The 57671-nt window shown below is 38.2% G+C and carries 50 protein-coding genes, 15 tRNA genes, 3 rRNA genes, 1 pseudogene and 1 riboswitch (2 of these 70 cut by a window edge); of the genes and pseudogenes, 14 read left to right on the forward strand and 55 right to left on the reverse strand.

Translation table 11 applies throughout. From position 1 onward, the window contains the following. Together NSS71_RS20535 and NSS71_RS20540 are read right to left on the reverse strand one after the other, a co-directional pair. On the reverse strand, nt 1–955 hold the 5' portion of the coding sequence (locus NSS71_RS20535; RefSeq protein WP_341151996.1) for a HAMP domain-containing sensor histidine kinase. The gene continues 386 nt to the left of window position 1, outside the view; the window shows 955 of its 1341 coding nt (coding positions 1–955); the start codon lies at nt 953–955; its stop codon lies off the left edge, out of view. Then, nucleotides 948–1640 (reverse strand): response regulator transcription factor, encoded by a 693-nt coding sequence (locus NSS71_RS20540; RefSeq protein ID WP_047943313.1) that lies wholly within the window; start codon nt 1638–1640, stop codon nt 948–950. Before NSS71_RS20540 ends, NSS71_RS20535 begins: the two co-directional genes overlap by 8 nt. Before the next feature lie 159 nt (nt 1641–1799). Here NSS71_RS20540 and NSS71_RS20545 point away from each other — a divergent pair, with 159 nt between their 5' ends. Beyond that, entirely contained in the window at nt 1800–2567 is a 768-nt protein-coding gene (locus tag NSS71_RS20545) for a TVP38/TMEM64 family protein (protein ID WP_061801218.1), read from the forward strand. A 919-nt stretch (nt 2568–3486) separates the two neighbouring features. Then, on the forward strand, nt 3487–3711 hold the full coding sequence (locus tag NSS71_RS25740; RefSeq protein WP_369691039.1) for a hypothetical protein: 225 nt from the start codon (nt 3487–3489) through the stop codon (nt 3709–3711). A 278-nt stretch (nt 3712–3989) separates the two neighbouring features. On the opposite strand, the pseudogene NSS71_RS25745 reads toward NSS71_RS25740, so the two are convergent. Then, nucleotides 3990–4058 (reverse strand): annotated as a pseudogene (locus NSS71_RS25745) (hypothetical protein); the annotation flags it as partial. A gap of 200 nt (nt 4059–4258) precedes the next feature. Beyond that, nucleotides 4259–4999: a CatB-related O-acetyltransferase gene (locus NSS71_RS20550; protein ID WP_341151997.1), complete on the reverse strand. Its 741-nt coding sequence runs from the start codon at nt 4997–4999 to the stop codon at nt 4259–4261. A 695-nt stretch (nt 5000–5694) separates the two neighbouring features. On the opposite strand from NSS71_RS20550, the gene NSS71_RS20555 reads away from it, so the two are divergent. Both NSS71_RS20555 and NSS71_RS20560 read left to right on the forward strand, forming a co-directional pair. Next, a complete protein-coding gene (locus NSS71_RS20555; protein ID WP_213087989.1) occupies nt 5695–5862 on the forward strand; it encodes a hypothetical protein in 168 nt (55 codons plus the stop codon). Between the two features lie 806 nt (nt 5863–6668). Then, the gene (locus NSS71_RS20560) at nt 6669–7178 is read left to right on the forward strand and encodes a site-specific integrase (RefSeq protein WP_341152054.1); all 510 of its coding nucleotides are present in this window, start codon (nt 6669–6671) and stop codon (nt 7176–7178) included. A 92-nt stretch (nt 7179–7270) separates the two neighbouring features. On the opposite strand, the gene NSS71_RS20565 is transcribed toward NSS71_RS20560, so the two are convergent. From NSS71_RS20565 to NSS71_RS20670, 22 genes are all read right to left on the reverse strand, one after another. Next, nucleotides 7271–7352: transfer RNA gene (locus NSS71_RS20565), tRNA-Leu, on the reverse strand. Nucleotides 7353–7374: 22 nt separating this feature from the next. Then, nucleotides 7375–7460 (reverse strand) — tRNA-Leu (locus NSS71_RS20570). Nucleotides 7461–7494: 34 nt separating this feature from the next. Next, a tRNA-Cys gene (locus NSS71_RS20575) sits at nt 7495–7568 on the reverse strand. 10 nt (nt 7569–7578) lie between these two features. Then, nucleotides 7579–7653: transfer RNA gene (locus NSS71_RS20580), tRNA-Gly, on the reverse strand. 3 nt (nt 7654–7656) lie between these two features. Continuing rightward, nucleotides 7657–7731 (reverse strand) — tRNA-Gln (locus NSS71_RS20585). A 44-nt stretch (nt 7732–7775) separates the two neighbouring features. Further along, nucleotides 7776–7851, reverse strand: a tRNA-His gene (locus tag NSS71_RS20590). A 19-nt stretch (nt 7852–7870) separates the two neighbouring features. Next, nucleotides 7871–7944 (reverse strand) — tRNA-Trp (locus tag NSS71_RS20595). 7 nt (nt 7945–7951) lie between these two features. Continuing rightward, a tRNA-Tyr gene (locus NSS71_RS20600) sits at nt 7952–8035 on the reverse strand. Between the two features lie 11 nt (nt 8036–8046). Beyond that, a tRNA-Phe gene (locus NSS71_RS20605) sits at nt 8047–8119 on the reverse strand. A 31-nt stretch (nt 8120–8150) separates the two neighbouring features. Then, nucleotides 8151–8227 (reverse strand) — tRNA-Asp (locus tag NSS71_RS20610). A 3-nt stretch (nt 8228–8230) separates the two neighbouring features. Beyond that, nucleotides 8231–8304: transfer RNA gene (locus tag NSS71_RS20615), tRNA-Met, on the reverse strand. Nucleotides 8305–8314: 10 nt separating this feature from the next. Beyond that, nucleotides 8315–8390, reverse strand: a tRNA-Val gene (locus NSS71_RS20620). Between the two features lie 21 nt (nt 8391–8411). Further along, nucleotides 8412–8486: transfer RNA gene (locus tag NSS71_RS20625), tRNA-Glu, on the reverse strand. An 18-nt stretch (nt 8487–8504) separates the two neighbouring features. Then, nucleotides 8505–8596 (reverse strand) — tRNA-Ser (locus tag NSS71_RS20630). 4 nt (nt 8597–8600) lie between these two features. Continuing rightward, nucleotides 8601–8675: transfer RNA gene (locus NSS71_RS20635), tRNA-Asn, on the reverse strand. Between the two features lie 10 nt (nt 8676–8685). Next, nucleotides 8686–8802: ribosomal RNA gene (gene rrf, locus NSS71_RS20640) — 5S ribosomal RNA — on the reverse strand. A 159-nt stretch (nt 8803–8961) separates the two neighbouring features. After that, nucleotides 8962–11897, reverse strand: a 23S ribosomal RNA gene (locus NSS71_RS20645). 476 nt (nt 11898–12373) lie between these two features. Beyond that, nucleotides 12374–13921, reverse strand: a 16S ribosomal RNA gene (locus NSS71_RS20650). Together the 16S, 23S and 5S rRNA genes with 15 tRNA genes alongside form the textbook arrangement of a ribosomal RNA operon. A 290-nt stretch (nt 13922–14211) precedes the next feature. Beyond that, nucleotides 14212–15084 carry a nucleotidyltransferase-like protein gene (locus NSS71_RS20655; protein ID WP_061800643.1) on the reverse strand — a complete coding sequence of 291 codons (873 nt, stop codon included), beginning with the start codon at nt 15082–15084 and terminating at the stop codon, nt 14212–14214. 272 nt (nt 15085–15356) lie between these two features. Further along, nucleotides 15357–15800, reverse strand: coding sequence for a peroxide-responsive transcriptional repressor PerR (perR, locus tag NSS71_RS20660; RefSeq protein ID WP_016202777.1), 444 nt, complete (start codon nt 15798–15800; stop codon nt 15357–15359). Nucleotides 15801–16181: 381 nt separating this feature from the next. Continuing rightward, on the reverse strand, nt 16182–16652 hold the full coding sequence (gene bcp, locus NSS71_RS20665; RefSeq protein WP_061800641.1) for a thioredoxin-dependent thiol peroxidase: 471 nt from the start codon (nt 16650–16652) through the stop codon (nt 16182–16184). Between the two features lie 69 nt (nt 16653–16721). Continuing rightward, complete coding sequence (locus NSS71_RS20670; protein WP_047944907.1) at nt 16722–17126, reverse strand: ion channel; 405 nt, start codon at nt 17124–17126, stop codon at nt 16722–16724. A 216-nt stretch (nt 17127–17342) separates the two neighbouring features. On the opposite strand from NSS71_RS20670, the gene NSS71_RS20675 reads away from it, so the two are divergent. Continuing rightward, nucleotides 17343–18647: a glutamate-1-semialdehyde 2,1-aminomutase gene (locus tag NSS71_RS20675; RefSeq protein WP_061800640.1), complete on the forward strand. Its 1305-nt coding sequence runs from the start codon at nt 17343–17345 to the stop codon at nt 18645–18647. Nucleotides 18648–19064: 417 nt separating this feature from the next. Further along, nucleotides 19065–20150 (forward strand): FUSC family protein, encoded by a 1086-nt coding sequence (locus NSS71_RS20680; RefSeq protein ID WP_047944910.1) that lies wholly within the window; start codon nt 19065–19067, stop codon nt 20148–20150. Between the two features lie 44 nt (nt 20151–20194). Here NSS71_RS20680 and NSS71_RS20685 read toward each other — a convergent pair whose 3' ends face one another. From NSS71_RS20685 to fabL, 5 genes are all read right to left on the reverse strand, one after another. Continuing rightward, entirely contained in the window at nt 20195–21943 is a 1749-nt protein-coding gene (locus NSS71_RS20685; RefSeq protein WP_061800636.1) for an ABC transporter ATP-binding protein, read from the reverse strand. A gap of 450 nt (nt 21944–22393) precedes the next feature. Continuing rightward, entirely contained in the window at nt 22394–22924 is a 531-nt protein-coding gene (gene ntdP / locus NSS71_RS20690; RefSeq protein WP_047944913.1) for a nucleoside tri-diphosphate phosphatase, read from the reverse strand. Nucleotides 22925–23109: 185 nt separating this feature from the next. After that, nucleotides 23110–23373, reverse strand: coding sequence for a YgaB family protein (locus tag NSS71_RS20695; protein ID WP_047944915.1), 264 nt, complete (start codon nt 23371–23373; stop codon nt 23110–23112). A gap of 232 nt (nt 23374–23605) precedes the next feature. Further along, on the reverse strand, nt 23606–23788 hold the full coding sequence (locus tag NSS71_RS20700) for a gamma-type small acid-soluble spore protein (protein ID WP_047944917.1): 183 nt from the start codon (nt 23786–23788) through the stop codon (nt 23606–23608). 153 nt (nt 23789–23941) lie between these two features. Beyond that, nucleotides 23942–24685 carry an enoyl-[acyl-carrier-protein] reductase FabL gene (gene fabL / locus NSS71_RS20705; RefSeq protein ID WP_047944930.1) on the reverse strand — a complete coding sequence of 248 codons (744 nt, stop codon included), beginning with the start codon at nt 24683–24685 and terminating at the stop codon, nt 23942–23944. A 118-nt stretch (nt 24686–24803) separates the two neighbouring features. Here fabL and NSS71_RS20710 point away from each other — a divergent pair, with 118 nt between their 5' ends. Next, entirely contained in the window at nt 24804–25028 is a 225-nt protein-coding gene (locus NSS71_RS20710) for a hypothetical protein (RefSeq protein WP_047944918.1), read from the forward strand. Nucleotides 25029–25048: 20 nt separating this feature from the next. Here the strand turns inward: NSS71_RS20710 and mutY are convergent, their stop codons facing one another. Beyond that, nucleotides 25049–26155: an A/G-specific adenine glycosylase gene (gene mutY / locus NSS71_RS20715; protein WP_047944920.1), complete on the reverse strand. Its 1107-nt coding sequence runs from the start codon at nt 26153–26155 to the stop codon at nt 25049–25051. A gap of 413 nt (nt 26156–26568) precedes the next feature. Here mutY and NSS71_RS20720 point away from each other — a divergent pair, with 413 nt between their 5' ends. Next, on the forward strand, nt 26569–27549 hold the full coding sequence (locus NSS71_RS20720; protein WP_047944922.1) for a metal-dependent hydrolase: 981 nt from the start codon (nt 26569–26571) through the stop codon (nt 27547–27549). A 36-nt stretch (nt 27550–27585) separates the two neighbouring features. Here the strand turns inward: NSS71_RS20720 and NSS71_RS20725 are convergent, their stop codons facing one another. Beyond that, nucleotides 27586–27855 carry a YfhJ family protein gene (locus NSS71_RS20725; protein WP_047944924.1) on the reverse strand — a complete coding sequence of 90 codons (270 nt, stop codon included), beginning with the start codon at nt 27853–27855 and terminating at the stop codon, nt 27586–27588. 128 nt (nt 27856–27983) lie between these two features. On the opposite strand from NSS71_RS20725, the gene NSS71_RS20730 reads away from it, so the two are divergent. Beyond that, a complete protein-coding gene (locus NSS71_RS20730) occupies nt 27984–28133 on the forward strand; it encodes a small, acid-soluble spore protein K (protein WP_047944925.1) in 150 nt (49 codons plus the stop codon). A 60-nt stretch (nt 28134–28193) separates the two neighbouring features. Here the strand turns inward: NSS71_RS20730 and NSS71_RS20735 are convergent, their stop codons facing one another. Further along, nucleotides 28194–28514: a YfhH family protein gene (locus tag NSS71_RS20735; RefSeq protein WP_047944926.1), complete on the reverse strand. Its 321-nt coding sequence runs from the start codon at nt 28512–28514 to the stop codon at nt 28194–28196. Nucleotides 28515–28622: 108 nt separating this feature from the next. Next, nucleotides 28623–29432 carry a recombination regulator RecX gene (gene recX / locus NSS71_RS20740; protein ID WP_341151998.1) on the reverse strand — a complete coding sequence of 270 codons (810 nt, stop codon included), beginning with the start codon at nt 29430–29432 and terminating at the stop codon, nt 28623–28625. 198 nt (nt 29433–29630) lie between these two features. Here recX and NSS71_RS20745 point away from each other — a divergent pair, with 198 nt between their 5' ends. Then, nucleotides 29631–29747 carry a YfhE family protein gene (locus NSS71_RS20745; RefSeq protein ID WP_082138460.1) on the forward strand — a complete coding sequence of 39 codons (117 nt, stop codon included), beginning with the start codon at nt 29631–29633 and terminating at the stop codon, nt 29745–29747. Nucleotides 29748–30101: 354 nt separating this feature from the next. On the opposite strand, the gene NSS71_RS20750 is transcribed toward NSS71_RS20745, so the two are convergent. Then, nucleotides 30102–32861, reverse strand: coding sequence for a lipocalin-like domain-containing protein (locus tag NSS71_RS20750; RefSeq protein ID WP_341151999.1), 2760 nt, complete (start codon nt 32859–32861; stop codon nt 30102–30104). A 758-nt stretch (nt 32862–33619) separates the two neighbouring features. Between NSS71_RS20750 and NSS71_RS20755 the strand changes: the two genes are divergently transcribed. Next, on the forward strand, nt 33620–34666 hold the full coding sequence (locus tag NSS71_RS20755; protein WP_172865025.1) for a lactonase family protein: 1047 nt from the start codon (nt 33620–33622) through the stop codon (nt 34664–34666). Between the two features lie 56 nt (nt 34667–34722). On the opposite strand, the gene NSS71_RS20760 is transcribed toward NSS71_RS20755, so the two are convergent. From NSS71_RS20760 to NSS71_RS20810, 11 genes are all read right to left on the reverse strand, one after another. After that, nucleotides 34723–35433: an ABC transporter ATP-binding protein gene (locus tag NSS71_RS20760; protein ID WP_047944670.1), complete on the reverse strand. Its 711-nt coding sequence runs from the start codon at nt 35431–35433 to the stop codon at nt 34723–34725. A 13-nt stretch (nt 35434–35446) separates the two neighbouring features. Further along, the gene (locus NSS71_RS20765) at nt 35447–36223 is read right to left on the reverse strand and encodes an ABC transporter ATP-binding protein (protein ID WP_047944647.1); all 777 of its coding nucleotides are present in this window, start codon (nt 36221–36223) and stop codon (nt 35447–35449) included. Then, nucleotides 36220–37485: a branched-chain amino acid ABC transporter permease gene (locus tag NSS71_RS20770; RefSeq protein WP_047944648.1), complete on the reverse strand. Its 1266-nt coding sequence runs from the start codon at nt 37483–37485 to the stop codon at nt 36220–36222. The genes NSS71_RS20765 and NSS71_RS20770 overlap by 4 nt, the downstream gene beginning before the upstream one ends. Before the next feature lie 9 nt (nt 37486–37494). Beyond that, nucleotides 37495–38472, reverse strand: a complete 978-nt coding sequence (locus NSS71_RS20775; protein WP_047944649.1) for a branched-chain amino acid ABC transporter permease — start codon at nt 38470–38472, stop codon at nt 37495–37497. Nucleotides 38473–38690: 218 nt separating this feature from the next. Beyond that, entirely contained in the window at nt 38691–39884 is a 1194-nt protein-coding gene (locus NSS71_RS20780) for a branched-chain amino acid ABC transporter substrate-binding protein (RefSeq protein WP_047944650.1), read from the reverse strand. Between the two features lie 1052 nt (nt 39885–40936). Beyond that, a complete protein-coding gene (locus tag NSS71_RS20785) occupies nt 40937–41458 on the reverse strand; it encodes an acyl-CoA thioesterase (RefSeq protein WP_047944652.1) in 522 nt (173 codons plus the stop codon). A gap of 19 nt (nt 41459–41477) precedes the next feature. After that, nucleotides 41478–42962: a HAMP domain-containing sensor histidine kinase gene (locus tag NSS71_RS20790; protein WP_176473301.1), complete on the reverse strand. Its 1485-nt coding sequence runs from the start codon at nt 42960–42962 to the stop codon at nt 41478–41480. Then, nucleotides 42901–43590: a response regulator transcription factor gene (locus tag NSS71_RS20795; protein ID WP_047944654.1), complete on the reverse strand. Its 690-nt coding sequence runs from the start codon at nt 43588–43590 to the stop codon at nt 42901–42903. The genes NSS71_RS20790 and NSS71_RS20795 overlap by 62 nt, the downstream gene beginning before the upstream one ends. A gap of 102 nt (nt 43591–43692) precedes the next feature. Then, a complete protein-coding gene (locus tag NSS71_RS20800) occupies nt 43693–44871 on the reverse strand; it encodes an ABC transporter permease (protein ID WP_061800632.1) in 1179 nt (392 codons plus the stop codon). Beyond that, the gene (locus NSS71_RS20805; protein WP_047944656.1) at nt 44868–45569 is read right to left on the reverse strand and encodes an ABC transporter ATP-binding protein; all 702 of its coding nucleotides are present in this window, start codon (nt 45567–45569) and stop codon (nt 44868–44870) included. Before NSS71_RS20805 ends, NSS71_RS20800 begins: the two co-directional genes overlap by 4 nt. Continuing rightward, a complete protein-coding gene (locus tag NSS71_RS20810) occupies nt 45566–46576 on the reverse strand; it encodes an efflux RND transporter periplasmic adaptor subunit (protein ID WP_053215809.1) in 1011 nt (336 codons plus the stop codon). Before NSS71_RS20810 ends, NSS71_RS20805 begins: the two co-directional genes overlap by 4 nt. A gap of 357 nt (nt 46577–46933) precedes the next feature. Beyond that, nucleotides 46934–46978: riboswitch (PreQ1 riboswitch) on the forward strand. Between the two features lie 6 nt (nt 46979–46984). On the opposite strand from NSS71_RS20810, the gene NSS71_RS20815 reads away from it, so the two are divergent. Beyond that, a complete protein-coding gene (locus NSS71_RS20815) occupies nt 46985–47473 on the forward strand; it encodes a QueT transporter family protein (protein WP_095259218.1) in 489 nt (162 codons plus the stop codon). Between the two features lie 860 nt (nt 47474–48333). Here the strand turns inward: NSS71_RS20815 and NSS71_RS20820 are convergent. The 3 genes from NSS71_RS20820 to NSS71_RS20830 form a co-directional block, all read right to left on the reverse strand. After that, the gene (locus NSS71_RS20820; protein ID WP_095259217.1) at nt 48334–48957 is read right to left on the reverse strand and encodes a DUF2306 domain-containing protein; all 624 of its coding nucleotides are present in this window, start codon (nt 48955–48957) and stop codon (nt 48334–48336) included. A gap of 43 nt (nt 48958–49000) precedes the next feature. After that, nucleotides 49001–49219 (reverse strand): hypothetical protein, encoded by a 219-nt coding sequence (locus NSS71_RS20825; protein ID WP_235850136.1) that lies wholly within the window; start codon nt 49217–49219, stop codon nt 49001–49003. 175 nt (nt 49220–49394) lie between these two features. Next, entirely contained in the window at nt 49395–50399 is a 1005-nt protein-coding gene (locus NSS71_RS20830; RefSeq protein WP_251688079.1) for a DJ-1/PfpI family protein, read from the reverse strand. 205 nt (nt 50400–50604) lie between these two features. On the opposite strand from NSS71_RS20830, the gene NSS71_RS20835 reads away from it, so the two are divergent. Both NSS71_RS20835 and NSS71_RS20840 read left to right on the forward strand, forming a co-directional pair. After that, on the forward strand, nt 50605–51291 hold the full coding sequence (locus NSS71_RS20835; RefSeq protein WP_251688101.1) for a response regulator transcription factor: 687 nt from the start codon (nt 50605–50607) through the stop codon (nt 51289–51291). 1 nt (nt 51292) lies between these two features. After that, nucleotides 51293–52378, forward strand: coding sequence for a sensor histidine kinase (locus tag NSS71_RS20840; RefSeq protein WP_251688077.1), 1086 nt, complete (start codon nt 51293–51295; stop codon nt 52376–52378). 710 nt (nt 52379–53088) lie between these two features. Here the strand turns inward: NSS71_RS20840 and NSS71_RS20845 are convergent. The 5 genes from NSS71_RS20845 to NSS71_RS20865 all read right to left on the reverse strand — a co-directional run. Then, nucleotides 53089–54225: a toxic anion resistance protein gene (locus NSS71_RS20845; RefSeq protein ID WP_095320571.1), complete on the reverse strand. Its 1137-nt coding sequence runs from the start codon at nt 54223–54225 to the stop codon at nt 53089–53091. Beyond that, nucleotides 54222–54878 carry a 5-bromo-4-chloroindolyl phosphate hydrolysis family protein gene (locus NSS71_RS20850; RefSeq protein ID WP_341152000.1) on the reverse strand — a complete coding sequence of 219 codons (657 nt, stop codon included), beginning with the start codon at nt 54876–54878 and terminating at the stop codon, nt 54222–54224. The genes NSS71_RS20845 and NSS71_RS20850 overlap by 4 nt, the downstream gene beginning before the upstream one ends. Nucleotides 54879–55224: 346 nt before the next feature. Further along, entirely contained in the window at nt 55225–56457 is a 1233-nt protein-coding gene (locus NSS71_RS20855) for an L-lactate MFS transporter (protein ID WP_341152001.1), read from the reverse strand. A gap of 150 nt (nt 56458–56607) precedes the next feature. After that, entirely contained in the window at nt 56608–57336 is a 729-nt protein-coding gene (locus NSS71_RS20860) for a LytR/AlgR family response regulator transcription factor (RefSeq protein ID WP_047944662.1), read from the reverse strand. Then, nucleotides 57333–57671, reverse strand: the 3' portion of a protein-coding gene (locus NSS71_RS20865) for a sensor histidine kinase (protein ID WP_082138449.1). 1329 nt of this gene lie beyond the right edge of the window; 339 of the gene's 1668 nt are visible here — the last part of the coding sequence; its start codon lies off the right edge, out of view; it ends in the stop codon at nt 57333–57335. The genes NSS71_RS20860 and NSS71_RS20865 overlap by 4 nt, the downstream gene beginning before the upstream one ends.

The raw sequence follows: 57671 nt of genomic DNA on the forward strand, positions 1-57671 counted from the left end.
TGAGTTGATCTATAAGCGCTCTGCCCTCATATAATTCAAATTCCACTTCCTCTTCTTCAGCGGCAGAGGACACCGTAAAATATTCGAATAGTTTGTCCGATAGCGCTTTGATTTGATAGGCCTTTTCCCGGCTATTATGGATATATTGCAGCAAATCCTCATGAGTCTTATACTTGTTAAGCTCGATGATATCCATATACCCCAGCAAAATTGTAAGTGGAGTGCGTAAATCGTGGGAAATTGCCGTGATCAATTCGCGATTGGCCATCCTCATCCTCTCCTCACTGCCGAGTCGCTCAGCAAATGATTTCCTCATCTCATCAATACTTTGGGCCAAAGAGGATAATTCATCCTTTCCAGAAACAGTAATTGAATAATCTAAATTTCCACCTTCAAGTATTTTGATCTCTTGTTCAAGTACTCCAATATAAGATGTTTTCTTATTAATTATCAGTAAGAAGGAGATAATGAATATAATGGCTGCTATGAAAATACCAATAAACAAAATGAGATTATAGTATTGATACTCATAAAGGCCTACCAAGTAGATCTGGGCATCTTGATCCGCAAAATGGACGGTAGTAGGTATTTCCGAAGGCGTAAATCGAGTTAGTAGCTCTTCGTTAATAGCAGGATCAACCTCTTTATTTGATGAGAAAATTAATTTCTCTTTTGCAAAAATATACAGATTCAAATATCGCTCATTATTTATCCATTCAGACAATTGCTCTCGATCACGTGTGGACACGTTTTTGCTATTCACAAACTCTTCGAATCGTTCAAGCGCGTCTTGCTGCCTATTTTCCATAAAAGCGGATTTGCTTAAATAACTATTTAACACTTTCTCGCCAACGACTTGTAAAATGCCGAAAACACTTAAAGAAATAGCTGAGGAAATTAATACTGCCAGAACGAGCTTGATCTTAAGTTTTTTCCCCATTAGTAATCTATTCAATTTTGTACCCCTTTCCCCAAACAGTCTTTACATATTTAGGGTTCTGCGGGTCATCTTCCAGCTTACTTCTCAAATTACGAATATGGACCATAACTGTGTTATTACAGGTATAAAAGTAGGGTTGCCCCCAAACACTTTCATATATGTTTTCTGCCGAAAACACCTTACGTCGTTTCTTAGCTAACAGCAGCAAAATCTGGTATTCAATTTCAGTCAAAGTGATTTCCTTCTCTCCAACAAATACAGTCTTTGCATCCTGGTAAATCGTAAGATCCTTAATGATAATATGCTCCGTTTCCTCAGTCTTCTCCTTGCCACGATAGACATAATATCTCCGCAGTAAAGCCTTCACTCTCGAAACAAGTTCTGTATAAGAAAAAGGTTTGGACAAAAAGTCATCACTGCCTGAAGAGAAGGCCAATTGTTTGTCCGAATCCTGCGTTTTCGCAGTAAGGAATAAGATCGGTGCGCTTGTTTTTTCACGAATCTCCAAACACGCCTTCAGCCCTGATTTATTGGGCATCATCATATCTAAAATAATAAGATCTGTCTCTTCATTTACTTTATTAATCGCATCTTGACCATCTATCGCTTCAATCACTTCATAATTCTCACTTTCTAACAAAATCCTTACAATTTCTCGGATTTCACTGTTATCATCAGCAATTAAGATTTGCTTGTTCATCTGATCACCTCGTCTAATATCAGTATAATAGTCGTTTTGTGCAACTACCAGTAAATACAGTCGACTTAAGAATTCTTCAGAAATTATGTATGTAACTCTTAATTTATCCATTCTATACTACAAACAGGTAGAAGTAATTACATAAAGGAGTTTTAAGCTATGCCACAACTTTCGAAAAAAACAATCGTAACAATACTATTAGGTCTAACTCTCATATTGTCTATTGGTTTGATCTATTATTCTCCTACCATTATTAAGATTATGTCGTCCATGAACAATTTTAGGGCGTTTATTCATTCAACAGGTAATTGGGGACCGGTCATGTTTATTTTATTTCAGATTCTTCAAATCGTGGTTGCGCCTATTCCAGGAGAAGTCGTACAGGTTGCAGGCGGTTATATTTACGGGGTTACATTAGGATCCTTATATACTACAATCGGCTTAATAATAGGCTCAGCGATTGCTTTTTATTTCACTCGGTTTATCGGGCGCGATTATATTTCAAAGCTACTACAAAAGAAAAAATATAAGTGGATGTCGTTAATACAGGATGAGAAAAAGTTTTCAATCTTTTTATTTATCTTTTTCGTGATTCCAGGTTTGCCGAAAGACCTGCTTGTATTTGTGGCCGCTCTTACATCCATGAGTTCATTAAGATTCTTCACCATACTTATAGTTGGTCGTCTGCCGTGGATTATTGCATCTGCCGCTTTGGGGTCCACCATTCATATGCAGCAATATAGCATAGCCATTATCATATCCGTTATCGCTGTTATTGGTTTTATTCTCGGATATATCTATAAAGATAAAATGATGGATCGATTCTCCAATGTGAAGAAAACAAAAGGGACAAGTCATTCCGCCAAATCCAAGGTAAACCTCAGCATTAACAAAAAGGAAAGTTTGTGTACAAAAAAGGGCGAATAAATCTAATACAAGAAACAATTATTCTGCAAAGAAAGAATACCTACCGATTTTTATTTTTGCCATTATTGGTGGAGCGTAAAATCGATGGAATCACAAACGCACGCAAGGGATAGCCCTAATCAATGTAGATACCTAATTATGCTTATTCAAGTGATTTCTAGGCCAACTTGTTTGGGCTTTATTGTACATTGATATAAAAAATAATATCCCAATAGTTGCAAGTACAGAAAACCCTTTAAATAGGGGAAAAATATAATGCAACAATTTTTAGTAAAATGACTGTACCCATTCATACTACTTTCAAAAGTTGAATTAGAGGAATTATAGCCATCACAATTAGTAGGGTCTATTGGTCCATGAAGGTACAGAAATGTATATTGCGCAATGATAAATATATAGATTTTATATTTAGCGTCAAGCAAAAAGCCTACAAAGCGCCAGATCACTCGATTTTGAATAACAGCTTGTGAAAAGATATCGTATCTTATCGTTTTCTATCGTATACTCTAAAAACAAAGAAAGCTCACAAATGTTGTTAAATCAACGTTTGTGAGCTTTCTTTAGCGATTAATCTAGACATAAATTAATCTAATGATACCCGGTGTCGGGATATTTTTTGATTTTTACTATCTATTTGGATAGTTAAACTAGTAAAAAATCTGTTTTCACTTCATTTAAAGTGAGCAAGATTTTTTAACTAAGTCACACTTTTTTATTTTATGGGACATAGTTGGGGCAAAGCTAAAAAAGAAAATAGCAGTTCCTTCTTTGCACTACTGAAAATAATTGTATACAAGGGCTACACTAATACCCAGTTTTAAAATTGATTATTCATATATAAATAGAGAAAAATGATATATGGTTAGAATAAAACAAATAAGAAAGGAATGCTGTCATTAAACAAAAAGATGAAGTTTATATTTTAGGGGATTTTGTAGTCCGTGGGACTGGAAAACAAGCAAACGAAATATTAGAGCCATTGAATGGGAAGAAATATTTAATTAAAGGCAATTATGAATACTATCTTGACGATCCAGAGTTTGAAAGCTCATATTTCGAATGGATAAAAGATTATTTTTCATTCAAGTACAACAACAAAACATTTGTATTGTTCCACTATTTTAGAGTGGGATTCGTTTTATAATAATTCTATACATCTCTACGGGCATGTACATCATAACAAGAAAGAATATTTTCGGAATATATTAGGTCCTAGTGTGATAAACGTTGGCGTCGATGTGAATAATTTTTCTCCAATCAGTTTAGAACAAGTATTAACCATGGTAAATTCAAGAGAAAAATAATATATGTTAAGAGATAAAATTATTTTGAATTAATGTGCATTGTTAGAAAATTGTTAGCAATTAAACAATTAAATAGCTTAGAACCCTTATAAAACAAGGATTCTAAGCTTATTTTTTCTTACTCCCACTCAATAGTGGCTGATGGCTTAAAAGTTACGTCGTAAACAATATCGTATATGTTGTCTACTTCGTTGCTACATCAATGTTTCTCACAAATGCCAAATATCGAATTTACTATTCCAATCATGTAAATCATCAGACCAATTGCACGGATGTTTTTGAAGGAAAGAGTAAAAAATCTGTATTCGTCAATTACAATTTATAGAATGTGTTTTCACAAACTTCTCAATATCAAAAAATAATTCGAAATTAGCTTTTATTTTTTCATCATCCCATGATATGGGAATCAAATCTATATCTGATTACTTTAGCTGGAACACCGCCAACAATTGCATATGGGGGAACATCTTTAGTGACAACCGCTCCTGCAGCTACTATTGCTCCATTATGAATAGTTACTCCTGGCAATACAACTGCATTTGTAGCAATCCATACATCATTTTCTATAACTATTGGCTTATTATATCTATCTAATAGTTCTTGATCATATTGATCTAACATTTTCCACATTGGATTCCACAGCATATTTGAGGTTGTAACAAGATCTATGGGATGATTACCTAAGGTTCCTATATTTGCATCTGCATTAATCGAACAAAAATTCCCCACGCTCTTTAAATAATGTTTACTTTCAACGGTTTTATCATTAATTCCATATGTAAACTTCCCTACAATATCTTTGAAATCTGCTTTTGGACGAAAAGGTAAATATATATGAAGTGACTCTAAGGAAGTATATTTTGATATTACTTGTAATATTTCTTCATACGATTCACTTGCAATAATTAACCTCTTCACTTTCGTAAAATCAACATTGACAAGGCTCACTACTTCTTTCCCCAGAATGCTCTCTCTTTCCATACGGTCAATAAAGTAAGGTACCTTTACAATAAAATAACCTATTCTTGCTACTAATTCGCTAGCAGCACTTCCAGTACCATAGATAAAAAAATCATCATTGATTCTCATCATATCTGATGTAAGACGCTTTATTTCTCGTTGATTCATTATTTCACCTCTTGCAATTATTCAAATAAGCATAGACTGCCTTTATAAAGTCTTTATTCAATCATAATAAATATACATATCTCGAACTTTTTTCTAAATATACCACATCTAATTATTTTGTGCTAATTCGCTTTTTATTCATGTCTAAAATCATTTACCAGCTCTCTTATAAAAATTTTACACGACTCCAGGGTTCAGCATTGAGCTTTTTCTTACAACAAAGAAATGGTTTTACACAGTAATTATGTCTGATCAAAAACGAGGTCTTAATATTCAAGGTTATATGAGATTAATAGCTATGTAAAAAGGGAGCGAAATTATGAATCTAGAGATAGAAACGAAAACAGACCTATTATTGAAGCGATAAAATATTATCTATCGCTTGATACTCTTCAAGAAGAGTATGCTCGAAAAGGAATAAGAAATGTTGTTAAACTATCAGCATTACTGAATTTTTCTTTGGAAGAAAAGATAGACCCTCCTTTTGTCTGTGAATATCATTATTTTCTTAATCATCCTAAACGATTAAATGTGGTTTCTACAGGTCGTGTAGAAGTAAACGAGAGCATAAATATTATTTACATCGCTGACCCAAAAACTCAGATTTGGGAAATTCATCTCATTACTTTAGTGATGAACGAGTGCCAACAACCCGAATAACATTGCTCGAGTCGTCCAGATTGGCGGTAACTGAAATGAAGGAATATTATGATTACATGAATGAGAATTTCAAGTACGGTAGTAAATTCTTAGACCATGGCTATAAACCCGTTTGGGTCGTATTTGACGAAATGGAGCTTTCCAAGCTAGTAGAACAGACAAGCAGTCTAAAAGGGTTGTTAGTGAGGTTATGGACGGAATAAAGCAAATAATTTTATTGGGTCGTCAATCAGGAGTTTTTATTTTAATTGCTGCTCAACAAATGAGGTCTGAAACTCTTTCTACGGATCTACCGCGGTAATCTCGCTCTTAGAATTATCCTCGGCTCAAATAGTAGTGAGGCTTATCGTATGGTCTTGGGTTTCTGCAACCCTAGAGAAAATTCCCCCAATTGAGGTGAAAGGTTCAGTATTGTTATATATGCAAGGCAGTGGAAAAAAAGCAGCTGAATACTGGGAATCTCCGTTTATTGACATGAAAAATTTTGATTTTATCGAGGAACTGAAAAAATATGCAAACATTACGAATTACTAAATAAGAGGACGAATTTATTATCGAGCATGTAAATCCTATGGTCATGGCACAAAACGCTTCTTTATCACGGAGAATGGCTTAAAAGAGGAGTTAGAAGCTTATGCTCCTGTCATTGATAAAATAGAAGCACAAGAACTATAGATAAGTACAGAAAAGTTGGCAAGCAAGTAGAAAAATGGTTTGGTAATAAAGTCGCTTCTACAATGAAGTACAGTGAGTATCAAGAAATTCTAAATGATTATAGAAAACAAGTTGGTGCGGATTCTCTCAGTCCGCTTTAACAGAGCTATACGGAATTCTTTTAGCTAGAAAAGATTCCATTTTAATAAAGGATTTTACACTAAGTGTTAAATAAATTCACAGAAACAAGTGAAACAGAAAATGAGAAGTTTATTGAATCTCTATCAGACTATCAATCATTACTCTCTTTTTTAAAGAAAAAAATGAATTACCCTACAGCATAATTCCTTACTTCCTGTATGTACAATTAAAAACTGGTTTTAGAGTGGGAGAAGTGATGGCATCAACATGGGAAGAGATAGGTTTCAAAAATGGCATGATTAAGACATATCGAAGAATAGACTCTGCTCGTCATGTATTTGCTCCACCAAAAAACTCTACTTCAGTTAGAGAAGTTCCAGTAAGTTCTGATGTATTGGAAGTGCTCGACTCTTTAAAAGCAAAACAAAAAAGCTTGAAAATTCATGATATATCTGACGGATTCATATTTTTTGATGAAAGAAATGGTTTGCCAACCAATAATGGAATAAATAAGGCACTAAAAGGCTATCTCAATGAATTAAAGATAAAACCAATTATTACAGCAACAGGCTGTAGGCATACCTATTGTATTGTCATGCTCGCAAAAGGAATTGATATTTCTGTAGTCGCTAAATACATGGGGCATAAAGACACAAAAAGAGTAATTAATACGTATCGTCATGTTTTAAAGGAATTAGAGGAGAAAGAAAAAGAAAAAATCTGAAGTGTTCTAGATGAATCTAATTAAAATGGGACAAATTGGGGACAATCAAAAGCAAAACAGCTTAACCACAAGGGTCAAGCTGTTTAAAAAGATACCGGTGGTCGGGGTCGAACCGACACTCCAGAAGGAACACGATTTTGAGTCGTGCGCGTCTGCCAATTCCGCCACACCGGCGCGTTTATAATTTGTTTGGTAATGCCGAGGACCGGAATCGAACCGGTACGGTAGTCACCTACCGCAGGATTTTAAGTCCTGTGCGTCTGCCAGTTCCGCCACCCCGGCATGATATGTAACAAATTTAAATTATAAACGATTATGGAGGCGGCAACCGGATTCGAACCGGTGGTAAAGGTTTTGCAGACCTCTGCCTTACCACTTGGCTATGCCGCCATAAATATATTGGAGCGGAAGACGGGATTCGAACCCGCGACCCCCACCTTGGCAAGGTGGTGTTCTACCACTGAACTACTTCCGCGAATGGCTGGGCTAGCTGGATTCGAACCAACGAGTGACGGAGTCAAAGTCCGTTGCCTTACCGCTTGGCTATAGCCCAATACTATATATATGCAATAAAATAAAAAAAGTGTCAAAAATAAATGGGGCGAATAATGGGAATCGAACCCACGAGTGTCGGAGCCACAATCCGATGCGTTAACCACTTCGCCATATCCGCCATAATATTTATTTGAAATTGGCAGGGGTAGTAGGAATCGAACCCACACCAAAGGTTTTGGAGACCTTCGTTCTACCTTTAAACTATACCCCTAGATGAATGGTGGAGGGGGACGGATTCGAACCGCCGAACCCGAAGGAGCGGATTTACAGTCCGCCGCGTTTAGCCACTTCGCTACCCCTCCGACATAAAAGGTGGCTCAGGACGGAATCGAACCGCCGACACAAGGATTTTCAGTCCTTTGCTCTACCGACTGAGCTACTGAGCCATTACTTAATGCTATTTATTTTTTGAAAAAATGGCGGTCCGGACGGGACTCGAACCCGCGACCTCCTGCGTGACAGGCAGGCATTCTAACCAACTGAACTACCGGACCAGATTGCGGGGACAGGATTTGAACCTGCGACCTTCGGGTTATGAGCCCGACGAGCTACCAGACTGCTCCACCCCGCGATAATATTAATGGTGGAGGATGACGGGATCGAACCGCCGACCCTCTGCTTGTAAGGCAGATGCTCTCCCAGCTGAGCTAATCCTCCATAAAGTATAATGGTATGTATTGGTGACCCATACGGGATTCGAACCCGTGTTACCGCCGTGAAAGGGCGGTGTCTTAACCGCTTGACCAATGGGCCATATTTGAAAAGTTATAATGGCGGAGAGCAAGGGATTTGAACCCTTGAGACAGGGTTACCCGCCTACACGATTTCCAATCGTGCTCCTTCGGCCACTCGGACAGCTCTCCAATATGGCTCCGCAGGTAGGACTCGAACCTACGACCGTTCGGTTAACAGCCGAATGCTCTACCACTGAGCTACTGCGGAATAATGGTATGCCTGGCGACGTCCTACTCTCACAGGGGGAGAACCCCCAACTACCATCGGCGCTGAGAAGCTTAACTTCCGTGTTCGGTATGGGAACGGGTGTGACCTTCTCGCTATCGCCACCAGACTTTTCTCAAGACATATTTTATTATACATGTTTTTGAGATTTTTTCAAGTATAATTTTAGAAAATTATTCCCTGAAAACTAGATTATGGTAAGAAGAAAGAAACAAGTAATCATTATGTCCAGCTTATCGCCGATTAACAGGCGTTTCCGCTTTTCATTTTAGTTAAGTCCTCGATCTATTAGTATCAGTCAGCTCCACATGTCGCCACGCTTCCACCTCTGACCTATCAACCTGATCATCTTTCAGGGATCTTACTAGCTTGCGCTATGGGAAATCTCATCTTGAGGGGGGCTTCATGCTTAGATGCTTTCAGCACTTATCCCTTCCGCACATAGCTACCCAGCGATGCCTTTGGCAAGACAACTGGTACACCAGCGGTGCGTCCATCCCGGTCCTCTCGTACTAAGGACAGCTCCTCTCAAATTTCCTACGCCCACGACGGATAGGGACCGAACTGTCTCACGACGTTCTGAACCCAGCTCGCGTACCGCTTTAATGGGCGAACAGCCCAACCCTTGGGACCGACTACAGCCCCAGGATGCGATGAGCCGACATCGAGGTGCCAAACCTCCCCGTCGATGTGGACTCTTGGGGGAGATAAGCCTGTTATCCCCGGGGTAGCTTTTATCCGTTGAGCGATGGCCCTTCCATGCGGAACCACCGGATCACTAAGCCCGACTTTCGTCCCTGCTCGACTTGTAGGTCTCGCAGTCAAGCTCCCTTGTGCCTTTACACTCTACGAATGATTTCCAACCATTCTGAGGGAACCTTTGGGCGCCTCCGTTACTTTTTAGGAGGCGACCGCCCCAGTCAAACTGCCCACCTGACACTGTCTCCCACCCCGATCAGGGGTGCGGGTTAGAATGTCAATACAGCCAGGGTAGTATCCCACCAATGCCTCCACCGAAGCTGGCGCTCCGGCTTCCAAGGCTCCTACCTATCCTGTACAAGCTGTACCAAAATTCAATATCAGGCTGCAGTAAAGCTCCACGGGGTCTTTCCGTCCTGTCGCGGGTAACCTGCATCTTCACAGGTACTATAATTTCACCGAGTCTCTCGTTGAGACAGTGCCCAGATCGTTACACCTTTCGTGCGGGTCGGAACTTACCCGACAAGGAATTTCGCTACCTTAGGACCGTTATAGTTACGGCCGCCGTTTACTGGGGCTTCAATTCAGAGCTTCGCACTAACGTGCTAACCCCTCCTCTTAACCTTCCAGCACCGGGCAGGTGTCAGCCCCTATACTTCGCCTTGCGGCTTCGCAGAGACCTGTGTTTTTGCTAAACAGTCGCCTGGGCCTATTCACTGCGGCTCTCGCAGGCTTGCACCCGCAAGAGCACCCCTTCTCCCGAAGTTACGGGGTCATTTTGCCGAGTTCCTTAACGAGAGTTCTCTCGCTCACCTTAGGATTCTCTCCTCGCCTACCTGTGTCGGTTTGCGGTACGGGCACCCTAAATCTCGCTAGAGGCTTTTCTTGGCAGTGTGGAATCAGGAACTTCGGTACTATATTTCCCTCGCCGTCACAGCTCCGCTTATGTGGTAATGGGATTTGCCTCATTACCAGCCTAACTGCTTGGACGTGCTAATCCAACAGCACGCTTACCCTATCCTCCTGCGTCCCCCCATTGCTCAAACGATTTAAAGGTGGTACAGGAATATCAACCTGTTGTCCATCGCCTACGCTTTTCAGCCTCGGCTTAGGTCCCGACTAACCCTGAGCGGACGAGCCTTCCTCAGGAAACCTTAGGCATTCGGTGGATGAGATTCTCACTCATCTTTCGCTACTCATACCGGCATTCTCACTTCTAAGCGCTCCACCAGTCCTTACGGTCTAGCTTCAACGCCCTTAGAACGCTCTCCTACCACTGACATCATAGATGTCAATCCACAGCTTCGGTGATACGTTTAGCCCCGGTACATTTTCGGCGCAGAGTCACTCGACCAGTGAGCTATTACGCACTCTTTAAATGGTGGCTGCTTCTAAGCCAACATCCTGGTTGTCTAAGCAACTCCACATCCTTTTCCACTTAACGTATACTTTGGGACCTTAGCTGGTGGTCTGGGCTGTTTCCCTCTTGACCACGGATCTTATCACTCGTAGTCTGACTCCCAAGAATAAGTATTTGGCATTCGGAGTTTGTCTGAATTCGGTAACCCGATGGGGGCCCCTAGTCCAAACAGTGCTCTACCTCCAATACTCTAAATCTTGAGGCTAGCCCTAAAGCTATTTCGGAGAGAACCAGCTATCTCCAAGTTCGATTGGAATTTCTCCGCTACCCACACCTCATCCCCGCACTTTTCAACGTGCGTGGGTTCGGGCCTCCATCCAGTGTTACCTGGACTTCACCCTGGACATGGGTAGATCACCTGGTTTCGGGTCTACAACCACATACTATTTCGCCCTATTCAGACTCGCTTTCGCTGCGGCTCCGTCTCTTCAACTTAACCTCGCATGTAATCGTAACTCGCCGGTTCATTCTACAAAAGGCACGCTATCACCCATAAATGGGCTCTAACTACTTGTAGGCACACGGTTTCAGGATCTATTTCACTCCCCTTCCGGGGTGCTTTTCACCTTTCCCTCACGGTACTGGTTCACTATCGGTCACTAGGGAGTATTTAGCCTTGGGAGATGGTCCTCCCTGCTTCCGACGGGATTTCTCGTGTCCCGCCGTACTCAGGATACACTCAAGAGGGAACGAAGTTTCGACTACAGGGTTTTTACCTTCTACGACTGACCTTTCCAGATCGATTCGTCTACCCCGTTCCTTTGTAACTCCATATAGAGTGTCCTACAACCCCAAGAGGCAAGCCTCTTGGTTTGGGCTAATCCCGTTTCGCTCGCCGCTACTCAGGGAATCGCGTTTGCTTTCTCTTCCTCCGGGTACTTAGATGTTTCAGTTCCCCGGGTCTGCCTTCAGTACCCTATGTATTCAGGTAAAGATTCTATCCCATTACGGATAGAGGGTTTCCCCATTCGGAAATCTCTGGATCAAAGCTTACTTACAGCTCCCCAAAGCATATCGGTGTTAATCCCGTCCTTCATCGGCTCCTAGTGCCAAGGCATCCACCGTGCGCCCTTTCTAACTTAACTTAGTTTCGACCAAAGATAAGCGGCGTATCTCTTCGTCAGCTTCTTCACTCTGCTCCTCACGTACTGTCGTACGCTCCGGTGCTCGTTCGGTCGCTTCCTTGACCTACTTGCTTCTCTTTGCTCTCCAATCTTTGAAGGAGTATTCGTTTAATACGATTACTTTCCAAAGAAGTAATTCTCTAAAATAGAGAATCTAAGATGGCGATTACTCGGTTTCTTTCTTGGTTCTTACTTTTCATAATCTAGTTTTCAAGGAACAATTTCGGCTAAAGATAAACTTCGCATCTCTTCGTCAGCTTCTTCGCTCTGCTCCTCACGTACTGTTGTACGCTCCGGTGCTCGCGCATTCGCTTCCTTGATCTACTCGTTTCTCTTTACCCTCAAACTTATTACTGTTTTTGAGGAATTGCTCCCTCAAAACTGAACAATCAAATCGTCAACAATCTTTGATGGAATGTAAATTCCATTTTCCTTAGAAAGGAGGTGATCCAGCCGCACCTTCCGATACGGCTACCTTGTTACGACTTCACCCCAATCATCTATCCCACCTTAGGCGGCTGGCTCCAAAAGGTTACCCCACCGACTTCGGGTGTTACAAACTCTCGTGGTGTGACGGGCGGTGTGTACAAGGCCCGGGAACGTATTCACCGCGGCATGCTGATCCGCGATTACTAGCGATTCCAGCTTCATGTAGGCGAGTTGCAGCCTACAATCCGAACTGAGAATGGTTTTATGGGATTTGCTCGACCTCGCGGTTTTGCTGCCCTTTGTACCATCCATTGTAGCACGTGTGTAGCCCAGGTCATAAGGGGCATGATGATTTGACGTCATCCCCACCTTCCTCCGGTTTGTCACCGGCAGTCACCTTAGAGTGCCCAACTGAATGCTGGCAACTAAGATCAAGGGTTGCGCTCGTTGCGGGACTTAACCCAACATCTCACGACACGAGCTGACGACAACCATGCACCACCTGTCACTCTGTCCCCCGAAGGGGAACGTCCTATCTCTAGGAGTGTCAGAGGATGTCAAGACCTGGTAAGGTTCTTCGCGTTGCTTCGAATTAAACCACATGCTCCACCGCTTGTGCGGGCCCCCGTCAATTCCTTTGAGTTTCAGCCTTGCGGCCGTACTCCCCAGGCGGAGTGCTTAATGCGTTTGCTGCAGCACTAAAGGGCGGAAACCCTCTAACACTTAGCACTCATCGTTTACGGCGTGGACTACCAGGGTATCTAATCCTGTTTGCTCCCCACGCTTTCGCGCCTCAGCGTCAGTTACAGACCAAAGAGTCGCCTTCGCCACTGGTGTTCCTCCACATCTCTACGCATTTCACCGCTACACGTGGAATTCCACTCTTCTCTTCTGCACTCAAGTCCCCCAGTTTCCAATGACCCTCCACGGTTGAGCCGTGGGCTTTCACATCAGACTTAAAGGACCGCCTGCGCGCGCTTTACGCCCAATAATTCCGGACAACGCTTGCCACCTACGTATTACCGCGGCTGCTGGCACGTAGTTAGCCGTGGCTTTCTGGTTAGGTACCGTCAAGGTACAAGCAGTTACTCTTGTACTTGTTCTTCCCTAACAACAGAGTTTTACGATCCGAAAACCTTCATCACTCACGCGGCGTTGCTCCGTCAGACTTTCGTCCATTGCGGAAGATTCCCTACTGCTGCCTCCCGTAGGAGTCTGGGCCGTGTCTCAGTCCCAGTGTGGCCGATCACCCTCTCAGGTCGGCTACGCATCGTCGCCTTGGTGAGCCGTTACCTCACCAACTAGCTAATGCGCCGCGGGCCCATCTGTAAGTGACAGCGTAAACCGTCTTTCAGCTTTTCCTCATGAGAGGAAAAGGATTATCCGGTATTAGCTCCGGTTTCCCGAAGTTATCCCAGTCTTACAGGCAGGTTGCCCACGTGTTACTCACCCGTCCGCCGCTAACTTTAAAAGCAAGCTTTTAAAGTCCGCTCGACTTGCATGTATTAGGCACGCCGCCAGCGTTCGTCCTGAGCCAGGATCAAACTCTCCAATAAAGAGTTGATTAGCTCATTGCTAAACTCTAGCTTTTTATTACTTTTTTGTTTTACAACATTCGTTATAAAACGATTATTGTTGACGTTTGTTTGTTCAGTTTTCAAAGAGCAATTTAGTTAGTCACTTAGGAAGCGACTTTCCTAATATAACATCTATCAACCTTTATTGTCAATAGTGTTTTTTAGAAATTCTATTCCGTCGTTTACTTCAACAGTTCGTGTTGTTTCAGCGACGGATATTAATATAACATTATTCTACGATAATGGTCAACACTTTTTCTAAAACTTTTTTATTTTTTTTCTAAAACACGATAGCATCGATGATAAACACCTGGGCTTTTCGTAGAAATGTTGACTACTTCTATTAAATGCTTATCGATTAAGTATTCGATCAACATTCCTAAATCAACTGCGTAGATAAGCAGTTCTTCTTTTTCTAACAGTTCGTTAAATGTCCAAGCGTCTTTTTCTTTTAATATATCGAGTATATAGCTTGTGCTTGTTCTCATTCTTGAATGAATTAAAAATTCACTTGCTAAGAATAATAGCTCGAGTCTCTTTTCAATGGGTTCATCACTATTTACTAATTCTACATATAGTTTATAGATTTCTGGCTCCATTTGTTTTACTTGGCTCCATACGGTTACTTCTGGGTGGAATCCATTTTCGATCACAGCTAATCGAGCTAAATGATGTAAGGAATGAACAATATCATTATAGGCGTCCAGATAATGTTTATTTTCAAAGAACGCTTTCCCATCCATATATCGTTTAATAAGCTTGGCGAATTCTAGCGCCATTTTTTGTTTTCTTTCGTTAACGGGAAATTCTTTCAACTCATTTTTGAGTTGATAAATAAATTCATTGCGATCAAAAACAACTCTCCCATTATATATCCATTCAAAAATTCTTTTGTTATTCCCTAATAAAATCCAGCTTCTTAATTGTTTTTCTGTAACAATATGTAGAGCCGCTTTCTTATCTGCATATGTATAGTGCTTGATAAAAACAGGCTGTTCTGCTTCTTTCACAATAATTAGCATGACTGTATCAAAAGTATCTGTCACAGTCATTTCATTTTGTTTCTTATCAATGATTAATACGCCCAATGTATTTGTCTGGCTAGCTCTTTCTTGATATATAGGACGAAGAATATCTTCCATCGTTATTCCTCCATCTCCATGAATAAATTTTATTCGTTTCGTATTATTTCGACATTTTCTCTTAAAATCCTGCCCTATTTCCAAGGCATACATGAAATCTTACTATAACTTGTTTAAAAATAGAATTACTTTTTGCTATCATTTCTGCCATATAATATTTCAGTCTCGTTTCAACGATTAAACAGAAAAAAGAGGATATCTTTTTAAGATTTCCCCTCGCTACGTTTATACGAAAGTAACTCTTAAAAAGACAGCCTCTTCTATTCTCTACATTAGTGCGCTTCTTTTTGAGCACAATCAGGACAAGTACCGTAAATTTCCAGACGGTGGTGGCTGATTTTGAATCCTGAAACATGGCTGGCAAATTGCTCTACCTCATCAAGTCCTGGATAATGGAAATCAACTATTTTGCCACACTCTTTACAGATAATATGATAATGGTGAGAAGTTATAAAATCAAACCGGCTGGAGGAATCTCCGTATGTCAGTTCCTTTACTAAATTCACTTCACGAAAAACTCTTAAATTATTATAAACAGTGGCTACACTCATATTTGGAAATTTGCCTTCAAGTGCTTTATAAATTTCATCGGCAGTCGGATGTGACATTGAGCTTATTAAATATTCAAGTATCGCATGACGCTGCGGGGTAATGCGCACTCCTGTTTCTTTCAGCTTATCAAGAGCTTCTTGCAACTCATTATGTTCCACGGACATGCACCCCATTTCTAAAAGATATTCTTATTTTATAATGTTTATAAATAGTGTACTAATAATAGGAGGGTTTTGTCAACACAGTTACTGTAAGAGCGCGGTTTTCTAGATGTATGAACAATCTGAATAAACAATAATGATTATTTAACAATAGATACTATTACATAATAGTCGATGCTAAGATGTTATTGATAATACACTTACATTATATGCATGAGACCTTACTTTTTTCACCAGAAGTTTTATCCATTTCCCCTTTTCTCCATAAAAAAAGACCAACGAACGCTTTCGTTGGCCACCGACATATATATGAGGAGGTATATGCTCACTATACAATATGCTCTTCGGCTTTTAATGAATGGACAAAAGTCCCTACCTTAAAAATTAGGCTTCGATTTTTTCTAAAGCTTGTTTGATTTCTTCTACATGACCAGCGACTTTTACTTTGCGCCATTCCTTCACAAGCTTCCCTTCTTTATCGATCAAGAAGGTTGATCTTTCAATTCCCATATACTCTTTTCCGAAATTCTTTTTTAATTTCCAGACATCAAAGCTTTCCGCTACTTCATGATTTTCATCCGATAATAATGGGAATGGCAGCTCGTGCTTTTCAATAAATTTCTGATGTCTTGCAATCGGATCAGGGCTGACTCCTAGTACTACTGCGTTGTAACCTTGGAAATCTTCATGATTATCGCGAAAATCACATGCTTCTGTTGTACATCCTGGTGTCATATCTTTCGGATAAAAATATAAGACAACATTCCTCCCTCGATAATCGGATAATTTTATTTTCTCTCCATCATTTGCTTCTAATTCAAAATCTGGCACTGCTTCTCCAATATGAACAGACATATTATCCCGCCTTTGCTTTTTTATTCAAGCCTACCTAAAATGCTTCCATGAATCAAGAAAAGCAGTTTGCTAGTTGTTCAGATCAAATACTGCTCGTGCTACAAAAGCAGCAGGAATCGTGTATCCGATCAATGCTTCAATAAGGACAACCATTCGTCCCATACCAATTGGCATTAAATCACCAAACCCTACGGAAAATAAGGTCACCCCGCTAAAATAAATACTCGTATGGAGTGTATGAAAGAAGTCATAGTTTAAAGAAGGCGCCTGTCCATCATTATAAACCGGGATGCCATTCATCTGGAATAATGTATAGATTAGACCAAAGCCAATCATAATGGTGATATAGACAAAAATTAAGTACATAAAATTCTCGAATGAGACCCATTTTTCTTTTCTGCGGTAAGGAACAAATAGTGTTTTTAAGCTCATTGCAATAAAAAATAGAATGAGTGCTAATAAGACATAAAACATTTCCTTACCTCCTTACTTCCTTGCAATAAATGTGATTCCTCTATCATTAATATCTATGCTTGTCTTGTTTATTTATTCGTTTATCCATTTCTCCTATTGAAAACGTAGGAAAGGTACTCTTAGGTTAAAAAGCTGTTTCCCTTTAACTTCTTTTAAAAAGTGCTAAAATGGGGGAAGGTATTTTTTATAGAATGATACGATTTATAGGAGGTTTATATGTTACATACAAATTCAGAACGATTGCATGAAGAAGCTTTAGAGATTATTGTCGGAGGTGTCAACAGTCCTTCGCGCTCTTATAAGGCGGTTGGCGGCGGGTCACCGATCGTAATGGAAAGAGGACAAGGTGCTTACTTCTTTGATGTAGACGGAAATCAATATATCGATTATTTAGCTGCATACGGTCCGATTGTTACAGGACATGCTCATCCACATATTACAAAGGCAGTAACACGCGCTGCAGAAACTGGCCTATTATTCGGAACGCCAACTCCGCATGAAGTGAAATTCGCGAAAATGCTGCAGGAAGCAATTCCTTCCATGGAAAAAATCCGTTTTATGAATTCTGGAACAGAAGCAGTAATGACTACCATTCGTGTTGCTCGCGCGTATACTGGCAGAAATAAAGTCATCAAATTCGCTGGATGCTACCATGGTCACTCTGATCCAATGCTTGTCGCAGCTGGTTCAGGTCCTTCTACGCTTGGCACACCAGATTCTGCCGGTGTTCCTGCAGTAATTGCTGCAGACGTTATCACGGTTCCTTTCAATGATTTAGATGCCTATAAAGATGCATTGGATAAATGGGGTGATCAAGTGGCCGCCGTTCTTGTCGAGCCAATCGTTGGGAACTTTGGAATTGTTGAACCAGTGGAAGGATTTTTACAGGGAATTAATGATTTAACACATGCAGCAGGCGCACTTGTTATTTATGATGAGGTAATTACTGCTTTCCGCTTTACTTACGGTGGAGCACAGGATTTATTAGGTGTTTACCCTGACCTGACCGCCTTAGGAAAAGTAATCGGCGGCGGTCTTCCAATCGGCGCTTATGGCGGAAGAAAAGAAATCATGGATCAAGTGGCACCAGTTGGACCAGCATACCAAGCAGGAACTCATGCTGGAAACCCAGCCTCCATCCAAGCTGGAATCGCTTGTCTAGAAGTATTAAAGCAAGAAGGCGTATACGATCATCTCGATAAATTAGGCGCATTATTAGAAAATGGCATTTTAGAAGCAGCTGCCAAATACAATGTTCCAATTACTATTAACCGCCTAAAAGGAGCACTTACTGTCTTCTTTACTACCGAGAAGGTCTACAACTACAAACAAGCAGAAAGCACTGACAGTGAAATGTTTGGCCGCTTCTTCAAGCTATTAGTAGAACAAGGAATCATGCTGGCACCATCCAAATACGAAGCATGGTTCATCACTATCGCGCATACAGAAGAAGATATCGAAGCAACCCTGCACGCGGTTGACCAAGCGTTCGCTGCATTAAAAGAAGAATATAAGTTTTAAGTTTAGAAAAAGGTTCAGAGGAATTCTGGACCTTTTTTATTTTCACAAAAGTGATCTACTATCTCTTCCTCTTTTAAATTAAATAGATATAAGCTCTCTCTAAAATTCCACCACAGATGATTGAAGCGGAATGAACGCCGAGAAGACTCCCCGCCTGCCCCGCGCCCTCAGCGGAAATCAGTCCCCCATTAGAACGTTTTACACCTTCTACTATTATGTAAAACCATTTCAATTTTAACAACAATATGTCCATTTTTTTAAAATCCTTCGAAAAAAGAAAAAATCAGTCATCAGTCTATTGAAGTTCACATCTAATCAATGTATAGTACATTATTGTGTTTACTTTTCGTGTTTTTCGCAAAAAGTAAGGGGTATAAGAAAATAGTTAGAAAGATTAAATGAAAGGAACACTTATTTATGACATTAGGAGCGCGCGTTCTGAAAACAGGAATCGCCATCGTGTTAGCTTTATTTCTAGCGCAACTTTTAAATGCACCAACTCCTGTTTTCGCAGGAATTTCTGCCATTTTTGCTATACAGCCAACTGTCTATCGTTCTTATTTATCGATCATTGAACAAGTACAAGGCAATATCATTGGTGCTATTATCGCAGTCATCTTTGTATTAAGCTTTGGTAACAACGTTTTTATTATTGGACTTGCCGCCATCATTGTTATTACAATCAACTTAAAATTACACTTAGAAAAGACAATTACTTTATCTGTAGTTACCTTGATTGCCATTATGGAATCACCTACAGATGATTTCATTACCTTTGCGATTATTCGCTTCTCGACGGTAATGCTCGGAATTCTTTCTGCTTCGACTGTCAATCTGATTTTTATACCACCTAAGTATGAAAATAAATTGTACAATCAACTTTCCGATTTAAGTGAGGAAATAACAAAATGGATCCGCCTAAACATTAGACATGCATCGGAACATAGTCTGTTAAAGAATGATATCGATAAAATGTCGGAACGTTTAATGCGCATTGATCAGTTATATATCCTGTACAAAGAAGAGCGGAATTATTTTAAAAGAACAACTTTATTAAAAACGAGAAAATTAGTCATTTACCGGCAAATGATTGCCACATTAAAGAAATCTTTTCAAACCTTGAAAAAGATTCATCGATATGAAAATGAGTTATTAAGTTTGCCGGAGGATTTTCAAAATATTATTCAACAGCAGCTTGACTGCCTTATTCACCATCATGAACATGTCATGCTTAAATTTATTGGAAAAGTAAAGCCAAATGTTGTTTTTGAAGAAGGCAGCATTTCTCTTGACCGAAATATGCTTTTCCAAGAGTTAATGCTTTACTATAAAGAGACAGAACCATCCGTACTTGAAAATGAAGAAGAATTAAAGCAATATCATATGATGCAAATTGTTTCTGCCATTATTGAATATGACGAGAATGTAGAGCATCTAGATACATTAATCACTTCCATTCAAGTTCATCATCAGCATGAAGCTGATGTAACGATTGAAGAGTAAAATAAAAAAGGATCCAGTACTTGCTTCTGGATCCTTTTTTATCTCTAATTTCCTAATTGCTGAATTTGAAATAGATCGTGATAATGACCTTGCAATTTCATTAGTTCCTCATGTGTACCATCTTCCATAATTTTTCCATGTTCAATCAAAATGATGCGATCGGCATGAGTAATCGTAGATAAACGATGGGCTACAATTAGGGTCGTTCTGTCTTTGGCCAGTTCTTCTAGTGATTCTTGAATGGACTGTTCACTTTCCAAGTCTAAGGCAGAAGTGGCCTCGTCCAAAATTAAGATTGGCGGGTTTTTCAAGAATACACGTGCAATTGCTACTCTTTGCTTCTGACCGCCGCTTAATTTCACGCCTCTTTCGCCCACTTTTGTTTCATACCCTTCTGGAAGCTGGGTGATAAAGTCATGAGCATTGGCAGCTTTAGCAGCGGCAATTACTTCCTCTTCAGTCGCATTAGGCTTTCCTATCATAATATTTTCCCTAATTGATTCACTGAAGAGAATATTTTCTTGCAGAACCATTCCAATTTGATCACGCAAGGAACGTGCTTGCACATCTCTGATATCTATTCCGTCTAAGAGAATTCTCCCTCCTGTTACATCAAAGAATCTTGGAATAAGACTTATCAAGGAAGACTTACCGCCACCGCTCATCCCAACAAATGCTACTGTCTCTCCTTGTTTAATATGTAAGGAAATATTATCTAATACTTTCGGATCGTTTGTATCGTAAGCAAAGTCCACTTCTTCAAAAGTAATATCTCCTTTTACATTTGTACAAGGAACTGCATTTGGTTTATCTTGGATATCATATTTTTCATCAATTAAATCAAACACCCTGTCCATTGATGCGATAGACTGTGTTAAGGTCGTAGAGGAATTCACTAATCTTCTCAATGGATTATATAATCTTTCAATATACGCAAAAAATGCCATCATCGCTCCAAGCGATATATCGCCATTCAATACTTGGTAGCCTGAATAGGCAATTACAATCAGTGGCGAAATATCGGTAATCGTATTGACGACAGCGAACGCTTTCGCATTCCATTTCGTATGATTGACCGCTTTTTCCAAGAAGGTATTATTATACTTTTGGAAATGCTTTTGTTCATGATTTTCTGTCGCAAAGCTTTTAATAACCGAAATTCCTTGGACTCTTTCATGAAGAAAGCTTTGTACGCCTGCTAAAGCTTGGGATCTTTCTCTTGTTAATTTGCGTAAATTCCCAAAAAAGTAGCTAACGGAAAGCGCGTAAAACGGCAGTAAAATAATAGAGACAAATGTTAGCTTTACGTCCATCGTGAACATGATTCCGATTGTAATCAAAATCGTTACGGCATCTAACCATAAATTCATTAGGCCGGTTAAAATAAAGTTTTTCGTTTGTTCCACATCATTTATGACACGGGAAATAACTTCCCCTGCACGGGTATTGGAATAATATTTCAGGCTCAATTTTTGCAGATGCATAAAAAGCTGATCTCTAATATCATACAGAATTTTATTAGAAGTCCATTGAGCGAAATATTGACGATAGTATTCAATCGGTGGTCTCACCACGATAAAGACAATGGTCATAATAATCATGATTGTCCACAGATTGCTCATTTTAGTGGCCTGATCTAAGGCTGGATTATTGATAATATCATCAATTACATATTTTAATAACAATGGAATTAATAGCGGAATGGCAAATTTCACAATGCCGATAATGATTGTACCTATAATTTGCCATCGGTATGGCTTTACAAAGGTCATATACCTTTTAATACTGTCCACATATACTCCCCTCTCTATGTTGCATTTGTTCTTTTTCCTTTTTTTGTGTTTGGAAAACTTCATTTTAGCTCATTCTGTTAAAAATACTGTGAAAGATAGCGCGTAAACTGGTGAGCATGGCTGATCTGCTCAGTGCTCTTTTGAAACGGGCACAGAGGGACGGGTCTCTTTTACCTTTTTCCACTCTTTCTTCTCAGTTCACGCATTTTCTTTTCGCTTCGGACACAGAGAGCCCCTCTCTATTTCCTTCAACTCACTTTCAAAACCAAATCGGGCACAGAATCGATCCCCTCTAAACATCACTCATTCCCCAAACCAAACGGCCCACGAGCCATCAATCTTCGAACTCTTAATCGTTTTAATAACAATGAACCATTTTATCACTATTCGCAGCGAATGCATAAGAAAAAAGCCTGCTGAAATTCAACATGCTTTTTTCAGTCATCCATATTAACTTCTGTACGTTAAGTATCTTTCATACCACAAATCAACAAAATCTGGTGCAAAGGGACCTTTTCTTTGTCTTATCCAATGTATTAATTGCGTTACTTGCGTCTTCAAAATACGATCAATGACCTCTGGATATTTCATTTCTTGGCGGTGACGTTCATACTCATCTTCATCTAGTAAATTGAATGTCATATCCGGAAAGATTTTGATGTCCAAATCATAATCAATATACTTAAGTGCCTCTCCATCGTAAATAAACGGTGAGCTTAGGTTGCAATAATAATGAATGCCATCTTCTCTAAGCATGCCAATGACATTAAACCATTGTTGGGAATGAAAATAACAGATTGCCGGTTCACGTGTTACCCACGTTCTTCCATCTGATTCCGTAACAATTGTACGATCATTGCCACCTATAATTAAGTTCTGCGTCCCTTTAAGTATTGTTGTTTCGTCCCAGATTCGATGGATGTGCCCATTATGCTTATAACTGTGAATTTGTATTGGTTCACCCTCGATAGGTACGCCCATTTTTATTTCTCCCCTACTTTCTATTTACGGACGCTTTGTAACCTGTTACATACTAAAAGCGATTCATTATTTCCTTTAAGGCAACAAAGTACGATTCCTCTTTTTTCTTATTATAACGGTTCTCTAGTAAATTTAAAACAAAAGAACCATTGAAATTACACAATGGTTTTAAATATTCCATATTTTTATGAACTAGATGATAGTTTCAGTTCATTTTCTTGGTAGACTTTAATAACTTTTTCTGTTTGTAATTCAAAGATTTTTTGTATTTTCTTTAGCTCTTCCTTCATATTGCTGATTTCTATTTGCACTTCTTTTAGTTCCGTTTCTTTTTGGAGAATTAGTAGTTGTGCTTCTATCTCTTCACACCTTTCTAATTCTCCTTGTAAATATAGCAGTTTTTCCATAATTCGCATTTGCTCTCCAACTAAACCATTAAATACATCCATGAAAAAACACATCCTACTCTTCATTTTTAGGTACTGTATTGATTTATATGTTTCAACTTATAAAAAGGGAACGGCCCTTTTTCTATTAACTCTACCTTTTACTATTTCTTCGTATGTATGTTAATTCCTTTGACTACTTCTGTAGACAAAGAAGAAGTTTTGTCGAACATAAAAAGTTTCGATAACAAAAGCAAAGGGCACTCTCCCGTAAGTGAAGTGCCCTTTGTTTGCATTATTTGCTTGTGTTTTGAGATTTTCTAGATTCAGCTTGTTGATTTTGCTTTCTTACTTCTGAAGCGTTTGTTTCGCTTGCAAATTCAGTACCAAATTGTTGACCTTGGCCTGCTTGAGCGTTTTGTTGTTTTACTTCTTGAATGTTAGTTCCACTTTGTGTAGCACCAGCTTTTTTAGCCATGAATATCACCTCCACGCCTATTAATTTGTCCCAGACACTTCGTTTCTATCCAAAGTTTTTTATTACCAATAAAATCCATATCGATAGAAAAAAAAAGGAGTTCTCCTTTATAGGAAATCTCCTTTTTTCCACAAACCAAACCGCCCGGCCCGCTTATACTAGCAACGAAATACCGCCATCCACAATAATCGTTTGTCCTCTTATCATGCTTGCATCATCGCTTACTAAGAACATGACGGTATTGACGAGATCTTCCATTTCGACCATTCTGCCAGCCGGTGTTTTTTCCGCTGCCGCTTGAAGCAATTCTTCTCTATTTGGAAAATGTGTTAATGCCTCGGTATCAACTGCTCCACCGGAAACAGCATTTACTACAATATTTTTCGGTGCTAATTCTACCGCTAAATATCTAGTTAAGGCCTCTACAGCAGCTTTACTCACTCCAACTGTTGTATAGTTTTCTAAATAGCGAATCGCTCCCAGCGAGCTGATGCTAACGATTTTTCCGCCTTTATCCATTAGCTTCGCTGCTTCTTGCGCACAGAATAATAAGGCTTTACTATTAATATTCATTGTCCAATTCCAGTGAGATTCTTCTAACTCCATAATTGGTCGTAATACCCCAGATGCTGCGTTGTTAATAAATACATCTAAGCGCCCAAACTCTGCTTTTACTTCTGCAAACATCGCCTTTATTTTGTCTACATCTCCAACATTCGCTTTTACTAGAAGCACTTTTCTGCCAAGCGCCGTAATCTCGTCAGCAGTTTCTTGTGCTGCTTTTTTGCTTCTTGCATAGTTGATAACAATATCATAGCCTTCTTTGGCTAAGCGAATGGCTGTTGCCTTTCCGATTCCTCTACTGCTTCCTGTAATTAATGCTACTTTGTTTGTCATTCTTATTAATTCCTTTCCCATCCATTTACTTCTCATTTTACCTCTATTCATGCATACTTCGCAATCAACATACACACAATAGAGGAGAATACGGGAAAAGTAAAGGAAGGTATAACACATGTATGTTGGCAGAGATATGACCGAATTAGCCCTTATCGCTAAATCAGATTGGAAAGATAATGAACTTGCCTACTTTCATCACTCCCTGCAGCAAATGACGCCTTATCTCAATAGCGAAGGTGTCAGTATTCACCGCAGCATCATAGAGGAAATGGAAAACAGAGGCGGGTTAAAAAGAAACGAAGCTGATTATACACATGGGACAGAAGTAAGCTATGAGTAATAGGGGATGACCACAAATGGTCACCCTTTCTTCACTTGCTCTGGTAAAAATTTCAGCATCTTCTGATGAGATACAGGGAATGGGAATGGTGCAATTTCATCCGCATTTACTCTTCTGATATCTTCCTTTTCCTCTTTTAATGCTATTAACTTTCCGCTATATACATTGATGTTCCAGATCAAATGTGAAAAAACATGTTCAATCCTAGTAATCATTTCGCCAACTTCTACTTTAGCCTGATAGTCTTCTAACAGCTTCTCCTCAAGCTGTGCTTTCTCGCTCTTTAACACTTGAACAATTTCCATATTAGGAAATTCCCATAAATTTGCCAGCAATCCTGTATTTGGCCGTTTATGAATCAATGTTCGTCCCTCTTCATCTGTTAAAACGACTGCCGCAAGCTGGATTGACTTTTGTTTCTTCGTTTTTGTCTTTACAGGAAGCTCTGTAACAGTCCCATCCTCAAAGGCATGACAATGCTCTCTTACTGGACAAAGCAGGCACGAAGGAGAAGTTGGTGTACAAATTAAGGCACCGAGCTCCATAAGCGCTTGATTGAAAAAGGACGGATTCTCATGCGAGATCAGCACACGTACTGCTTCTTCAAATGTCTTTCTTGTTTTTGGTTTTGCAATATCTTCCCAAATCGAGAGAATCCTCGATAAAACTCTCATTACATTTCCATCAACAGCAGGTTCTGGAACTCCATATGCTATACTCAAAATTGCACCGGCTGTATAAGGTCCTACTCCTTTTAAGGACGCAATTTCTTTCGGAGTATCTGGCACTTTGCCCCCGTACTTTTCATGCACTTCCTTAACAGCAGCATGTAAATTACGCGCTCTTGAATAATAACCTAATCCTTCCCAGGCCTTCAGTACTTTTTCTTCTTCTGCCTCTGACAACGCCTCAATGGTTGGAAATTGAGAAATGAATCGATTAAAATAAGGGATAACCGTATCTACCTTTGTTTGCTGAAGCATGATTTCAGATACCCATACTTTATAGGGATCTTGATCTTGTCTCCATGGCAGTTCCCTTTGTTCCTCTGTAAACCAATTTAATAAATCTTCTCTAAACCGCTCGACATCTACTTGATTTTTGATTATTTCTTGCCTATCTGTCACGATTAACCTCCAGATGTTAATTATTAATTTTTTTTGGGAATAACAATATATAGATTTCTTTTACTACTATTGGACATGGTGTGCATCATAGGATGGAATGGGATAGAATGAAAGTAGCACAAAATGATTCACGTTCTTACCAATAGCCAAGTTTGATAGCAATAATAAGTATAAATATGTAAATTTGCCTCATTTTAAATAGAAGAGCTATTTTTTGATAAAATTACGCGTTTGTCCGATTGTTTGCCAACTTTATTTATTATTTAATAACATTATCCGTATTTTTCATTATGCGAATATGTTAACTGTTTGTAGTGTATCTTTTGTTAAGAAAAAAGAAAAGGATATTTTTATTGTAATTATGGTGTTTTCATCCAAATAATTCGGAGAGAAAATCAGGGAGGTTTGGTATTTTGGATACAGGAACACATATTGTTATGGGGATTGCGCTTGGCGGGTTAGCCACGTTAGACCCAGTTGTTGCTTCTGATCCTGCAACAACAACTGGTGTAATAATCGCCACTATCATCGGCTCACAAATACCAGATATTGATACAGTATTAAAATTAAGAAATAATGCTGTTTATATACGCAACCATCGTGGAGTGACACACTCCATCCCAGCAGTACTTTTGTGGCCCCTACTTATACTTGCTGTCATGTACCCGCTTTTCCCAGAGGCAAATTTGTTTCATTTATGGCTTTGGACGTTTATAGCTGTTTTCCTGCATGTATTTGTCGATATATTTAATGCCTATGGAACACAGGCTCTACGTCCTTTTACAAATAAATGGGTCGCATTGGGGATTATTAATACATTTGATCCCATCATTTTCTCCATGCATATTGTAGCAATCTTATTTTGGGTATTTGGATCAGATCCTGGATATACCTTTTTAACTTTATATATCGTACTGATTGGCTATTACCTTCTGCGGGTATTTACACAACGGCAGGTAAAAATAAATGTGAAAAAAAGAATTCCAGATGCAAAGGAAATCATTTTATCGCCAACCATGAGATATAACCATTGGCGTATCGCTGTGATGACCGACGACTCCTTCTATGTCGGCAGGTCCCATCAGCACGAAATTGAAATTTATGATAAGTTCCATCGTATTCCAGTTCCAGATACACCAGTCCTAACCGCAGCTCAAAAAGATAAGAACCTATCTGCTTTCCTATCCTTCTCTCCTGTATTTAGGTGGGAAGTTATCGAGCTGGATGACCAATACCAAGTCCGCTTCATTGATTTACGCTACCGAAGCAACGGGCACTATCCATTTGTCGCCGTTGTTCATCTCGATCTAAACTTGAATATCATCACTTCCTACACAGGCTGGATCTTTAGTGAAGATAAGCTGAAAAAGAAACTCGATATCTTAACCAATTAGCATGAAAAATGGTCGACTTTTAAAGTCGACCTCTTTTTAATGCAATTTCTTTTTATCATCTGCAAGGAATTCTTTATATTTTGGGTTTTCAGCTACAAATTCATGAAGCTTTCCTCCGTAGTTCTCAATCCACTGACTAACAACTCGTTCCGTTACTTCTTCTCCCTGATATTTACGACCCGCTTTAGCATAGGTTGCCTCAAAATCCTCCCATAATAATTCCACCCATGTTTGTGCTTGGCCAACTGAAATAAACGAATTAAGCTCCAATAGCCGCTCCACTAATTTCTTCTGTGCTTCATGCATTATTTCATTCCTTCTTTCTTTTTTGTTTTTACTAATAGATTGCTGGTAATTAACAAATACTATCCATTGTAATAAACAAAGTTGAAGTTTATTACCTTTGACTTAGTTGATTCTTTGGAGGTATGACGATGGGAAATGTAGATAATACAAATGATGTTAAGCTTGAGGGAGAACCGAGAGCAAAAACAGAATACGCTTCGAAAAGAGCCAATGGCACAATCAATACACATCCTCAAGAGAGAATGCATGCTTCCTCACATCGCAAACCAAAAAAATAAGCAGATTTTTATTCTGCAGGAAAGAGGGAGAGACCACTTTTGGTCCCTCCACTCTTTTCCTTATGCTTTCTTCTTTAATAATGCGATTGGAATCCCCTCTTCTTGGCTTCCATCTACTTGTCGCTTTCCCCACGCAAAAACGCCATTCATATAATCGATTTGAAAAAGAACTCCTGGATCGCCTTCTATTTCATATATTTCATTAGCTTTATAATCTTTAGGATTTAATAAATACGATTTGGCAAGAACTGCTTTTCTTTCTAAAACAGCATATTCATTAACCATACCAAGCTGCTCTGCTTTTTTTGCTTGATCATTTAAAGTGGATATTTCCATACGGAGCTCGTGTTCTGTCATCATGCTATATCTTTTTGTCAGCATTTATATTCCCCTCCACTACCAACTAGTTTAATAAAAATCCTCAGAATCGGCAAAAAATCAGCTTTCATTTCTACTGAAGTTTGTTGTTAACACTACGCCGATAACTAATTAGTCTTCATTTTCTATTTCGTCTAAATACTGTTCGATAAGATCCATAGAGAATCCTTTACGGTATAAGAACTGCTTCATTTTTTGCTTGAATTCATATCCAGTGAACTTGGCAAATTTTCTTCTTGCCTTCTCCCCATGGATACGAACGGTTTCTAATTCATCTGTATCCATTTCCACAATCTCCGGCATCCTTTTTACTTGTTGGATAATATCAGAGGTATATCCCTTTCTAACAAGAGTCTGCTCTAATTTCTGGATGATAATCTTCTTAGAATCCTTTTTCTTGCCAGCCAAAAATTTTGCAACAATTTTCTTCGCTGCTTGCATTTGATCCTCATAGGAAAGCTCCTCCATCGAACGTTCGATTAATTCCCGCTGGATCCCTTTTTCCCTTAATTCTCGTCTAATCGTTTCTGCTCCTTTGGTTGTCGTATTCCGTTGAGTGCGAACATAGGAAAAAGCGTAATCCTCATCATCGATGAATTTCATTTCCTTTAACTTTGTCATTACCTCTGCAACCAATGCATCATTTTCCATTTTAGCGGAGAGATGCTTCCTTACTTCCATTTCCGTTCTTTTTACCTTAGACAAATACCGAACGGCCATATGATATCCTTTTCTTATTTCGTCTGTATATTGGATTTCATTTAATAAGAGCGAATCCAGCTCCATCCCTTTTCGTAGCTTATATTTAATTAGAACTGTTTCATCTACGCTAAATGCATACACATCTTTTCCCTGCTTCAGGGTAAAAATATTATAACGGTCATTCAATTCCTTCTGTCTTGTTATTTTGCTTATAATCATTCCAATCACCACGTTATCTATTTTTCGCCTTCTCTAAATCATCCCATGCGAACTTTATCTATTTCAAATGTAGCACATAAAAGGTGGAAAGGCATACTTTTGCCTCTCAACTAATTTACCTTCGCATTTTGAATCTAATTTATATAACTAGGGAAGAATAAAGAACATAGTAGAAAAAATGGAAAGGATTGTTGTGATATGGAAGGGAAGAAAAAGCAAAAACCAAAGCACACACTATCTAGTATGCAAGCCGTAACCTATCAACATGAATTTAAAATGGCTGATCGAGCAGCTAATAGAAAAGATACTAAATAAACGTTTAGAGGAAGAGATGGCTTACATCATTCTCTTCCTCCCCCTTTTTAAAACCCTTACATTTTTGTGGATAACCAAAACCTAATTCTGTTGATAATGTGGATAACCCTGTGGAATACTTTAATTTCCGCCATTTACCTTGTTAGTAATTAAGTTGATAACCTCTCCATTTTTCCACAATCACTATTGTGATTATTTTCTGAAAAAACCATCAACCAACTTCCCTCTCTTGTGGCTAATTTGTTTAACTTTTTCACTAGAAATAATGCTGAAAGAGTATTTTATTTCCCCATCTACCATTCTAAAAACGAAGAACCACTTAATCACTGCAGAAATTAAGTGGTCCATCATGATTTATTCCCCTTTTATGGCCCGTTTTCGTATAACCAAGGATATACTTAAGCCCGCTACCAACAGGAATAATCCTCCGATTATCCAATTATATTCGTTTGTTGCAGTGTTCGGTAATGTTTTCCCTGTGTTGTCAGTCTGCGGATTTTCTGCACTTGGCTTATCTGTTCCCGGTTCTTCTGCTCCTGGCTCTTCTGCTCCTGGATTTTCAAAAAGTGATTGCATTTCGGTTTCTGTAAGAACAATTCCATCATATACGCGTACTTCATCCATTAAACCTTTAAAGGGCATGTCCCAATAGTTTACACCTAAACTAAATTGGGCATTAACGGTTGTAAAGACATCTGGAAAATTCCCATCAGAAAATTTTTCCTCTCCATTAATGTAAACCTTTGCTTCTCCTTCATTTACCGTAAATCCGAAATGTGTCCATTCATTTTTGGGGATTATAGAGTCAGATACCGCATCATACCATTGGTCACTATTATGGGACCATACCTTTGTCACATTCTGTGCATTCGGCACAAGACTAATCCAATTATTCTCTGTTCTCGCACCGAAGAAAGTCGTTGTAAATTCCGTGATTTCTTCCGGTTTCATCCAAAGTGATATGGAATACTTATTACTTGCAATTAAACCATCTGCCAATTTAAGTCCAGATTCTCCGTTAAATTTAGCAGCATTCCCTGCAATACCCTTTGCAAACGTAACTTCCCCTCCTGTATTGTGAATGCGATCACCTGTTACTATTGCATCGGCCTGATTACCAGATCGATCTGCAAACCCATCATTAAAGTCATAATAGGCAGTTAATCTCCCTTCCTCTTCTGCTAATACATGAACCATTACAGACAATGTTTCTTTCGCATCCCCTAAAGTAATAGTTGCTGTTAATTTTACATCAGCATTTTCAGAACCAAATGGCGGTCTTGTTACAATCCCATCATTGGAAATGATTTCTGGCTGTGAAGATTCCCAGACAATGGCTGTACCTTGCGCTGCTTGAGTTGGCAAGGAGATATCCTTGATTGCCTCGGTCGGAATGGCCTTAATTAGTTCCGCTTTCACACTTGCTACCACTTCTTGGTTTGATTTACTATCCACACGACTTCCCCAAATTACGACTCCCTCACCAGACATAGCACTAAAGGTCATCACCCATTTCGCGGCTGCAGGATCATATTGACGAATAAATACGCCATCATATATTTGTCCTTCTATCTCAACTTCGACTCTGTAATCATCGTATAGCTTCCATGTCCCACTTACAGCACCGGAAACTGTCTTATCTGCATTTAATTTAATCCATTGCGATTCTGTTAATTTCCCCGTAATCTCTTTGCCGTGATTGATATACTTATAATCACCAACAATATCTTTCTCAGACACAGTCTCTATTGTTTCACCCGCATATTGAAATGGAGTTGGCACTGGCCATTTCTCCTTGTTTTTAAAGGTTTGATGGACACGCACTTGATGCAGTTCTCCTTGCTGAGGGAATCGAGCATGTGTCACAATAAACTCTTTACCAAGTTCTTCGTCTATCAAATAAGAATTATGTCCTGGTGACATATATCCTGTTCCTATCCCACTGCCCTCTTCTCCAAGATCTCTTTTAAACAAGAAATTCCCCATCATTTTATTCCCAATTTCTTTATGATCATCATTGCTCGGGAAATTCCCTGGCCCTAAATTAAAGCTTTCTGGAAAAACAGCAGCATTACCAGCGGCGTCTTCATACGGGCCATCAATCTTTTTTGATCTAAACTGCCTCATTTGATAACCACCGTCAGAAGCTAATCCACCGTACGTAATGTAAAGATAGTAATACCCTGTTTCCTTATCGTAAACAGCATATGTTCCTTCCCCAGATCTTCCATATCCCCCAGCAATCTTCGTACCGAAATATCGATCAACTATTCTGCCATCCGAGGTTTTTCCATCCTTTCCAGGATAAATGGGTACACCAGCTTTCTTATCTAGCGGCAAAATAAACGTTCCACCTGACCAGGAACCATATGTCATCCATAAATCTCCATTCTCATCATAGAGAATATTTGCATCAATCCCATTCGTATAAAGGGCGTTATTATAATTTCCCTCACTTGTAAACCAATCTGGATTTACATTATCTAAAGTACCGTCTGCAATCAAATCTGCGATATTCGTATTTTCCCAATGTTTATTAATCACACTCTTATTATCAGTCGTTTCAAAATTGGTAAAACCAGAATATATAATAGTATCCCTATAATCATAAGGCCCCTCTATATTCTTCGATACAGCAATGCCTATCGCTGAACGAATATAGGTAGAAGATACACTATAATACAACATATAAGCTCCCTTTGAACCATCATCCCAAGCATAATCTTTATTCCAAAAAATATCAGGAGCCCATACAGAATAACCCCCAGTGCTATCTGCATCATTTTCCCCTGCCCATTTAAAAGACTCTGCAAGATTTTCAGACAAATTCCCATAGATTGGATTATTTTCTGGCGCTTGATATTCACTTGTCACCAGAGAAGTCCAATTCATTAAGTCCGTTGATTTGGCTGCTGCTATATGTGATCCAAAAACATAATAAGAGCCATTATTCCCTTTAATGATGGACGGGTCGTGAACGGAAACATGCTGAAATTCGATTGAATCAGTTTGAGAGCCTTCTGCCTTTACCTGTTTCTCCTTTTCATAAGGCCATGGAAATAGTACGATTATGACCAACAAAAAAACTAACCCTTTTTTTATAACACACTTCACCGTTTCATTCTCCCCTTCACTGCTTTCGTTTGTAAACGCATACATTTCTATCCATAATAAATCCCATCTTATCTACATTTTTTGATAGGAAGTCTTGTGATGTACAGAACCAAAGTGAACGTTCAGATTTTTTATGTAAAATGGGGTACAATATGGATGCCTTTCGATGATACTAATATTTAATCAATTAATTAAGATTAACTTTTACATTAACTATATTTCCACCCCTTTCTTAACTTCTATCTTACCCTACTCCCCATTAGCTTACTATATTCCCAATCCTTAAACAATAAAAAAACCATATTTCATGGTAATATTCATATAATTATCAAAACTAATCTACTTACTATCCTATGTTTATGTCCCTTAATAAATACTATTTTAGATTACAAAAATAAACAATAAATGTTTTTTATCTTTATTTAATTAATATATTCATTAATTATATATTCGTTTGATTTTATGTAGATAACACCCTCACCGGTAGCAGTACTATATTTCCTCTGCCATTTGGAAAAACAAGGTTGTTTTATTCCTATCATCCCATGAAAGATTCAAAAAACGCATCCATTCTTACAAGCGCTCCCTTTCAAACAGCTGAAAATTCCCTCTTGTTTCAAGTAAGCAATTTCGGGAAAATAGAACTAACTAATACTTTTATTTAAATAGACAGACTCTAATTTGTACGTTTTGATTAGGCTCGTGCTATAATTAATAAATAGTATTAATTTTGTAAAAATGTTAAAGGAGATCTGTTTATGACAAAATTCACTGGCTACATTGGCACATATACAAAAAAGACTAGTAAAGGTATTTATTCATTTGTATTAGACACAGAAGCGAAAAAAATCACAGATGTTTCTCTAGTGGCTGAAATTGAAAACCCTACCTATTTAACGGTTACAATCGATAATCAGCATTTATTCGCTGTCGGTAAAGAAGGCTCTTTAGGTGGTGTTTCTGCTTACTCTATTCATTCAGATGGCAGTCTTGCCCTTATTAACAGCGAATATTCGGAAGGAGCATCTCCTTGCCATGTAAGTGTAAATGCAGACAAAACGCTTGTTCTATCTGCAAACTATCATAAAGGAACTGCCGAATCCTATCCGGTACATACAGATGGCTCATTAAGCAGTGCTGCATCTATCATCGAGCATACAGGGACAGGCCCAAATCCAGCTCGCCAAGAAAAACCTCATATGCATTTTGCTGGATTCAGTCCTAATGATCAATATGCTGTTTCTGTTGATTTAGGAACAGACCGAGTAGATACGTACAAGCTTGTTGATGGAAAGCTAGAAGAAGTTAGCAGTTTATCCGTTAAACCTGGAAGTGGTCCAAGACATATCGCCTTCCATCCTAATGGCAAATTTGCTTATGTCATGACAGAATTAAGCAATGAAGTCATTGCATTATCTTTTAACGCTGAAACTGGAGCATTTGAGGAATTACAATACATTTCTACACTACCGATTGATTTTACGGAAAATAGCCAAGGAAGTGCTATCCATCTTTCTTCAGACGGAAACTATGTTTATGCAGGAAATCGCGGCCATAATTCAATTGCGATTTTCCAAGTAAATGGGGAAACTGGTCAATTAACCTTTATTGACAGAACTTCAACAGAAGGAAACTGGCCAAGAGATTTCGTTCTAGATCCAACAGAACAATTCTTGCTTGCATCCAATGAACAATCGGATACCCTTACTTTATTTGAAAGAGATACAGTTACTGGAAAACTAACTTTATTGCAATCAGAGATAGAAGCACCAGAACCAGTATGTGTAAAATTCTTAAATAATTAATTCAATCATAAAAAAGGAGAAGGTCTCGTAAAAAGCCTTCTCCTTTTTCTCTGTCCTTAAGCTAAGTAAGCTTCCTGCACTTGTTTATTGGTAATCAACTCTGCTCCTGTTCCTTCTAATACAATTTCTCCTGTTTGAATGACATACCCTCTACTGGCAATTTGCAATGCTTGGAAGGCATTCTGTTCTACTAATAAAATTGTCATTCCTTGGTTATTGAGCTCTTTAATAATTTCAAAGATTTGCTCGACAATAATTGGCGCAAGGCCCATGGATGGTTCATCCAACATTAGGACTTCTGGCTGCATCATAAGCGCTCGCCCTATTGCCAGCATTTGCTGCTCGCCACCACTCATGGTTCCTCCTTTTTGCTCGACTCGTTCTTTCAATCTCGGAAAATACTCAAATACTTTTTGCATTCTTGCTTCCGTTAATTGTTTATCCTTTACAGCAAAAGCGCCAATTAATAGATTTTCTCGTACAGATAGCTTAGGAAAAATCCGCCTTCCTTCTGGCACTTGGGAAATCCCTAAAACGGCTGTCTTATGTGCTGCTATATTAGCAATATCTTTTCCATTAAAAAGAATACTGCCTTTTTTGATTGGAACCTGGCCGCTAATAGATTTAAGGGTTGTCGATTTGCCAGCACCATTACTTCCAATGAGGGTAACGATCTCTCCTTTATCAACATGTAAACTAATTCCTTTTAATGCCTGAATTCCTCCATACCAAGCTTCTATATCCGTTAATTCAAGTATCTTTTCCATGCTGATTCCCCCTTTAAGCAAGTGATACTGCTCCTTTTCCTAAATAGGCTTCAATTACTTTCGGATTGGAACGTATCTCTTCCGGACCACCTTCTGCAATTTTTTCTCCATGATCCAATACGATGATATGGTTTGAAATTTCCATCACCAGCTTCATATCATGTTCAATTAAAATAATGGTCAAATCATATTTCTTACACATATCTTGAATTAAACCGGTTAATAGACTTGTTTCCTTCGGGTTCATACCAGCAGCAGGCTCATCTAATAATAAAACGCTAGGCTTTGTAGCTAGAGCCCGAGCAATTTCTAATCTCCGTTGTGCTCCATATGATAAATTTGCCGCTGCTTCATTTAATAGATCAGCAAGCCCAACATATTCTAATAGGCGATATGCCTCTTTCATTGCTTTCTCTTCCTCCTGTTTAGCCTTTGGCAATTGAAGCAATGTCCCAACCAAGCTGCCTTTGATATGGTTATGCATTCCGACCATGACATTTTCCAATACGGTAATATCACTGAAAAGGCGGATATTCTGAAAGGTTCTGGAAATTCCTTGTTTCGCTACGACATGCGGCTTAAGCCCGGCAATTGTTTTTCCGTCAAGGAGAATTTCCCCAGATGTGGGTTTATACACCCCTGTTATCATATTGAAAAAAGTCGTTTTTCCCGCTCCATTCGGTCCTATTACCGCTGTGATAGAATTCCTCTCGACAGACATATCAATATTGGAATTCGCAACAAGTCCACCAAACTTTTTCGTCAATCCTTTCACTTCGAGTATATTCACTTGTGCCCCTCCTTAAGCAATATAGTAGACTCCTGCTTTTCTGTTATGCTCTCTTTTAATTTCTTGACATTAACCTTTTTATTTTTTGCCGGTATTAATCCTTGTGGACGATATAAGGTCATAATAATTAAAAGGGCACCGAAGATAAATCTTTGCATTTTTGCTGGAGATAAGGCATCAGGAATAGTGGTTACTTGGCTTAGCCACCCCGTTAATTCGGTTAGCACCTGTAAGTTTAATATCGTTACAACTGCCGCTCCCAGAATAACACCTGGCACACTTCCCATTCCTCCAAGGATGACCATAACAAGAATGGTCGTAGATTCTAAGTAAGTGAAACTTGTTGGATCCACAAACATCTGCTTTGCGGCAAACACAACTCCCATCATTCCGGAAAACGATGCCCCAATAGCAAATGCCGTCAACTTTGTTTTTACAAGGGGAATTCCCATCGCTTGTGCAGCAATCTCATTTTCTCTGACCGCCTTCCAAGAACGGCCTAATTTTGTATGTTCCATTCTAGTCACAGCATAAATTACAATAATAAACATAACTAGCACAATATAATAGAATTGGTTCGGCTGTGACAAAGTAATACCAAATAGTTCAGGCTGTTGAATACTTGGCAGCCCCATCGCTCCATTCGTGATATTTACTGGCTTATCTAAGTTATTAAATACAATCCGGATTATTTCCCCAAAACCTAATGTAACAATAGCCAAATAATCTCCTTTTACTCTTAATACTGGAATCCCTAATAAAACCCCAAATAGAGCCGCTACAAATAAACCAATGATAATAAAAAACCAAAAGCTATTTCCGGACAATGGATATGTTCCAAAGGGCATGAAGTTATTCGCTTGTGCTGTCGCAAACACGCCATATGTGTAGGCGCCAACAGCAAAGAAAGCAACAAATCCTAAATCAAGCAACCCTGCAAGACCAACAACGATATTCAGCCCTAAAGCCATACAAACATAAATCCCTACCATAGTTGCTACTTCCATATATGCTTGATAGGATGGTCCTTGACTAGCTGAAACCGGGAGAACAATTACTAAGATAAGTAAAGCAATTCCCCACTTCATTTTATTTCCGAGATTCATATAATATAGGAGTAATAGCGATAACAATAATAGTAAAAAAGCAATCACTGATTTTTGCGAGAAAGCCAATGCAGCAGTAGTCACCAATACATACGCAAAGAAAAGAATAATTTGGGCAACTTTATTTGTTTGGATGGTTTTAATCATGTTAGCCATCTTTTCCACCTACACTTTCTCTGCTACGGCTTTGCCAAATAAGCCTTCTGGTTTAAAAATAAGGACGATAATCAATATGGCAAATGCAACAACATCTTTATATTCTGCTCCCATAATCCCGCCTGTGATAACCGACAGATTCGCTGCTGTGAACATTTCAATCAGTCCAATTAACATACCGCCGAGCATTGCTCCGCGTATATTGCCAATTCCGCCTAAAACTGCGGCAGTAAAAGCTTTAAGTCCTAGTATAAATCCAATGTACGGATCGATTGTTCCATATTGAACAGCAAATAATACACCAGTGGCGCCGCCTAAAGCAGATCCTACGAAGAAAGTAACAGAGATAACCTTGTTCACATTAATAGACATTAAAGATGCTGTGTCTCTATCTTGCGCCACGGCTCTCATCGCCATGCCCCACTTTGTTTTGTTAACAAAAAAATCTAATCCTACCATCAAAATAACGGCTACTATAATAACAACTAAAAACGAGCTTTTAAAACTTGCAGCATGAGAACCGAAAACAGATCCGATATTTATTTTGTCAGAAAATAGATTAGGCGAAGTAATTATGTAATTCCCTTTAAATAATTCTGTGATGAAACGAACGATATCCTGTAGTAAAAAGGAGATACCAATGGCTGAGATAAGAGCAATTAGCTTTGGTGCTTTTCGGAGTGGACGATAAGCCACTCTTTCGATTCCCATTCCTAAAAAACCTGTGATGAGACTAGTAATTAGGAGCATGACAATTAAGGAAAGTACAGCAGGCAGCATCGAAGTCCATCCTAGACTTGTTAAAGTAATTAAGATGGCAGTGCCAATGAATGCTCCTGACATAAATATTTCCCCATGAGCAAAATTTATCAATTCTAATATTCCATAAACCATTGTGTATCCCAATGCAATAACGGCATACACTGCTCCTAATGTTAATCCATCAATTAAAACTTGCGGTAATGTTTGTAAAATTTCAGTTAGCATTCTCTTCCCCACACTTTTGATTTAATGGTTTTAGTAGATAGAGTTTAACCACATGAGATGAAAGATTTCCCGCTCGGTTACTCAACAGATTCTTTCTATTGACGAAATCACCATATATGCTGATTTCTATCTACTAAATAGCTAAGATTAATATCCGGCATTTAGTTCTTTGCAAATAAAAAGGACGGTTGATATCCATGTCCTTTTTATTTACTCGTTTATTGGCTAATTTCTCCATCTAATGTAGCTGGGTATTTGGCTTCATCAAATTTATAAATAAAGATTTTTGCGAATTTATTATCTCCTTTCTCATCAAATCCAACTTCTGTCACTACCCCTTTGTAATCTTGTGTAGCACGCACAGCTTTGGTAACCTCTTCACGAGTTGGTAATTTGTTATCATTCTCTTTAATTGCTTTTTCAATGCCTGCTAATAAAACTGCTGCAGAGTCGTATGCATAGGCAGAATAGGACTCAATGTTTTTGCTGAATGCTGCTTTATAATCTTCAGCAAATTTCGTTCCTTCTTCTGATTGGGTTGTATCACCGGCAACGGAAGTAATGAAGGTATTTTTCACAGCATCTCCTGCGATTTCAACAAAAGTAGATGAGTCTAAACCGTCTCCACCCATGAATGGGATATCTAATCCTTTTTCACGTGCTTGCTTTACCAAAATTCCCCCTTCTGCATAAAGGCCACCGTAATAGATTAGATCAGGTTTTTTAGAGGCTACTTGGTTTAAAACACCGTTAAAGTCTTTTTCACCAACGGTAATTCCCTCATAACCAACAACTTCAGCTCCTAAATCTTCCGCTGCCTCTTTAAAGGCATCTGCTAGACCTGAACCGTAAGCTGTTTTATCTTGAACAACAAAAATTTTCTTTGCCCCTAAAGTTTCCACAGCATATTGTGCCCCAGCAGGACCTTGGAAATCATCACGGGCAACAACACGGCTCACTGTTTTTAAACCGCGATCCGTATAGTCAGTGGCTGTACTTGCCGGAGATACACTTACAAGATTATTTTTTTCATAAACTTCAGATGCTGGAATGGAAACACCTGAGTTTAAGTGACCGACTACCCCTAACACAGATTTATCCGCAACCACTAAGTTAGCATTCGCAACCCCTTTTTTCGGATCTCCCTGATCATCCTGTGCATCTAATTTAAGTTCGAATCCTAATTCAGCAAACTTATCCTTTTGTTGATCAATAGCCAGCTGCGCTCCTAATTTAATTGCTTCCCCTAATGTAGCGCTGCCTCCAGATAGTGGTGATTGTGTAACAATTTTAATTACTTTTTTGTCTCCTGAATCTCCTGAATCCGAGTTTGCGTTTGAAGCACAACCACTCATAAATCCTAAAGCTAATGTTGCAGTCATCGCGAAAGAAAGTACTTTTTTGGATAACATAATATGCCCCCTATCATTGTCTTTTTATCTATGAAACTACAGGATATTTTCCCAATTGCTCCTGTTCCATGTTTGGATTATAATCTTCTTCTAGACAAGTGTCTTTTATATTGTCAGAAAATTTAACAGTATATTTTCTAAAAAGTTAATATATTCTGACAGTTTTCTTCGTACTTCGAAATGATTAGGAATGATTGGTTGTTCAGCATATTGGACATTTGTTGAGGGGAAATTTAATTTAGTTTGAGGATTGGATGAAAGAAAAGATAGCAATTGATTGGGCATTACTTTCTAATATGGGGAGGTTGAGTGGAGCTCATTCGCTTTGTGGGTGTGGTGGAAACGGGGTAGTTTCGTTGTCAAATTGTCTATTTTATCGTTGTTTTAGTGATTTTTTAGTGATTTTTTAGCATTTTTTCTGAGATTAATAGAATTCTACACTCAAATTGAATGTAGAGGGTCTGAGTTTGGCTGATATCAGCCAAACTTTTCGACTTATCAGCCAAACTCTACGATTTATCAGCCAAACTCTTCGACTTATCAGCCAAACTTACCATTTATCAGCCATACTCTACTACTTATCAGCCAAACTTACCATTTATCAGCCATACTCTACTACTTATCAGCCAAACTTACAACTTATCAGCCAAACTCTACGGCTTATCTGCCAAACTTACGATTTATCAGCCAAACTTACAACTTATCAGCCAAACTCTACGGCTTATCTGCCAAACTTACGATTTATCAGCCAAACTCTACGGCTTATCAGCCAAACTTACGATTTATCAGCCAAACTTACAACTTATCAGCCAAACTTACAACTTATCAGCCAAACTTACAACTTATCAGCCAAACTTACCATTTATCAGCCAAACTCTACGGCTTATCAGCCAAACTTTACTACTTATCAGCCAAACTCTACTACTTATCAGCCAAACTCTACTACTTATCAGCCAAACTTTACTACTTATCAGCCAAACTTACCATTTATCAGCCAAACTCACATCGTTATCAGCCAAACTCTACGGCTTATCAGCCAAAATAGGGTCAACTTATCCCCAAGGCATATCTGTACTAATAACACTTGCAAATGCTTTACTATGCTCTCTTCTATCTTTACGAATTTTTACGCGTTGTTCTGCTGTGTTATAAAGCATAGTTTCTTCCTCGGACTGGGGGATTACTTTAGGAACCCGTCTTGGCTTGCCATTCTCATCTAATGCAACAAAGGTTAAAAAAGACGTAGCAGCAAGCTTTCTTTCCCCTGTTTTTAAATTTTCTGCTATTACCTTCACAAAAACTTCCATCGATGATTTTCCTGTATGTGTAACATAGGATTCTAGACATACGGAATCTGTCGGGCGAATAGGAAACAGGAAATCAACGGAGTCCGTTGAGGCTGTGACTACATCGCTTCTTGAATGTCTCGATGCAGAAATAGAGGCCACATCATCTATATAACTCATCAGTTTCCCACCAAATAAGGAATTATGATTATTTGTATCAATTGGGAATATTCGGCTTGTTTTTACTACTAATGATTCCTTGCAATATTTTTCTTCTTGAACTGTCATTCCGAACAGCCCCCTTTTTTTAAGTAAGTATTGGAAATTGTAATAGAAATATTGTAGATCTACCATCTGAATTTTGTAAAGATAAATGTCCTCCCTGTGCTTTTGCGAGGAGAAGACTATATGGCAATCCTAAGCCGAGCCCACGCTCGATATCTTTCTTATTTTTCCCTCGATAAAATCGTTCAAAAATATAAGCCTGTTCTTCTTCTGGTATGCCATAGCCATTATCTTCTACTAAAATTTTGATGTTCTGATTATCATGTGTTAAACGGATTGTTATTTTTCCACCCTGCTTCCCCTTGATAGCATGTAAGCTATTATTTAATAAATTTACGATAATTTGTTGAAAACGAACACTATCAAGCATGGTGAAAATCGGCTTTTCTGGATTTATAAAGGTAAGTTTCGCAGAGGACAAAGAGTCCGTATGGACAATTTCCCATTGATAAATAATTTCTTTTAAAGTTGCCTGTACATTCAGCTTTTCCTTATTCACTTTAATTGAACCAGCACTAAAGCTATTAAAATCTAGTAAATCCTCTACCATGCTTTGCAGTCTGCCAGCTTCCTTTAAACTCATCGATAAAAATTGGCTTTTCTTCTTTTCTGGAATGACATTGTCATTGACAGCTTGAATTAAAGCACTGATAGAGGTGATCGGTGTTTTTAATTCATGGGTAACTCCTGCGAGCAATTGTGTCCGTAAACTTTCCAATGCATAGAGCCGCTTAGTCATTTCGTTAAAAGACAGCATCAATTGGTGTAACTCTTTTTCCTGCACTTCTTCATTTAATGTAATATGATAGTTACCATTCATTAATTGTTGTGCAGCGTTGGCAACCTCTTCAACCGGCTTTGCCATCTTTTTAGATAAAGAATAAATAACGAACCAGCCTAGCAGCGCCAAACTAAGAAGCAACAATCCCAGTAATTGATATTCTTCCTTATTTAAATGCTGCAGCTGATTATGCGGCTGAATAATATAGACTGAACCTGTTGGCGTCCCATCCTTAATAATAGGTGCTATGACAACGGATGCTTTTTGATTATTCCAGAGTGTGACCTTTTTAATCGTTAATTCACTGACTAAGGGCAAAGACTCAATTAGCTGCTGTTTTTCGCGAGAGTCTGGTGGGAAGTTCTGATTCATAGAGCGTATATTACCGGCAGCATCTTTTAGAAAAACATCTAGTGGCTGCCCTTCATTGATAAACTTCTGTCTATCCTGCAAAAATGGCAGACGAATATCCTTCAATCTGCCTTCTCCCATTTCATTAGCATGCTCCGCTATTTCCTGGGCAACTAATTTTGTTAATTCTAAGCGATTTTCCAAAGCATTATGGCGAATCCACAAAATTGAAATAATCCCGATAATCAAAAGACCTCCACATAATGTCAGCAAATATCTTTTTGTCCAATAATATAGAAGAGGCGTTTTTTCTTTATTGTTTTTCCTGAATATAAAATTGATAGCCCAATCCGCGTAATGTTTTAATTTCGCCATCTTTTGGATCCCACCCATTTAATAATTTCCTTATTCTTTTAATCGCTAGATCAACCGCCCGATCACTTCCATCATAGTCATTTCCCCATACATGATCCAGAAGCTGATCCCTTGTAAATGTTTGATTTGGATTGCTTGCTAAAAAGAGAAAGACAGAAAGATCTCGCGGAGTGAAGGGAACCTCAATTCCATTAAGAAAAACTTGATGGGAGACATAATTTATTTTTAAATCGCCATAGTATTTCACTCGCTCATCTTCTTGATAATGGGAGGATCTTCTTAGTACCGCTTGGACACGGGCGATGACTTCCTCCCCTACAAACGGCTTGGTAATATAATCATCCGCTCCATTTTCAAACCCTTTTAGTTTTTGCTCTGTATCTGATAAAGCTGTAAGCATAATAACAGGACATGCCGATTTCTTACGAATAAACGAAAGAACGCTCCAGCCATCTACATATGGCATCATAATATCTAATAGAATAAGGGCAGGAGTTTCTTCCTCTAGCTTCTGTAAAGCCTCTTCTCCATTATAAGCATAATCTACATCATAGCCTGCATTTTCTAAATATGCTCCTAAAACCATAGAAATTGCTAGTTCATCTTCCACAATTAGAATCTTTTTCATCATCTTTTCCTTATGCTTTATTTTTTACTAATGAAATCCATTATACCGATAATTATCAGGAGAAAAAATAGATCAGCCTTCTATCCAGCTGATCTACTCCTCTTATTGATATCTTAATGCTTCAAGGGGACTTAAGTTAGATGCTTTGTTCGCTGGAAAAATCCCAAAGATAATGCCAATTAATACAGAGAAACTAACGGAACCACCGACGATCCACCAAGTAATCTGGGAAGTCATTTCTAATGTGCTCGACAATATGTCTGCACTAGCGATTCCAATAGCTGCTCCTAAAATTCCGCCTAATGCACTAAGTACAATGGCTTCAATTAAAAATTGGAGCATGATATCTTTTTTCCGAGCACCTATCGCTTTTCTAATCCCAATTTCCCTTGTTCTTTCTGTAACCGAAACAAGCATGATATTCATAATTCCGATTCCACCAACGATTAAGGAAATGCTGGCTATGCCGGCTAATAACAATGTCATCGTATTGGAAACCGAATCGAGAGCCTCCGATACAGATGATTGATTTCGCACAGAATAAGAAGTTTCATCTCCATCAAACTGATTGTATAATTCTTGCTTCATTTTTGCCATTCCCATTTCAACTGAATCCTCATCCGTCATAAGCACTGTTGCTGAAGTTACATAGGTTTGACCGATAAAGCGTTGTGCTGTTGTAAATGGAATGAGAACAGAATCATCTACAGATCCAGTTAACTCTTCCCCTTTTTCAGCAAGTACTCCGATTACTTTAAATGTTGTTCCATCAATTTGAACGGTTTTATCGACTGGATTTGTAAATCCAAATAACTCGGATGCTACATTATCCCCCAGCACCACTACTTTATTGCGATTATCCAAGTCAATGTCCATGACATTTCTTCCGGACTGTAAAGTAATATCCTGTACCTCTTCATAAGAAGTAGTAACACCTGTAACAGTAACTCCAGAGCTTGATGTCGTTCCATTTTTAAGCGTACTGGATGTTGTCACTGTTGGTGAAACAGCCTTTACTTCGTCATATTCCGCAAATGCCATTAATTCATCATAATCAACAACCTCTTCCTCACTAGAGTTTCCCGATAAATTCACAGAAACTGTTGTCGTTCCTAAGCTGGCAATGTCATCGGAAACAGAATTGGAGGCTCCCATTCCTAATGAGGTTAAAGCAATAACCGCTGCCACACCAATGATAATACCCAGCATGGTAAGCACTGCTCTTAATTTATTCATTGCTATATTTTTAAAAGCTATCTTGATTGCTTGTCCTAATTTCAAGAGACAACTACCTCCTTTGTCTCTGCTAGGCGACCATCTTGAATGCGAATAACTCGCTTAGCCTGTTTAGCGATTTGTAAATCATGGGTGATTAAAATTATGGTATGTCCTTGTCTATTTAGGTCTTTCATTAAATTCATTACCTCGACTCCTGTCTTACTGTCTAACGCTCCAGTCGGCTCATCAGCAAGCAGGATTGGCGGATTCCCCGCAAGAGCTCGGGCAATGGCCACGCGCTGTTGCTGTCCACCAGATAATTCTGTTGGTTTATGTCCCGCTCTTTCCAGTAATCCTACTTTTTTCAATGCCTGCATGGCAATTTCTTTTCTTTCCTTACTTCCGATTCCTCGATAAACCAAGGGCAGCTCCACATTTTCAAAGGCAGACTGTTTTGTTAGCAGGTTAAAGGATTGAAAAATAAAGCCAATCTTATGATTTCTCACTTCTGCTAACTGTTTGCTTTTTAACGAAAAAACATTTTGACCGTCCAAATAATATTCACCAGAATCAGGGGTATCCAAGCAACCGATCATATTCATTAACGTTGATTTACCTGAACCAGACGGCCCAATGATAGCAATAAAATCCCCTTTATTGACAGTAAAGCTTACATTATCCAATGCCGTAACGGTCTCTCCTCCAAGTGTATATTCCTTTTTGACATTCTTTATTTCGACAATTGCATGCTGTTCTATCATTCATTTCTACCTCCAAACCCACCGGCAGGCATTCCTCCGCCTTGGCCTCCTCCAGGCATTTGCCCTCTACCTTCGCCATTTGGCATTTGGCCTCCACCTGGGAACATTCCTTGTGCTTCACTATCACTTGATGACTCAAATGTTGGCAGTACTACCGTTGTGCCTTCCTCTAAACCACTTTTAATCTCCGCAACTTCAGTATTTTGTAATCCTACTTCCACCGTTTGTTTTGTTGAGGCAGTTTCCTTTGTGTCATCCTCATTCGTGTTTGTGCCATTTGCTACTAGAACATAATATTCATCATTTTCCTTTTGTACAGCTTCTACAGGAACCGTCACGACATCTTCCGCTTTATCCGTTGTGATAGTAGCTTCTGCTGTCATCCCAACCAGCAATCCACTTGGCTTAGTTATTTTCACCGCAACCGCATATTTTGCGACACTAGTACTGTCACTATTTGCTTCTTTTGCTACACTCGTAACTTTTCCAGTAAACTCTTTATCTTCCAGTGCACTCACTTTTACATTAACAGCTTGTCCAGCCTTTACTTTCGAAATATCTAATTCATCTACGTTTACTACCATTTCTAGATTGTCATAATCTGTAACGGTAACGATTTCTGTTCCCATTGATACATTGCCATCTTCCTCTACATTTAGGGCTGTGATTTCACCAGAAAAAGTTGCAACAATTGGGTCGAGTGTATCATTCTCGAACGTTACTAGCTCATCGCCTTTTTCCACCTTATCCCCTGCTTCGACTAATACCTCGTCTACCGTTGCATTCCCTTCAGCAGTGAAAGTCTCTTTATTGATAGCTGCAATGCTTCCAGTACCACTGACCTCTATTTCAACATCACCAGCTTCTGCTGTTGCTGTCTGCGTTCTAGCCTGTGCTCTTACTTCGGTTTGATTATCATTGCTAAAATAATAATAAGAGCCAATCCCCGTCCCTATTACCAAAACTGTTACTCCACTAATAATCCACTTCTTTATACTTTTCTTCATTTTTTGCTTCAACCTCTTTCTATTCTATTTTAATGAATTTACTTGATTCATTGTCTTGCTGTTTACAAGTAATAGAATAAAAGAGTTATGTGTCAGGAAGAAGTCAGAGAGAAATTTTTTTATAGAATTTACAATTTTGTTTTGGGGGCAGGGGATTGGGCTCTGTTGCTTTTCTGCTTGTTTGTGGGAATAGAGGCGGATTCTCTGTTAACTTTCTCCGCTTTTATTCATTAATATCCAATTAATCCGATACCTCTCTAATCGTCCAACCTTATCCCTCCAAACATCACGGGATAAAATTCCATTGACGAACATAGACCTCCTATTATATGATAACTTATTGTGTGAAAGTTATTGGATAACGTGGTTCGAGACCATCCCACGTAAAAAAACTAAGGGAGAGAAAAAATGAAAACAAAAACACTTGCGATGAACGGTTTAGTGGCTGCATTGTATGTCGCTGTTACGATTGCGATTGCGCCGATTGCTTTTGGCAGCATTCAATATCGTGTTTCGGAATTATTTAATCATCTTGTTGTATTTAACAAAAAATATATTTATGGAATTGTAGTAGGAGTATTTTTAGCAAACTTATTCCTTTCAACTATTAAGTTATATGATTTAACTTTCGGAGTTGCTCATTCTATTATTTGCTTGTTAATCACAATTGGTATAAGCAAGTTTGTTAAGAGTTATCTTCTACGAATGATTATTAACACTCTTGTATTTACTTTTAATATGTTTATTATTGCCTATCAATTGCATCTTGCACTTGGGTTCCCTTTCTTAATCACTTGGGGAACAACAGCTATTGGTGAATTTGTTGTCATGGCAATCGGTATACCTATTATGCATTTCTTAAATAAACGTATTTCCTTTGGGAAGTTAATGGATTAACTAAAAGAGATCAAAATAATCTTGCTCCTTAAGATTATTTTGACCTTTTTTCGTTTTATCACTTTTATTCTATATGAAATATAATCCAATCATTCTTTGTTTATTTTCTTAATCAATTATCCGTTAACTAGAATTTATATTTCAACTATTAATTCCGATAAACTTCATACCTTTCCACCAACTTTGACCCCATTTACTTCTTTACCTTCAACCATTAATTCAACTATTATCTCTGAAGGCTTTTCCATAGAATAACCTTGTTCCATAAAATAGGAATATCACATTCCATTTCTGTATTTTTATACTTAAATAAATAACAAGCAAGGGCACCATTGGATTTACTAGTAGCAGACTCTTCATTTATACCTTATAAAGGAGGCAAAGTTCCGCAGTAAGTATGAGAACCAAACAGAGTTTCAAGTGTGAAAATATCTAAATGAAAATTTAGAAAGCGCCTATTATCAGCCACTGAGACATCAAAAATTACAAAGAATAAATGTTCATTTATAGAAAAATTAATAATTTAATTTCCCTGTAAAATATATATCTTTATTAAGAATACTAGAAGTATCATAAAGTTTGTTTTTTTCACTAAATCTTGTTTTTTACTTGAACAATATATAAAAAGACAATTTAAACGGAGGATTTCACAAAAAAAAAACATATGATTCTGAAGTATCTCTTGTATTAAAATTTGAACCAGCTAACAAGTTTTTAAGAATTACTAAAGAGGTCAACTACTACTGACGACCTCTTTAGTAATATAAGATCCTTTTGCGGAATTAGAGAAAAAACTATATGAGGACTGCATCCAGTTTTGAATTAAAATGATGCAGTTTAGCATATGATTTTTTTTACAATCAATTCTTTCCATTAAGTATATTTTTTTTAATTGTTATCTCTGCAATTAAAAGATTAAGAATCCAACATAACCAGACTGATATCGTATAGGCATTTCCATAGGAAATATTCAATGCATTATGAGTAATGGCTACGATTATATAAATAGTCATATTCGCAAAGGAAAGAAAAAAACTTCGCATGATCCATTGACTGTGTAGGATTACTTTTTTTCTCTTGATATACCAAAACCCTAGTATAGTTGTACTGAGCCATAATGTATTTAAAATTAGAAACCCGATTGTACTTAGCCATCCCCCTGTTGCAAAGAAAGAGACATAAACTCCGGGAATAAAATTTAAAATGATAGACAGGACATATAATCGTCCATTCCAACGGTGAAACTTGATAGACTTTATGCGTATTCTTTTTATCACACCTAATGGGCCAGTGAACAGTGCAATAATAGCCAGCAAAATATGAATACGAATCATTACTATCCATAGGGATTTATTTGTCAGAATAAGATCCTTTCTAGAAATAAATTTTTCAAAAGTAGGATCAACCATAAAATTCTTAGACAATGTATGAAGTATCCATAGGCTTGGGATGATTAAAATGGCTATTCGAATGAATTTTTTCATTAGCTCTTCCTCCATTGCTGTTTAGGAAATATACTGCGATTAGTCATAATAAAAACAGCGACCATGATGAATAGGAAGGTAATCCAGCTATACCATTTATCTTTGAGACATTTTCTATTAATTTCTTCTCAAGGTACTTTGAAAGAATAATCTTTTTCAGTTTTCTATGTATCATTGCAATCGCGCCGCCAATCAGGACAAGCAGCACGATTGCAATCCCTGCCCATAAGATTGAAGGATAAGATGAATAACCAAAGGTCATTCATCCTCCTGAAATTATCAAAAGAACTAATGCATAATGACTTTTCGTATAAAGTTCAAAGTCGTTTTAAGGACTGTTTTTTATTCATAGCCCGTACGAGAAAAAATCATATGAATGATAAAAGGTAAAGTAAGGAAGCTTCCTAACAAGAATAAATACATAGTTATATTTCCTTTTAATCAAGACGATGTCCAATTACTTTTGAAGAGGGAAGCATACCAGCCTTCGCCTCACCCACCATTTGGTTTCCATCTATTGAAACACTAAACTTTAAAGTAAGGTTCATAGGTTTCGTTACTTTCATTGACCACTTTAACTGATTTCCTACAAGAAAAGGGTTGTCTAAAGGGACAATCTCTTTTCCTTGCTTTGCAGTTCCGACTATTTGTCCATCATTAGTAGATATATCTATTAATACAGGAAGCTTTCCTATAGGGGTGGAAATGATGGTATCCCATTTTCCTGGAAAATTCCATATTTCATAAGATTGAATAGTGGAAGATTTTCTTGTTTCTTCATCTTGATTTTCATGCTTACTTACATTAGGGACATTTCCTTTAGCTTTCCAAACAGTCCCCCTTCGTTCGTATTCAAATAATTGCTCAACAGCATGTGCAATTTGGGAGCCTAACTCTTGTTCAACTAAGTAAAGGGCAACATCTAATCCAGATGTAACACCACCCCCAGTGATGAGATTACTATCATCAACGACTCGTGCATGAACTGGAATAGCACCTGTGGCACTTAAAAGTTCCATTCCCATATGATGGGTAACGGCATGCCGTCCCTCTAATAAACCACTCATAGCTAATAGGCAAGAGCCACCGCAAACTGTGGTTAGCAAAATATCTGGCTTCGTCATGGCTTCTTTTAATAAATGATTTAATTCCGTTTCCGTTGCTTGTTTTAACTTAAATGGCACCGAATCTGGTCCATTATCATGAACAGACCCAGATGCTCCAGGAATAAGAATGATTCCTTTATGGCTTAAATCAAGTTTATCACTGGCTTGAACTTGTAAATGATTTACGCCGCTTGTCACCAAACGCTCGCCTTCAGCAGATACAAGTTTAACAATTACTTCCTCGTTTGAGTACATTGCAGCAGCAGTAAACACTTCATAAGGTGCAATAGCGTCTAATAAATCAAATCCATCAAACAACACAATTTGGATATGCATACATATTTCCTCCGTTAAAAATAGAATTTAGACCGATAAGGAAAGAATATCCTTTGAATATCTCAAAAGATGGTATAAAACAATCACAAAATAATCACAATCCCCCACAAAACATTATTTTAAAAAGAAAAAATGATAAACTAGAATAGAATTTAATTGTGAGATTCGTTTTTAGATGGTGGTATATAAGGAGAGGTGGATTTTCGTGAAGGAAGTACATACGATTCTAGTTGTTGACGATGATAAAAGCATTGTCGATCTATTGAGGGATTTCTTAGAGAATGAAGGCTTTTATGTAAATACTGCTAATGACACTACTCAGGCACTTGTCCTACTGGAGCAAAATGTTATTGATTGCATTGTTCTTGATGTAATGATGCCCGGACAAAATGGTTTTGAGCTATGTCGGCAAATTCGTATGAAAAGCAACGTACCGATTCTTTTTTTGAGTGCTTTAAGTGATGATGTAGATAAGATTCGCGGCTTAGCACTTGGTGGAGACGATTATATAGTCAAAACTGCTTCTCCGGGTGAGATTGTTGCAAGAGTGAAGGCTGTATTAAGGCGCTCCAGTTCTCAGCAAGAATTGAAGAGAAAGGTCTTGGATTATGGAAGACTTTTGTTGGATTTGTCAACAAGAGAAGTTTTTGTAGAAGGGCAGTCCATCTCACTAACACCAAAAGAGTATGATTTGCTGCAATTGTTTGCAGAACATCCGAAATTCGTATTTTCTTACGACCAATTACTTAAAAAATTTTGGGAGGGAATTGGTGATAAACATACAATTCGTGTACATTTAAGCCGACTACGGGAGAAAATTGAAGCTGATCCGAATGATCCGCAATTTATCGTCAACGTATGGGGTATTGGCTATCGTTTCAAAGGAGAGTAAAATGAAAAATATTCGTATTCGTAAGTTCACCATTCTCTGCTTATTTATTATCTTAATTTTCCCATGGATATTTTATGTGGGGGGGCATTTTCTTGAAACAAAATCGTTCAATCTTGGCATTCAAGCCAATTCAAAAATGACTCAAATTATTGCAATAATCACTGGTCTACTATTGGCCTTTTTAATTGTTGCCGATGCAATGCGGAGATATATTCTCATTCCTTTGGAGAAAATGAGCGTAAGTGTTAGACAGATTGCAGAAGGAGATTTGGATATCCAGTTACCTTCCTCAAAGATTTCAGAAATTGCTGAAGTCCATGACGGTTTTCATGTGATGGTAGATAGTTTGAAAAAATCATTTAAGAAACAGGTAGAATTAGAAAATGAACGAAGATTTGTGATTGCTGCTGTTGCGCATGATTTACAGACACCTTTATTTGCCTTACGGGGCTATTTGGAAGGTTTAGAACAAGGTATTGCTGACTCCCCTGAAAAACAAGCAAAGTATCTGCAGGTTTGTAAGGAGAAGTCTGTACAATTGGACCGACTTGTTGAAGACCTTTTCACATTTACAAAGACAGAATTATTGGAGACAGAATTCAAGGAAAATATGGTAGACCTTTCAATTGTTATACAGAATTCGATTGACAACGTTAGCCAGCTAGCTAAACAGAAGCATATATCGATCATTATAAACCAATTTGGCGAAGAGTTTGTGGTCCTTGGTGATTCACACTTATTGGAGCGATCCATAAACAATTTATTGGATAATGCGGTCAGACATACACCTTGTCATGGGAAGATTTTTGTAGAGTGCTATAAGAGTGATAACAATGCGGCCTTTACTATTAAAGATACTGGTGAGGGTTTCTCTTCCGATGAGCTTCAACGAGTTTTTGAACCATTATATCGTGGGGAAGCATCGAGAAATCGTTTAACTGGGGGCATTGGGCTGGGAATGACGATTTCAAAGAGAATTATTACGCAACATAAAGGTAACCTTGTCGCAGGTAACCATTTAGACGGTGGTGCAATCCTAAGTGGCTGGATACCCTTGGCAAACAGTTCTTTCTATTCCAATACTTGAAAAGACTTATTTAGCAATCATTATTAACTGGATTCCTTTTCTCTAGATGCTCTTTCTAACAAATATTTTGGTTTACCATCAAACTAGCAGTAAACCGGATTATAAATAGTTATTAAAATATTCAACAAATGGGTGCGATAGTAGAATAAATAGCTAGAAATAATCAAACTTTCTTATAAAAAAATTTAACATAGGTTATTAAAAGAAAATCCATTTTGATCAATCTTTCTTCAAATTGGATTTTTTGTTTGCGTTGTTAAATAAGGAGTCAATAACATTTTTTAATCAAACATTATTTCAAAGCTACATGAAGTCTATTATCACTGGAATAGAGCCTACTTGGCTAACTCAAGAACAATGAATAGATGATCAGCTATCTCCAATAAATCAGTGACTATCTCATTGTCTAAGTTGTTGTTACCGACATCAGTAATCGTTACAAGTGCTGAGTTAGTGTGGAATAATTTTATATAATCCTTCAAAGTTCATCCCTGCTGGTTTCTCACTTAATAAAGTGGGATTACGACATATAAGTTCAACCTCGCTATGAATATGTATATATCCTTTTTCATTAACTTTCCTAGTCAGTTTACTACGCTTTTGGCAGAAGAAAAGACCCAATCTTATGCTATTTGGTCTACTTATTAGTTTTATATTTCATGTGGTTGGTCTCCATAAAAAAGGAACAAAATTCCGTATATCTAGTTTTTTTAATACCTACTGTCAACCGTATCTAACACTTGTTTTAAATTACCTTCTCTTTCCGTAATCTCTTGTTCTGCTTGATTACGTTTCTGTTTTCCTTCTTCTTGGATATGTAGTGTCTCTTCTAATGAGCTCATCAGTTTATGCTGTGTTTCTTTTAGCGAATCGATTTCGACCATTGCGGGACGGTTTTCCTGGGCAATTTGTGCCATCTCTTTTACGTTGGCATCCATTCTGCTTGTATTCAGTTTTGCTTGTGTTTCAATCGCATGACGCTGCCTTAAAAGCGTTAAAGCAATGGAAACTTGGTTTCTCCATAATGGGATTGATGTCATGATCGACGACTGGATTTTATCAATAACTGTACGGTTCGTATGTTGAATCAAACGGATTTGTGGAGCTGTTTGTATGGTAATTTCTCTGCTGACTTTTAAATCATAAATACGTTTTTCTAGTAATTCCGCAAAATGAATTAAATCATTTACCTCTTGCAGTTTCATTCGATCACCGGACTCTTCTGCAAGTTTTTTTTGCTCCGGAATAAGCTTTTTCGTCATTTCTTCGTATTTCATTTCCGCTGCAGCAATATATACATTTAAATCTTCAAAATAAGTTTTATTATGTTCATAAAGCTGTTCTAATAAATGAATATCTGCAGTCAATACGTTTTTACTGCGTTCGAGACGCACACTCATCCGATCTATTTGGGCACTTGCCTTTTGATAATTTGATAGAACTTCATGGACACTTTTGGAAGGCTTGCTAAATAATCGGCGGAAAAAGCCCTTCTTTTCTACTCGTAATTCATCAGGATTGATTTCATTTAATTTTTCCATTAAATCACTAACGATATCCCCGACTTCCCCAACATCTTTGCGCTGCACATGCTCAATCATTGTATGGGAAAAAGAAAGTAATTTTTTCTGCGCTGCTGCCCCGTAAGCAATCATCGTACGGTGATTGGTTGGATCTAGTTTATTGGCTAGTTCATATGCTCGTTGTTGATTTTCTGGAGGTAAAACATCAATAAGGCGAACAGTTTCAGCTGTTTCGCCTTTTTGCATGAACAAATTATTGCTTTCTCCTAAAGGATCGGAGAAATAATCATCTGTAATGTTTTTCATTTGTCGTTCATCTGTCATTTAGTCCGCCTGCTTTCATCTAACAAATCAGTGTCCTTCTCCTTATTAGAAATATGCTTTACTACATCTAATTCAAAATGCAGATCATCAATATCATCTGATAGGATGCCATGAAGATCGTCTTCCAGCGTTCTAGAAAGCTGCTCTAATGTTCTTCTTGTATCATTTAAAGTTGCCTGCAGTGCTCTGTTTTTCTTCGGCTGGGCAGATAAAAGGGCATACTTTTCTGCGATTTCCACTAATGAATCTAAATGCGAATAATAGAATTTCTCTGCTTTATAGAAACGGCGCGGCTCTTCCTTTGTTAATCGGTAGATTTTCTTTGTTACTCTCATTAAATCGATTCTTTGCTTAAAAGAAGGAAAGTGACGGATAGCAAAAACATGTCGATTTAATCGACTAATTTTCTCATTCGCTTCCTTTAGCTGTGTTTGAATAAATTTATATTCTTTCCTTGATAAACCTTGCCTTACCATTAATTGATGTTTAATTACTCCATCTGTGATGAAATAAGAAACTCCCGTTGCCGCAATTCCATATAGAACAGATAGGATAAAATATTGGTCAAATGCCACATAACTGATTAGCCATGTTAAAGCACCTACAGGAAAAGAAATGCCTGTTCGTACTAAAAACATTAAAAATGAGTTCACTATAATCGACTCCTGCCTTCGTATTCCTTTATTTTTTATACGTTTCATTTCAGCTTTTGTTTCAAAAATCGATGATTTATTTACTTCTATTTTAACGTAACCAAGTTCCTTCTTGCTATAGACCTTAAATGGAATCTTTTCTACGACTAAAGACGTATTTTGTTATGTGTCCTTACATTATGTGTATGTGGAAAAGCATAAAAAAATGATTTGATGCTTTTATTCTATCAAATCTAGGCTCATGTTTCATGTTTTCTCTTTTATTGGATAGATGTGGAAACAACTATTTTACAGCAAAAAACCCGTAAATGGAATTTACCATTTACGGGGTCCTTTTCTTGCTATCTTATCCAAGGCGATTTGCAAGTCTAGGCTGCGGCTGTTTTGGTTCTTTTGGCTGCAGCTTCATATGTGGCGGCTTTATGATTAAAGTAATGATAAAGGAAACGACACATAAAACAGATATGACTGTAAAGGTTGCATGGAATCCTCCGAGTACTGCTGCAATCATCGATCCAGCCAAAGCTCCAAATCCAAAGCCTTGATAGATTACACCATAGTTTTTACTTTGATTTTTCAGTCCAAAGAAATCAGCGATAATAGCCGGATATACGGTGATAACGCCTCCGAAACAAAATGCAATTGCGGCTACACAAGCAAAGAATAATGGATAGCTTAATGGAACTACATTTAATACAGTGACCGCTGCCGCTGTTACGACTAATGTTCCAGATACTACTTTTATACGACCTACTTTGTCAGACAATGCTCCAAGAATAATACGACCGATTGTATTGAATATCGCTACTAAAGCAACGGCATTGGCAGCTGTCGCCACATCTAGATTCGCTAGACTGACACCAATATCTTTTACAATACCGATTAAGTATAATCCACTCATACATGCGGTAAAGAAAATAACAAAGAGTAAATATGCTTGCTTTGTTTTTAGCATTTCTTTCACTGTATAATTCTTTTGCTCTGGTGCTAAAGAAGTTGTAGTTGTTTCTACTTCCTGTGCTTCTTTTAAAAGGAATGATCCGCCGACAACCATTGCTAAAGCAATAATTCCCCAAATTAAGAAGGCTGTTGAAACACCATAAGCTGCGATTAAGCTTGTATTAATATATTTAAAAACTAAGCTGCCGGTTCCATATGCTCCTACAGAGATACCAGAAATTAATCCTTTTTTCTCAGGGAACCATTTAATTAAATTAGATAAAGACGTGATGTACGCAGTTCCGTCTGCAAAGCCTACAAAAACACCTGCTACAAGATAAAGCATCCATAAAGAAGATACTTGTGAAGTAACCATTAATCCTCCACCTAGCATGATTCCAGCACAGGCAATTAAGCGGCGGAGTCCCCATTTATCTTGAATTTTCCCGGCAAAAAGGGTTGCGAAGGCAAGCGCAAAACTAGTAATGGAAAAAGTGATAGCCGTTGCGCTCAAATCCCATCCAAATTTATCAACAAGAGGTTGATTGAACAAGCTCCATGTGTATATTGTTCCTAATCCCATTTGCACAATAATGGTACCAATAACTATCTGCAAGCGATTGCCATTTCGTTCTTTCATTCCGATCTCCTCTTTCTACTCGGTTTATAAACAGTATTTTTTACTATAAAAGGTTGTTTATGCTTTCTTTTGATAGTTAAATTATACCGCCTGAAACATTTTTGAAACCGGTATCAGAATGAAATACCCTTTATTCGGAATGAATGGTATTTATAGATGCATAATTTGTCGAAATGCTTTGGCTTTGCTTCTGCTAACAGGAATTTCCGCCTTAATATCCTTTAATCTCACCAGATACGTATGGTTAAACCATGGGACAATTTCATGGATTTTTGAAAGATTCACGGTGTAGGAGCGATGACAGCGGAAAAAGGTATCCTGCGGCAATTTATCATGAAAATCAGAGATACTCATTGGCATCATATATTCATCTGTCTTCGTATAAACTAATGTTACTTTTTCGCTCGCTTCTGCATAATAAATATCATTGACATCTGTCACAATGATATTTTCATTTTTACGCAAGTTTATCCGACGATTTATTTCTGTCGTAATTTCTTCTTCTCCACCGCTTGCTTTTTGGAAAGCTGCTTCTAACTTTGCCAGCATTGCGGCAATCCGCTTTTCTTCATACGGCTTAAGAATATAATCAAATGCCTCTAATTCAAATGCTTGTGCTGCATGCTCTTTATAAGCAGTTGTAAAAATGATATAAGGCTTTTTCGCAAATTTACTAATATTGCTTGCCAAAAGCATCCCATCTAAAGAAGGTATATTAATATCCAGGAAAATGGCATCCACTTCTTCTGCTTGCAAAAATTTAAGCACATCTAAGCCATCTTCAAAAGTGGCGACAATATCAATTTTGCTATGGGTTTGAATTAAATATTCTAACTCTTCTTTTGCTGGAATTTCATCCTCTACTATTATTGCCTTCATGCTATCTCCTTCGTTATGTCAAAATAAACTTCCGTACCTGGCTCTAATCTACGAATGTTTAAACCGGTTCCATACATTAATTTTACTCGTTGATGGACATTTGTTAAACCGATTTGTTTGGAGGATACCTCTTCTTTCGCTAAACGATCAATTACCTCCTGGGCAATCCCTTCTCCAGTATCTCGCACACTAACCCTTACTGTCTCTCCTAAATCTTTGACTGATATCGTTACAACTCCAGGACCTTTTCGCTTTAAAATTCCATGTACAACCGCATTTTCGACCAATGGCTGGATGAGAAGACTCGGAAGTTTAATATGTATATCATCTATCTC

Origin of the sequence: Niallia sp. FSL W8-0951 (assembly GCF_038006525.1) — a bacterium.
Lineage (GTDB): Bacteria > Bacillota > Bacilli > Bacillales > Cytobacillaceae > Niallia > Niallia circulans.

Coding starts and splice junctions, on each gene's coding strand:
- NSS71_RS20540 (WP_047943313.1), bottom strand. CDS start 1,640: ATGAACAAGCAAATCTTAATTGCTGATGATAACAGTGAAATCCGAGAA.
- NSS71_RS20545 (WP_061801218.1), top strand. CDS start 1,800: ATGCCACAACTTTCGAAAAAAACAATCGTAACAATACTATTAGGTCTA.
- NSS71_RS20550 (WP_341151997.1), bottom strand. CDS start 4,999: ATGAATCAACGAGAAATAAAGCGTCTTACATCAGATATGATGAGAATC.
- NSS71_RS20555 (WP_213087989.1), top strand. CDS start 5,695: ATGAAGGAATATTATGATTACATGAATGAGAATTTCAAGTACGGTAGT.
- NSS71_RS20655 (WP_061800643.1), bottom strand. CDS start 15,084: ATGGAAGATATTCTTCGTCCTATATATCAAGAAAGAGCTAGCCAGACA.
- perR (WP_016202777.1), bottom strand. CDS start 15,800: ATGTCCGTGGAACATAATGAGTTGCAAGAAGCTCTTGATAAGCTGAAA.
- bcp (WP_061800641.1), bottom strand. CDS start 16,652: ATGTCTGTTCATATTGGAGAAGCAGTGCCAGATTTTGAATTAGAAGCA.
- NSS71_RS20670 (WP_047944907.1), bottom strand. CDS start 17,126: ATGTTTTATGTCTTATTAGCACTCATTCTATTTTTTATTGCAATGAGC.
- NSS71_RS20675 (WP_061800640.1), top strand. CDS start 17,343: ATGTTACATACAAATTCAGAACGATTGCATGAAGAAGCTTTAGAGATT.
- NSS71_RS20680 (WP_047944910.1), top strand. CDS start 19,065: ATGACATTAGGAGCGCGCGTTCTGAAAACAGGAATCGCCATCGTGTTA.
- ntdP (WP_047944913.1), bottom strand. CDS start 22,924: ATGGGCGTACCTATCGAGGGTGAACCAATACAAATTCACAGTTATAAG.
- NSS71_RS20695 (WP_047944915.1), bottom strand. CDS start 23,373: ATGGATGTATTTAATGGTTTAGTTGGAGAGCAAATGCGAATTATGGAA.
- NSS71_RS20700 (WP_047944917.1), bottom strand. CDS start 23,788: ATGGCTAAAAAAGCTGGTGCTACACAAAGTGGAACTAACATTCAAGAA.
- fabL (WP_047944930.1), bottom strand. CDS start 24,685: ATGACAAACAAAGTAGCATTAATTACAGGAAGCAGTAGAGGAATCGGA.
- NSS71_RS20710 (WP_047944918.1), top strand. CDS start 24,804: ATGTATGTTGGCAGAGATATGACCGAATTAGCCCTTATCGCTAAATCA.
- NSS71_RS20725 (WP_047944924.1), bottom strand. CDS start 27,855: ATGCATGAAGCACAGAAGAAATTAGTGGAGCGGCTATTGGAGCTTAAT.
- NSS71_RS20730 (WP_047944925.1), top strand. CDS start 27,984: ATGGGAAATGTAGATAATACAAATGATGTTAAGCTTGAGGGAGAACCG.
- NSS71_RS20735 (WP_047944926.1), bottom strand. CDS start 28,514: ATGCTGACAAAAAGATATAGCATGATGACAGAACACGAGCTCCGTATG.
- recX (WP_341151998.1), bottom strand. CDS start 29,432: ATGATTATAAGCAAAATAACAAGACAGAAGGAATTGAATGACCGTTAT.
- NSS71_RS20745 (WP_082138460.1), top strand. CDS start 29,631: ATGGAAGGGAAGAAAAAGCAAAAACCAAAGCACACACTATCTAGTATG.
- NSS71_RS20755 (WP_172865025.1), top strand. CDS start 33,620: ATGACAAAATTCACTGGCTACATTGGCACATATACAAAAAAGACTAGT.
- NSS71_RS20760 (WP_047944670.1), bottom strand. CDS start 35,433: ATGGAAAAGATACTTGAATTAACGGATATAGAAGCTTGGTATGGAGGA.
- NSS71_RS20770 (WP_047944648.1), bottom strand. CDS start 37,485: ATGGCTAACATGATTAAAACCATCCAAACAAATAAAGTTGCCCAAATT.
- NSS71_RS20775 (WP_047944649.1), bottom strand. CDS start 38,472: ATGCTAACTGAAATTTTACAAACATTACCGCAAGTTTTAATTGATGGA.
- NSS71_RS20780 (WP_047944650.1), bottom strand. CDS start 39,884: ATGTTATCCAAAAAAGTACTTTCTTTCGCGATGACTGCAACATTAGCT.
- NSS71_RS20785 (WP_047944652.1), bottom strand. CDS start 41,458: ATGACAGTTCAAGAAGAAAAATATTGCAAGGAATCATTAGTAGTAAAA.
- NSS71_RS20790 (WP_176473301.1), bottom strand. CDS start 42,962: ATGGCGAAATTAAAACATTACGCGGATTGGGCTATCAATTTTATATTC.
- NSS71_RS20795 (WP_047944654.1), bottom strand. CDS start 43,590: ATGAAAAAGATTCTAATTGTGGAAGATGAACTAGCAATTTCTATGGTT.
- NSS71_RS20805 (WP_047944656.1), bottom strand. CDS start 45,569: ATGATAGAACAGCATGCAATTGTCGAAATAAAGAATGTCAAAAAGGAA.
- NSS71_RS20810 (WP_053215809.1), bottom strand. CDS start 46,576: ATGAAGAAAAGTATAAAGAAGTGGATTATTAGTGGAGTAACAGTTTTG.
- NSS71_RS20815 (WP_095259218.1), top strand. CDS start 46,985: ATGAAAACAAAAACACTTGCGATGAACGGTTTAGTGGCTGCATTGTAT.
- NSS71_RS20820 (WP_095259217.1), bottom strand. CDS start 48,957: ATGAAAAAATTCATTCGAATAGCCATTTTAATCATCCCAAGCCTATGG.
- NSS71_RS20825 (WP_235850136.1), bottom strand. CDS start 49,219: ATGACCTTTGGTTATTCATCTTATCCTTCAATCTTATGGGCAGGGATT.
- NSS71_RS20830 (WP_251688079.1), bottom strand. CDS start 50,399: ATGCATATCCAAATTGTGTTGTTTGATGGATTTGATTTATTAGACGCT.
- NSS71_RS20840 (WP_251688077.1), top strand. CDS start 51,293: ATGAAAAATATTCGTATTCGTAAGTTCACCATTCTCTGCTTATTTATT.
- NSS71_RS20845 (WP_095320571.1), bottom strand. CDS start 54,225: ATGACAGATGAACGACAAATGAAAAACATTACAGATGATTATTTCTCC.
- NSS71_RS20855 (WP_341152001.1), bottom strand. CDS start 56,457: ATGAAAGAACGAAATGGCAATCGCTTGCAGATAGTTATTGGTACCATT.
- NSS71_RS20860 (WP_047944662.1), bottom strand. CDS start 57,336: ATGAAGGCAATAATAGTAGAGGATGAAATTCCAGCAAAAGAAGAGTTA.